The 51,957-nt window shown below is 42.9% G+C and carries 53 protein-coding genes and 2 pseudogenes (1 of these 55 running past the window's edge); 41 read left to right on the top strand and 14 right to left on the bottom strand.

Features of this window, described 5'->3' with window-relative positions; translation table 11 throughout:
- Positions 1-179: 179 nt before the first annotated feature.
- Positions 180-791 carry a cytochrome b/b6 domain-containing protein gene (locus SU60_RS06630; RefSeq protein WP_000590429.1) on the bottom strand — a complete coding sequence of 204 codons (612 nt, stop codon included), beginning with the start codon at positions 789-791 and terminating at the stop codon, positions 180-182.
- 135 nt (positions 792-926) lie between these two features.
- Between SU60_RS06630 and SU60_RS06625 the strand changes: the two genes are divergently transcribed.
- Positions 927-2,537: an IS1634 family transposase gene (locus tag SU60_RS06625; protein WP_041154801.1), complete on the top strand. Its 1,611-nt coding sequence runs from the start codon at positions 927-929 to the stop codon at positions 2,535-2,537.
- A 457-nt stretch (positions 2,538-2,994) separates the two neighbouring features.
- On the opposite strand, the pseudogene SU60_RS22330 reads toward SU60_RS06625, so the two are convergent.
- From SU60_RS22330 to SU60_RS06605, 3 genes and pseudogenes are all read right to left on the bottom strand, one after another.
- Positions 2,995-3,123: pseudogene (locus SU60_RS22330) on the bottom strand (IS110 family transposase); the annotation flags it as partial.
- 237 nt (positions 3,124-3,360) lie between these two features.
- On the bottom strand, positions 3,361-4,494 hold the full coding sequence (locus SU60_RS06615) for a hypothetical protein (RefSeq protein ID WP_041154799.1): 1,134 nt from the start codon (positions 4,492-4,494) through the stop codon (positions 3,361-3,363).
- Between the two features lie 436 nt (positions 4,495-4,930).
- Positions 4,931-5,449: a hypothetical protein gene (locus SU60_RS06605; protein WP_041154797.1), complete on the bottom strand. Its 519-nt coding sequence runs from the start codon at positions 5,447-5,449 to the stop codon at positions 4,931-4,933.
- 623 nt (positions 5,450-6,072) lie between these two features.
- On the opposite strand from SU60_RS06605, the gene SU60_RS06595 reads away from it, so the two are divergent.
- The 7 genes from SU60_RS06595 (at position 6,073) to SU60_RS22325 (ending at position 16,039) form a co-directional block, all read left to right on the top strand.
- Entirely contained in the window at positions 6,073-7,710 is a 1,638-nt protein-coding gene (locus tag SU60_RS06595; protein ID WP_041154795.1) for an Lcl C-terminal domain-containing protein, read from the top strand.
- The gene (locus tag SU60_RS06590) at positions 7,710-8,261 is read left to right on the top strand and encodes an Lcl C-terminal domain-containing protein (RefSeq protein ID WP_041154794.1); all 552 of its coding nucleotides are present in this window, start codon (positions 7,710-7,712) and stop codon (positions 8,259-8,261) included. The genes SU60_RS06595 and SU60_RS06590 overlap by 1 nt, the downstream gene beginning before the upstream one ends.
- 56 nt (positions 8,262-8,317) lie before the next feature.
- Positions 8,318-9,832, top strand: a complete 1,515-nt coding sequence (locus SU60_RS06585) for a UvrD-helicase domain-containing protein (protein ID WP_041154793.1) — start codon at positions 8,318-8,320, stop codon at positions 9,830-9,832.
- 172 nt (positions 9,833-10,004) lie between these two features.
- Positions 10,005-10,955 carry a conjugal transfer protein TraF gene (traF, locus tag SU60_RS06580; RefSeq protein ID WP_046224271.1) on the top strand — a complete coding sequence of 317 codons (951 nt, stop codon included), beginning with the start codon at positions 10,005-10,007 and terminating at the stop codon, positions 10,953-10,955.
- Between the two features lies 1 nt (position 10,956).
- The gene (locus tag SU60_RS06575; protein WP_052481504.1) at positions 10,957-12,396 is read left to right on the top strand and encodes a conjugal transfer protein TraH; all 1,440 of its coding nucleotides are present in this window, start codon (positions 10,957-10,959) and stop codon (positions 12,394-12,396) included.
- Between the two features lie 6 nt (positions 12,397-12,402).
- The gene (locus SU60_RS06570; protein ID WP_245228380.1) at positions 12,403-14,844 is read left to right on the top strand and encodes a conjugal transfer protein TraG N-terminal domain-containing protein; all 2,442 of its coding nucleotides are present in this window, start codon (positions 12,403-12,405) and stop codon (positions 14,842-14,844) included.
- Positions 14,810-16,039: a hypothetical protein gene (locus SU60_RS22325; RefSeq protein WP_245228379.1), complete on the top strand. Its 1,230-nt coding sequence runs from the start codon at positions 14,810-14,812 to the stop codon at positions 16,037-16,039. The genes SU60_RS06570 and SU60_RS22325 overlap by 35 nt, the downstream gene beginning before the upstream one ends.
- A gap of 53 nt (positions 16,040-16,092) precedes the next feature.
- Here the strand turns inward: SU60_RS22325 and SU60_RS06565 are convergent, their stop codons facing one another.
- Positions 16,093-16,452, bottom strand: coding sequence for a permease (locus tag SU60_RS06565; RefSeq protein ID WP_128740504.1), 360 nt, complete (start codon positions 16,450-16,452; stop codon positions 16,093-16,095).
- 704 nt (positions 16,453-17,156) lie between these two features.
- On the opposite strand from SU60_RS06565, the gene SU60_RS06560 reads away from it, so the two are divergent.
- The 6 genes and pseudogenes from SU60_RS06560 (at position 17,157) to istB (ending at position 21,689) form a co-directional block, all read left to right on the top strand.
- Positions 17,157-17,342, top strand: coding sequence for a helix-turn-helix domain-containing protein (locus tag SU60_RS06560; RefSeq protein WP_084735645.1), 186 nt, complete (start codon positions 17,157-17,159; stop codon positions 17,340-17,342).
- Positions 17,343-17,501: 159 nt separating this feature from the next.
- Entirely contained in the window at positions 17,502-18,002 is a 501-nt protein-coding gene (locus tag SU60_RS06555; protein WP_234352464.1) for a transglycosylase SLT domain-containing protein, read from the top strand.
- A 1-nt stretch (position 18,003) separates the two neighbouring features.
- On the top strand, positions 18,004-18,609 hold the full coding sequence (locus tag SU60_RS06550) for a hypothetical protein (RefSeq protein WP_226977603.1): 606 nt from the start codon (positions 18,004-18,006) through the stop codon (positions 18,607-18,609).
- Between the two features lie 37 nt (positions 18,610-18,646).
- Positions 18,647-19,174, top strand: a complete 528-nt coding sequence (locus SU60_RS06545) for a FlhC family transcriptional regulator (RefSeq protein WP_342749706.1) — start codon at positions 18,647-18,649, stop codon at positions 19,172-19,174.
- Between the two features lie 233 nt (positions 19,175-19,407).
- Positions 19,408-20,938: pseudogene (gene istA / locus SU60_RS06540) on the top strand (IS21 family transposase).
- 10 nt (positions 20,939-20,948) lie between these two features.
- Positions 20,949-21,689, top strand: coding sequence for an IS21-like element ISVch3 family helper ATPase IstB (istB, locus tag SU60_RS06535; RefSeq protein ID WP_023931200.1), 741 nt, complete (start codon positions 20,949-20,951; stop codon positions 21,687-21,689).
- A 154-nt stretch (positions 21,690-21,843) separates the two neighbouring features.
- Here the strand turns inward: istB and SU60_RS06530 are convergent, their stop codons facing one another.
- Both SU60_RS06530 and SU60_RS06525 read right to left on the bottom strand, forming a co-directional pair.
- On the bottom strand, positions 21,844-22,119 hold the full coding sequence (locus SU60_RS06530; protein WP_041154791.1) for a hypothetical protein: 276 nt from the start codon (positions 22,117-22,119) through the stop codon (positions 21,844-21,846).
- 13 nt (positions 22,120-22,132) lie between these two features.
- Entirely contained in the window at positions 22,133-23,110 is a 978-nt protein-coding gene (locus tag SU60_RS06525; RefSeq protein ID WP_017086038.1) for a ParM/StbA family protein, read from the bottom strand.
- A 471-nt stretch (positions 23,111-23,581) separates the two neighbouring features.
- On the opposite strand from SU60_RS06525, the gene mobI reads away from it, so the two are divergent.
- Positions 23,582-24,136: a conjugative transfer protein MobI(A/C) gene (mobI, locus tag SU60_RS06520; RefSeq protein WP_046224254.1), complete on the top strand. Its 555-nt coding sequence runs from the start codon at positions 23,582-23,584 to the stop codon at positions 24,134-24,136.
- 24 nt (positions 24,137-24,160) lie between these two features.
- The gene (locus tag SU60_RS06515) at positions 24,161-24,451 is read left to right on the top strand and encodes a hypothetical protein (RefSeq protein ID WP_041154790.1); all 291 of its coding nucleotides are present in this window, start codon (positions 24,161-24,163) and stop codon (positions 24,449-24,451) included.
- Between the two features lie 857 nt (positions 24,452-25,308).
- On the opposite strand, the gene SU60_RS06510 is transcribed toward SU60_RS06515, so the two are convergent.
- A complete protein-coding gene (locus SU60_RS06510) occupies positions 25,309-25,770 on the bottom strand; it encodes a hypothetical protein (protein WP_014386844.1) in 462 nt (153 codons plus the stop codon).
- Between the two features lie 400 nt (positions 25,771-26,170).
- Here SU60_RS06510 and SU60_RS06505 point away from each other — a divergent pair, with 400 nt between their 5' ends.
- From SU60_RS06505 to SU60_RS06445, 14 genes are all read left to right on the top strand, one after another.
- Complete coding sequence (locus SU60_RS06505) at positions 26,171-26,983, top strand: hypothetical protein (RefSeq protein WP_224055963.1); 813 nt, start codon at positions 26,171-26,173, stop codon at positions 26,981-26,983.
- A 54-nt stretch (positions 26,984-27,037) separates the two neighbouring features.
- Positions 27,038-27,427, top strand: a complete 390-nt coding sequence (locus SU60_RS06500; protein WP_017086033.1) for a hypothetical protein — start codon at positions 27,038-27,040, stop codon at positions 27,425-27,427.
- Complete coding sequence (locus tag SU60_RS06495; protein WP_014386847.1) at positions 27,417-27,821, top strand: hypothetical protein; 405 nt, start codon at positions 27,417-27,419, stop codon at positions 27,819-27,821. The genes SU60_RS06500 and SU60_RS06495 overlap by 11 nt, the downstream gene beginning before the upstream one ends.
- Before the next feature lie 173 nt (positions 27,822-27,994).
- On the top strand, positions 27,995-28,516 hold the full coding sequence (locus SU60_RS06490; RefSeq protein WP_041154788.1) for a hypothetical protein: 522 nt from the start codon (positions 27,995-27,997) through the stop codon (positions 28,514-28,516).
- An 80-nt stretch (positions 28,517-28,596) separates the two neighbouring features.
- Positions 28,597-29,070 (top strand): hypothetical protein, encoded by a 474-nt coding sequence (locus tag SU60_RS06485; protein ID WP_014386849.1) that lies wholly within the window; start codon positions 28,597-28,599, stop codon positions 29,068-29,070.
- Positions 29,071-29,080: 10 nt separating this feature from the next.
- On the top strand, positions 29,081-29,374 hold the full coding sequence (locus SU60_RS06480) for a hypothetical protein (RefSeq protein WP_014386850.1): 294 nt from the start codon (positions 29,081-29,083) through the stop codon (positions 29,372-29,374).
- 5 nt (positions 29,375-29,379) lie between these two features.
- Positions 29,380-30,510 carry a hypothetical protein gene (locus SU60_RS06475; protein WP_041154787.1) on the top strand — a complete coding sequence of 377 codons (1,131 nt, stop codon included), beginning with the start codon at positions 29,380-29,382 and terminating at the stop codon, positions 30,508-30,510.
- A 2-nt stretch (positions 30,511-30,512) separates the two neighbouring features.
- Entirely contained in the window at positions 30,513-31,475 is a 963-nt protein-coding gene (gene sppA, locus SU60_RS06470) for a signal peptide peptidase SppA (protein WP_014386852.1), read from the top strand.
- Positions 31,476-31,487: 12 nt separating this feature from the next.
- Positions 31,488-32,066 (top strand): DsbA family protein, encoded by a 579-nt coding sequence (locus SU60_RS06465; protein WP_245228378.1) that lies wholly within the window; start codon positions 31,488-31,490, stop codon positions 32,064-32,066.
- A 47-nt stretch (positions 32,067-32,113) separates the two neighbouring features.
- Entirely contained in the window at positions 32,114-32,362 is a 249-nt protein-coding gene (locus tag SU60_RS22320) for a DsbA family oxidoreductase (protein WP_245228377.1), read from the top strand.
- Positions 32,363-32,380: 18 nt separating this feature from the next.
- Positions 32,381-33,955, top strand: coding sequence for a hypothetical protein (locus tag SU60_RS06460; RefSeq protein WP_041154786.1), 1,575 nt, complete (start codon positions 32,381-32,383; stop codon positions 33,953-33,955).
- Between the two features lie 184 nt (positions 33,956-34,139).
- Positions 34,140-34,562 carry a hypothetical protein gene (locus SU60_RS06455; protein ID WP_017086025.1) on the top strand — a complete coding sequence of 141 codons (423 nt, stop codon included), beginning with the start codon at positions 34,140-34,142 and terminating at the stop codon, positions 34,560-34,562.
- 10 nt (positions 34,563-34,572) lie between these two features.
- Positions 34,573-35,082 (top strand): thermonuclease family protein, encoded by a 510-nt coding sequence (locus SU60_RS06450; protein ID WP_041154785.1) that lies wholly within the window; start codon positions 34,573-34,575, stop codon positions 35,080-35,082.
- Positions 35,079-35,594 carry a hypothetical protein gene (locus tag SU60_RS06445; protein WP_032073046.1) on the top strand — a complete coding sequence of 172 codons (516 nt, stop codon included), beginning with the start codon at positions 35,079-35,081 and terminating at the stop codon, positions 35,592-35,594. The genes SU60_RS06450 and SU60_RS06445 overlap by 4 nt, the downstream gene beginning before the upstream one ends.
- A gap of 4 nt (positions 35,595-35,598) precedes the next feature.
- On the opposite strand, the gene SU60_RS06440 is transcribed toward SU60_RS06445, so the two are convergent.
- Entirely contained in the window at positions 35,599-35,874 is a 276-nt protein-coding gene (locus tag SU60_RS06440; protein ID WP_032073047.1) for a hypothetical protein, read from the bottom strand.
- Positions 35,875-36,253: 379 nt separating this feature from the next.
- Between SU60_RS06440 and SU60_RS06435 the strand changes: the two genes are divergently transcribed.
- On the top strand, positions 36,254-37,507 hold the full coding sequence (locus SU60_RS06435) for a DNA-methyltransferase (protein ID WP_079877060.1): 1,254 nt from the start codon (positions 36,254-36,256) through the stop codon (positions 37,505-37,507).
- Between the two features lie 25 nt (positions 37,508-37,532).
- On the top strand, positions 37,533-37,775 hold the full coding sequence (locus SU60_RS06430; protein ID WP_014386860.1) for a hypothetical protein: 243 nt from the start codon (positions 37,533-37,535) through the stop codon (positions 37,773-37,775).
- A gap of 99 nt (positions 37,776-37,874) precedes the next feature.
- On the opposite strand, the gene SU60_RS21000 is transcribed toward SU60_RS06430, so the two are convergent.
- Positions 37,875-38,249 (bottom strand): hypothetical protein, encoded by a 375-nt coding sequence (locus SU60_RS21000; protein ID WP_052481502.1) that lies wholly within the window; start codon positions 38,247-38,249, stop codon positions 37,875-37,877.
- Between the two features lie 349 nt (positions 38,250-38,598).
- On the opposite strand from SU60_RS21000, the gene SU60_RS06420 reads away from it, so the two are divergent.
- From SU60_RS06420 to SU60_RS06400, 6 genes are all read left to right on the top strand, one after another.
- Positions 38,599-39,393 carry a hypothetical protein gene (locus SU60_RS06420; protein ID WP_245228376.1) on the top strand — a complete coding sequence of 265 codons (795 nt, stop codon included), beginning with the start codon at positions 38,599-38,601 and terminating at the stop codon, positions 39,391-39,393.
- A complete protein-coding gene (locus SU60_RS22315) occupies positions 39,354-39,707 on the top strand; it encodes a hypothetical protein (protein WP_245228375.1) in 354 nt (117 codons plus the stop codon). The genes SU60_RS06420 and SU60_RS22315 overlap by 40 nt, the downstream gene beginning before the upstream one ends.
- Complete coding sequence (locus tag SU60_RS06415; protein WP_041154784.1) at positions 39,704-40,789, top strand: AAA family ATPase; 1,086 nt, start codon at positions 39,704-39,706, stop codon at positions 40,787-40,789. Before SU60_RS22315 ends, SU60_RS06415 begins: the two co-directional genes overlap by 4 nt.
- A gap of 535 nt (positions 40,790-41,324) precedes the next feature.
- On the top strand, positions 41,325-45,530 hold the full coding sequence (locus tag SU60_RS06410; protein WP_052481501.1) for an RHS repeat-associated core domain-containing protein: 4,206 nt from the start codon (positions 41,325-41,327) through the stop codon (positions 45,528-45,530).
- 13 nt (positions 45,531-45,543) lie between these two features.
- The gene (locus SU60_RS06405; RefSeq protein ID WP_041154783.1) at positions 45,544-45,798 is read left to right on the top strand and encodes a hypothetical protein; all 255 of its coding nucleotides are present in this window, start codon (positions 45,544-45,546) and stop codon (positions 45,796-45,798) included.
- Between the two features lie 56 nt (positions 45,799-45,854).
- Entirely contained in the window at positions 45,855-46,325 is a 471-nt protein-coding gene (locus tag SU60_RS06400) for an RHS repeat-associated core domain-containing protein (protein WP_041154782.1), read from the top strand.
- On the opposite strand, the gene SU60_RS06395 is transcribed toward SU60_RS06400, so the two are convergent.
- Together SU60_RS06395 and SU60_RS06385 are read right to left on the bottom strand one after the other, a co-directional pair.
- A protein-coding gene (locus tag SU60_RS06395) for an IS3 family transposase (protein WP_119565117.1) occupies positions 46,322-47,472 on the bottom strand; the annotation gives its coding sequence in 2 pieces (ribosomal slippage) (positions 46,322-47,229 and positions 47,229-47,472; 1,152 coding nt in all). The two genes, SU60_RS06400 and SU60_RS06395, sit on opposite strands and share 4 nt — an antisense overlap.
- Positions 47,473-47,727: 255 nt before the next feature.
- Entirely contained in the window at positions 47,728-48,765 is a 1,038-nt protein-coding gene (locus SU60_RS06385) for an IS110 family RNA-guided transposase (protein WP_041154781.1), read from the bottom strand.
- Between the two features lie 292 nt (positions 48,766-49,057).
- Here SU60_RS06385 and SU60_RS06380 point away from each other — a divergent pair, with 292 nt between their 5' ends.
- Positions 49,058-49,333: a hypothetical protein gene (locus SU60_RS06380; RefSeq protein ID WP_014386655.1), complete on the top strand. Its 276-nt coding sequence runs from the start codon at positions 49,058-49,060 to the stop codon at positions 49,331-49,333.
- Positions 49,334-49,369: 36 nt separating this feature from the next.
- Here SU60_RS06380 and SU60_RS06375 read toward each other — a convergent pair whose 3' ends face one another.
- On the bottom strand, positions 49,370-50,464 hold the full coding sequence (locus tag SU60_RS06375) for an ATP-binding protein (RefSeq protein WP_014386656.1): 1,095 nt from the start codon (positions 50,462-50,464) through the stop codon (positions 49,370-49,372).
- Positions 50,465-50,749: 285 nt separating this feature from the next.
- Positions 50,750-50,878 (bottom strand): hypothetical protein, encoded by a 129-nt coding sequence (locus SU60_RS22580; protein ID WP_280806698.1) that lies wholly within the window; start codon positions 50,876-50,878, stop codon positions 50,750-50,752.
- An 80-nt stretch (positions 50,879-50,958) separates the two neighbouring features.
- Here SU60_RS22580 and SU60_RS06370 point away from each other — a divergent pair, with 80 nt between their 5' ends.
- Both SU60_RS06370 and SU60_RS06365 read left to right on the top strand, forming a co-directional pair.
- Positions 50,959-51,219, top strand: a complete 261-nt coding sequence (locus SU60_RS06370; RefSeq protein WP_014386658.1) for a hypothetical protein — start codon at positions 50,959-50,961, stop codon at positions 51,217-51,219.
- Positions 51,220-51,328: 109 nt separating this feature from the next.
- Positions 51,329-51,957 carry the 5' portion of a hypothetical protein gene (locus SU60_RS06365; RefSeq protein ID WP_014386660.1) on the top strand. The gene runs 127 nt beyond the window's last position, so only the first 629 of its 756 coding nucleotides appear in the window; its start codon is at positions 51,329-51,331; its stop codon lies beyond the right edge, outside the window.

Raw genomic sequence — 51,957 nt, 5'->3', positions numbered from 1 at the left:
ACGACTAACTCACATTTCTATCCATGATAGATAATTAAACAATCATTTCGCCATGAATATTTTTTCGTTTTTATTAAATTTAATTAAAAAGTCTCTGCAAGTGCTGTTTCATCTTCTAGTAAACTAAATTTTATTTTTAGGGTTTTCTTCAACTTGAAGTAATATTATCTCACAACAGATTAGTCACTTAGGTTAACTGAGCGGCTTTTATATTTTTCAATTAAAATATGCAAAACTCCCATTGCACCATGTGCATAAAAATAGACCTCAATGAAAGTAGTAAAGAACTTATGCCAGTGGATTACTGTTTCAGCCAGATTTGACTGCATGGTATTCAACAAGAACCATAGGCCACCTGAAAGTGCTACAATTAGCAATGCTAGAACTCCAAATCCTTGGATTGTACTGGCAATACCTCCCGAATGTGCATCGGGCAGTCGGAAACTAGTCAACGTTTTTATATCTTGCTTAATACCACTAAAGTCAAGCCCTACCCATGAAAAATAATAAGTAAAACCTCTTTGAGTAAGCATCCAACTTAACATAATAAAACCACAAATAATCAGTCCTAACCCTGAAATAATGTGCATCCAGGTTATAACTCCTTCAAGACTATGTTCACCAATTGCTTCGGTCTCTGTCAGATTAGAGTTAATAATTTGTGATAATATTAGAAATGCCACAATGATGTGAAGAATACGAAAAAAAGGAGCGTAATCATGGGGTAATAGATTCCAGAGTCGCAATTTCATTAATGAGTCCTTAGTAAATTTATCGATGATCTTAATCATACAACCGTCATTCCGCAGCTAATTCCAGAATTTAAATAGCGTGATCTGGCGATCAGTTTTTCATAAAAACCACGGCACCATCTTGACCGCGATCGACAGTTTTGATCTATTGCTGCTATTTGACGGTCTCAAAATATGTCTACCCATCCTGTTATTAAACGCTTAGATCACCTTGGTCTCATTGCCGCCTTTTGTCACGAAATTGGCCTGCCACGGATGATAGATGCCGTTATCCCAAAATATTCTGACCACAATGTTTCTCATGGTGACGCGGTATTGGCCATGCTCCTAAATGGACTTGGCTTTCATAGCAGAACACTGCACATGTTCTCGGACTTTTTTAAGACCAAGCCTGTGTCTAAGCTACTCGCCAAGGAGATTGAAGCACACCATCTTACTGATGATGTACTAGGGCGCACCTTAGATGCTCTATACGAAGCCGATGTCTCTGCGCTCTATCAGGTTATTGCTGAGCGTGTTGTTGATAAACTGGGCTTGACGACGGATTCAGTTCATCTTGATATCACCAGCTTTCACGTTGATGGTGAGTATGCACAAGATGAAAACACCAACGTGATCAAGCTTGTACGAGGCTACAGTCGGGATCATAGGCCAGAGCTTAACCAAGTGGTGCTTGAACTCATCTGTGAAAACCAAGCAGGTATTCCTGTTTACATGCAAGCACTGAGTGGCAACACCAATGATGCCAAGGCATTCGCTGAAGTCACTAAAAGACACATACATTGCCTAAAAGCCGCGCAAAATAGTCGTTATTTTATCGCTGATGCTGCCTTGTACACCGAAGAAAGCATCTCCTCGCTAGATGAGCAAAATCAAAAGTTCATTACCCGTGTACCGATGACCATCAAGCTCGCAAAACAAGCACTGCTTGCGCTAGAGCCAGAGCAATTGAGCGCTATCGATCATGGCTACTCAGGGTGTTGGATAAACTCGGATTACGGAAAGGTCAATCAACGTTGGTTGCTCGTTCACAGTGAACAAGCCACCAAGCGGGAAGAAATCACTTTCTTCAAGAACTTAGAGGCAAATATAGCAAAAGAAATCAAAGCGTTGAGAAAGCTAAGTAAAAAACCATTCGCTTGTGAAGTTGACGCAGAACTCGCGTTTAACGATTTCAAGAAACAATGTGACTTACTAGGGTTTGAACAAGGCACTCTCATCAAACTGCCGACTTACTCTCATTCGGGGCGCCCAAAGACAGATGAAGCACCGACAGGATACCAATACTTTATCGAGGCCGCTCCCTTCACCGACCTAGAAAAAGTAAAACTGGCTAGGCTCAAAGTAGGCATGTTTATCCTCGCGACGAATGACACCGACAATGAAGCACTCACCATGGCAGCTCTGCTAGCTCATTACAAATCGCAACAAAAAGTCGAGCGTGGCTTCCGCTTTCTAAAAAGCCCTGAGTTTTTAACCTCTTCCATCTTTTTGAAAAAGCCTGAGCGCATTGAAGCGTTGCTAATGATAATGACGTTGAGCTTGCTTGTTTACGCCAGTTTAGAACACAAAATCAGAGAGCAACTCGCACAAACCGAAGCGTTCTTCCCAAGTATGGTAAAGAACAAGACGACAGCAAAACCGACGGCACGTTGGGTCTTCTTGCAGTTCGAAGGCATTGATACGTTAGAGATTAACGGCCATCGGTTCATCACTGGACTTCAAGAGCACCAAACACAACTACTCAAATTACTCGGTAGACTCTATGAGGTAGTTTATTCCTAAATTAGCTGCGGAATGTCGGATACAAAAGAATTATTAGGATAACCTTAATTCTTAAAATTGCAGCAGGCATTAGTTCACCTCTGATATGGCCACTTGCGAAATGGGAATGGTAACTGTTATTACTATGTGTTTACTTGCTGTTCTTGTTACGCAGCCCCTTAAACACATTACTTTCAAATATGATTTCCTGCTGGGTTTAAATATGTGTCTTTCTATAGTGCGGCAACCTATTTTTACACCAACTCATGAATTAAATAAGAATCATAAATTAAATGAGAGGTTTAATTCTCTTGCTTAACGCGATGATATTAAATGGAAATTTTAATTTTTGTAATTTATTAAACAGTTAGAATGAGACATGGTAAATACGATCTTCCTTTAGATAATTCTGATAGCACTTTTTCTACTGGGCAGTCTGCAATGTCCGCTTCACGCCCTGAGACATTCGACAAGCTTTTTATGGCTTCAGTAAGGGCGAGTGTCTCGCTTCGAGAGCCAGCAAATATTTCGCTTCGTCATAACAGGTTCTGGCCTTCCAGCAGCGGTAAATGATCCTTATCCATTTGAACGCCAGTGCCCGGATCGCTCAAAGCTGCCTGTCAAAGTGGTCAAGCTCTACCACAGCTCAGAGGTACAAAAAATCACCTTAACGGGGTCTGAAGGCCAATAGAACGAAAACGTACGTTAGTGAAGTAACTGTCTGATATATAGAAACATAATGTACATTGGAAAACGCCATCAAAACGGTGTCTTTTTAATCGAAAATTGGCACTTAACGGACTTTCTTGTCTACTAATCGATTTTTCAGACGATAATTTTCCTCTTACCGTACGTTTTCGTACGGTTGGACCTCAAACCCCTTAACGTACAATAATTTTCGATATCCAAACTGACCCCAATACGATGAGCCGCTTGGCATTGCTGGAGATTGTTCAAGATGCTCAATTCCCATATCTTTAGCAACATACTGAGCTACATCATGAGACACGTGACCATCATCCAAGTCCGAAGCTATCATTGCTTGTGAGTAAACAAAAAAGGGAGGATGTTCCTTAAAATCACGTTGCCTCATCCAGGCTTGCACTGAGCGAGAAAAATATCCCCACAATTTGTTTTTATATAAAGCAGCTTGGTCAGCGATAGTTGGATTAGGATCGTTCAATTGAACGGATTTGGCCTTTTCAAACATTCCATAAGTAAACAAAGGTCTCCCGAAATACTCACTAGCAGAAGACAATAGAGTACAGAACTGATGATGTAGAACTCTATCCTCAGCCAAGTTTGGCACGTAATTCAAACCACACTTGTCGCAAATAACAGCATGACCTAAACCATCGTATTCAGGCGGCATCATTTCGACAACTGTATTGGACTGAACGCTCCTCAATTCATTCAAATATTTTTCAGTGACAAAAGTACCTGAATCAGAATCCTTTGGAAGGTGAAAATACTTAACCTCAGGGTCATAGTACCAATAACCTCCGCGTCCATTAGTGTAGCGTTTGCCTGTTATAACCACTGTGTACACAGTCATTGAACCTGCTGTGATGCTGGGGTTTTCCGAGTATGCTTTTCTTCTCCTCTCACAAAGCTCGGCGGATAATTCGTTTGACATAACTCGTACTGAGTCAAAAAGATTAATATCCAATATTTCAACTATATAGGATGTTGCCGCGTCAGGATTCGCATCAACCGGAGCTCGTTTTAAAAAAGGCACAGGAAGATCTAAGTCATAAGCGATAGGTGGTCGCTCAGTTAAAGCTTGATCTGTATTTTCAGAAAGCCCAGCCCCAGCCCAGTGGTTCCAATTTTTATAACCCTGAGCCTTAGCTAGTGCATGAAGGAGTTTGATTGGTTTCAGCGAAACATTAAAATCATCTTTCAATGTTGATGACAGTTTTCTTGCGAGATATTCAGCGTTTGATTTCGAGCCAAACGATATCGTGGTAGTTTTCATATTAAAGCAACTCCAAATTAACGGGGTATCTATGAAAGGTTGCCCTGATTACCTGCCAAGCCCCCAGTTAAATGAATCTGCATTAACACGGTTAGACATTTGCAAAGATAAAATCACCTGTTTCACAGGGCGGTCTAGTCAAAAGACTGGTCAAGGACTTGAGCATATTTCAGCGCGAAATCGTAATGACCCCAGAATGATAGCAAGTACATATCAAATGACACACTGTAGAACTGCCCGTTGAGGGCTATCAGGCAGAGAACTGATACATTCACGCACATAAATTTGGTTCCCTCATAGATGAGGGAACCAAATTTCATCTGCTCAAAATCCAACCATCCGGAATTTCCGGATGGTTGGTAATCCGTTAAGTAAGAGATGTAATGCGTTAAGTAAAACTGATAGGTTAACGCATAACGCAATTCGATAGTGGTAACTATCTAAATAGAGGTCTGTAAATACTAGCCATGATAGGAATTTTTCTCTCAATTGAGTCTAATAACGTCATAAGCTCATCCCAATCCATTATCTTATGGTTGCCGTCACCATCAAAGTAAGCAAATCGCTCTACGGGATCAAAATAGTGAAAGCCAATGCTGTGCTCTAGTTCCTCATCAAAAAAAGCATCAATAGCATTATCGAGACTGTAGTAAAGTGTATTAAGACGAGGGTTATCATAGCCCCCAAAATCATCATAAGAATCAGACTCACGCTTTAATTGCGATAAAATGGATAACTTTGCTCGCTCCGCGATCTCTTCGTGAGTCATCATAAAACGCTTGGCAACAACAAATGAATGGATTACACCGCCATAGGTTTCGATATGGAAGTCGTCCTCGTCATCCGGCCTCATATACTCGATAGCTTCTTCTAGTGTAGACAGCGCCTCACTACCACATAAATATGCTATTTCGCTATCTTTAGCTCTAACTTCATCAATACAAGACGCATCCAAGAACTGAATTGGAGTGCGCTCCTCATGAGAAACAAGGAAATCATCATCCCTAGTGTCACCCTACAAATACATGAGATCAGATTTGGAGCTAAATGCAGAGCCACACCAGTGATTCCAGTTTTTATACCCAAGACATTTAGCCGTGGTGTGAAGCAGTTTTATTGGTTTGAGCGAGATGCTATGGTCTTGTTTTAAAACTGAGGAAAGGTTATCAGCAAATGAATTTGCAGCCTCTTTAGAGGCAAAAGTTACGTCATTAGATAGGTTTTTCATGTCAACTCCAATAGAGCGAGTTTATAGGATGCCCTGATTACCTAACATCGCTCCGGTTTACACGAAACATATTAGTTTAGATAAAAACACCTTTTTCACAGGGCGGTCTAGTCGAAGGACTGGTCAGAGACTTGAGCATCTTTCAGCGCGAAACCTAATTGACGATTAGATTTTCCTTTTCGTTACTCCAATTTTCCACTCCCAAACTGCCCAAAATGGACCATTTCACCAAGTCTCTAATCTTAGCGACGTATTTGCCCAAAATGGGCTTGTGCAGAGTCATAATCTATGCGCCTACCCGATTAGACTGGAAACCTCAAATAGGTCTAATTAAAGAGGGCAATACATTAATGAAACGTTCAGCATTGGCAATTGCTTTGATTGCAGCATTAAGCGGATGTGGTTCCGGTGGAGAAGATGGAGGAAGCAGTTCCAATACAAACACCAACTCAGGAACAAAATCTGGCTCTATTAAAATTGATAACATCTCGATAAAAGAAGGAAATTCAGGTAACAGTGATGCCAAAGTGCGTGTTACTCGTAGCGGTGGTAAAGATGGTGTAATTAAAGGTAAATATCGAACTACCCCTGGAACAGCATTATCAGACCAAGATTATCTGGAAACTGTTGGAGAGTTTGAACTTCAAGATGGCGTTGCTCGGATTGATTTGGTCATCCCTATCATTGGTGATGTAAAGGATGAAGATGATGAAACTTTCTCCGTCCAGATTTTCGATGTTTCTGGTGCCACCAGCGTAGAGAGAGATACTGCTACCGTAACAATCACCAATGATGACTCCTCTCCAGAAATATCATTTACCTCAGAAATCAGAACCACATCAGAAGGAAGTGGTCGCGTTAAAATTCCGCTACAACTAAACACTTCATCAGGAAAAGATGTAAGCGTTAGTTACGAACTCAGTGGATTAGCTATTAACGGCCAAGATTATAGTGTCATCAGTGACAACACTATTGTTTTCCCTGCTGGAACTACTGAGCAGTTTCTTGAGTTAGATATCGTTCAAGATGACGTTCCCGAAGGCGGTGAAACAATAAAAATTAAACTTACCGAGGCTAACAATGCCACACTCAGCAAACAGTTTGAGACCAGTGTTATTATCCTTGGAGACTTAGTGTTAAACGATACTGGCGTCACCAGATATGTAAATGGGAATGACTTCGATGCCCAAGGCGCACCTAATGATCTTCCGGGGCAAGATGCTGAATTTGGCGCTGATACTGACTCACCAAACTACTTAGATGGTTATGCAGGTTTCTCTTTTACAAAATTAGACGTTTCCGGAAACCACCTTCCTCATACAGCGACGGCATGGTCATGTGTCTTGGATAACCGAACAGGGATCGTCTGGGAAAACAAAGGTGATGCAATTACTGATATTCCATCTTCACTTTCGGAAGCAGAATTCAAAGCCCTAGTAAATGATGCTTGGAGTGCCAGCAGAAACCCAAGCTCAAAGGATTATGTTCCTTACCCTTATTATCACTGGCATCAAAACTGGCAAGCTAAAAACTACCTATACACCTGGTACAGCAAAGATAGAACTAATGACGGTGGCAGTGCTGGTGGCGCTTCACTAGAATTCCAAAACCGTAATGCTCCTGTTCACAATAAGGCACAATGCGCGTTCCCTACGACAGATAACGCTGGCTATGTAAAAGTCACATCATGTAGTACCGATGACTACATTCGTGCGGCCAACGAGCTAGCCGTTTGTGGCTATAAAGATTGGCGATTACCTTCCATTGAAGAGCTACGTTCTATTGCCAATTATGAAAACAGTCAAACACTGCTCGATACCGACTATTTCTATAACTACGAAGGTGGCGCACCGATTTGGTCTGGAACCCCGAGTTCAAATGGTGAAGGTACAGCATGGTGCATGGACTCAAGCAATGGACAAGCTAAGTTGTGTCATAAACAAAGCAACTCGGCGAGCATTCGTTTAGCAAGAGGAGGGAAACAGTGATGAAGTCCAAACTAACCATTGCGGCAAGCATTCTTTGTCTTGTAGGGATATCAACTCAAACTTACGCACAGACTTGTAAGCCAGATATTATCGCTCCCACCACCAATATAGAGCAATTTACAGTACATAAAGACGGCACAGTTACTGACGCCGCAACAGGCTTGATGTGGACCACTTGCACTATGGGGCAAAGATATAGTGCCGATAACTGCATTGGAACTCTTAAAACATTTCCTACTTGGTCTGATGCGTTACTAGCTGTGGACGACGCTAACAGCAGCAATTTACTAGGGTACTCTGACTGGAGACTACCCAACATTAAAGAGCTTGGTTCCATTGTCGAAAGGTCATGCTCAGCTCCTGCGATCAGATTGGAGGTATTCAAAAGCACTCCAAAAGTACTTTATTGGTCAAACACTCCTGACAGCAAGGTTAACCCTCAGTTGAAAGCGCGAGTTATTGATTTCAATGAAGGAACTGAGTTCGCATCGTTAGCACAATCTAATATATATCTGCGGCTAGTTCGTGACCTTAAAGAAACGTCCAACTAATTCCATCGTAAGCCCCGGATTTTATTCCGGGGCGTTCCCATAGTGAAGTACACGCGATGAACAAAACATTACCACCTGATACCCCAGAGCAAGCCCGAATCACCAACTATCAAGGAAACCAACTGATAGTTAGGGCCTATGCTGGCACGGGAAAGACAACAACCCTCATCAAATATGCTCTTGCTAACCCTCGGCTAAGAATGCTGTATATCGCGTACAACCGAGCGATAAGAGATGAAGCAGCGGAAAAGTTTCCCCGAAATGTTACGTGCAAAACCTCTCATCAACTAGCATTCGCATCTGTTGGACGTATGTTTGCGCACAAATTAGTGGGGAACATTCGCCTTACCGATATAGCACAAGCGTTAAACACTAAAAATTGGACTCTTGCAAGAGACTGCCTGGATACGCTAAATGCATTTATGTGCAGCGCAGATGACCAGATTCTATATGACCATTTCGAAAGAGCTGATACTGGCTTACTACTAACAACAAAGCAAGAGAGATACGTAATAGAAGTCGTTCAAAGTGCAGAAGATATTTGGAAGAGAATGTGTGAGCCTCAAGATCCTTTCCCTATGGTTCATGATGGATACTTAAAGCTGTACCAATTATCTCACCCCAATCTATCATTGAGATACCAGGTAATCCTCTTTGATGAAGCACAGGACGCAAACCCAGTAACTAGTGACATTGTAATTAGGCAGCGCTCAAGGACTATTCTTGTTGGAGACGTCCACCAGCAAATCTATCGTTTCAGAGGTGCAAATGATGCGATGAATAACCCCCGCTTCTCGAACGCAGATCAACTCTACCTCACACATAGTTTCCGATTTGGACCTAATGTAGCGATGGTTGCCAATGCCCTTCTCGAACTTAAAGGAGAGACCAAGCCGGTAATTGGGCGCGGAGCTAAAGATCAGGTTCTTATGATGCTACCTCAAAATATCGGACATCATGCTGTTTTACACCGCACGGTAATGGGAGTTATTCAAACTGCTTTGGGCTACACAGGCGCGGGACATAAAGTTTTTTGGGCTGGTGGTATAGATTCTTACCAAATCGACTATCTGGAAGATATCTTTTGGTTCTCACGAGAAGAAAGAGAACGTGTCAAAAACAAGCAGATACTTAATGATTATGAGGACTATCAAGAGTTCACCGAGATAGCTCGTGCGACTCAAGACAACGAGATGTTTAGAGCGATGGCAATTATCGAAGCCTACGAAGATCTTCCTGAACATCTTGCGATATTACGCTTTAACACCGTAAAAGACGAATTGGTTGCAAATGTCACTGTGTCTACCAGCCATAGAGCAAAGGGACTGGAGTGGGATTATGTCCAACTATTTGATGACTTCCCTGACGTTTTGGACCCCGAGCTAGAACCTGAGGCACGGGATGATGAGATCAACCTACTGTACGTTGCAAGCACGAGAGCCATGCGAGCACTTGCGCTTAACGCTTCAGTGGAAATGGTGATCAGGTACATCACCCATAAGCGTCAACTTGAAAAGATTCAGCAGGAAGAAGCAACTAACAATCAGTCAGAACACATAAAAACAGCCTAATCGACCAAAAATACAACAATAAAACCTCCCCTAATTGCCCTAAATGGGAGGTTTCAGATGCATTCCTTAATCCTCCCCCCCGTTACCATATGCCTGAATGGGAAAATATGTGTGGTGACATGAACAACAAGACTTTAAAGAAAGCTACTTTAGCGCTGGCATTGATAGCTCAATGCCAAATATCTCCGTAGCAGAAGACAGTAGGCCCGGCTTTTACGATAGAAAGGCGGAAGGATGGTTTTTCTATGAAGTCGAGCCAGAAGAAAAAGAAGTACCTAAACCTAAGCCAGTAGCAGTACAACCTCCCCCACCTCCTCCTGAGCAAGAACAGATGGCCCAGAGTGAAGGACCTGAATATTTTTCTGCTGCGTGGTTTAGAGAGAACTTACCTAAATACAAAGATGCTTGGTGGGATAACCCAACCATTGAGAACGCTAAAGCTTTTGCTTACATGCAGCGGTTCGCAATGGATCGTTCAGAACAAGCGCAAGATGCATATGAACTGGCTATTTTAGGTGATCCTTATCTTGATGAAGTGTCCAGAAGACCTTATGCCACATTCGCATCTCAGCAAGTAGATAGTAAGGCTGGGAAGGAAAGGCAGACATTACTTGGGACTGTAGCAAGTCGTGTGGGTCTATTTTTCTTCTACCAGCCAAACTGCGAAATGTGCGAAATACAGGCTCCAATAGTCAAAATGCTTGAGCAAGGATATGGATTTACTGTCGTGGCAGTATCTTCTGACGGCACCCCTTTCCCAGGAAACATTTTCCCCGAGTTCAAAGTAGATAACGGCCATGCCGAACAGCTAGGTGTCGTCACCTACCCAGCTTTATTCTTAGCTTCACCAGATGGGAGTTTTGCTCCTGTTGGGCAAGGGGTAATGTCACTTCCAGATACAGCCAATCGAATTCTAGTTACTGCTCGCCGAGCAGGTTGGATCAGTGATGACGAATTCAACAAAACAAGAGCACTGGTTAATACCGACAACAACATTGCGGAAATTCTTACCGATAAAACAGGTGAGGCTTCCTTAGAAGAAATCATGACGGATGATAAAGGGAACTATATCCCGCCGGAACAATTGATGGACTTCATCCGCGAAAAAATTAAGGAGAAATAAGATGTTCAGAAAGAACAAGCTGCGGAAGAAAGCTCTCGCTATTTGCGTAGCATCCGTTCTGTGGACAGTACCGAGTATATCTACAGCTAACGGCTTAAAGTCTGAAATGGACGCCCTTTTCAATGAAATGAGCAATGTCACTCAACCAGGTGTATTTGAAACACAGCGTCGAGGGGTTCTGGCTGGTGGTCGATACACCACGAAAACACGCATATTTGATGAAAACCTAGTGTCATTCACACCTCCATCATGGAAAGCTGGTTGTGGTGGTGTTGACCTATTTGGGGGCTCATTGAGCTTTGTTAACGCAGAACAAATCGTCACTTTGCTGCGTTCGGTAGCTGCAAATGCAAAGGGATATGCATTCCAATTAGCATTGGATAACGTCTTTCCTGATGGTGCAAAATGGATAGAAAACTTCCAAAAGAAAATACAACAATTAAACCAATATTTGGGTAATTCTTGTCAACTAGCACAAGGTATCGTAAATGACGCTACCTCTTCATTCGATGTTAAACACAAAACTGACGCTTCCATTACAGCTACCACAACGGGTCTGTTTGACGATGTATTCTCATCTAAGCAAGAGCAAGGCGGTTCTACACCACTCGAACAATTGAAATCAAACAACCCAGATGAGTACAAGAAAATGATTGGTAATATCATCTGGAAGCAATTGAAGAAAAATAATGCAAACGCATGGTTCACATACGGAGACAACACATTACTAGAAGCCATAATGTCTGTGACGGGAACAGTAATAATCGGTGATATTGTTAATGATTCACACGCAAGTATTACGGAAAAAACGACACCAATCACCACTTTACCTGGCAATAAAATCCAAATTTCAGATCTAATCACTGGTAGTAACGTTGAAATATACTCATGTGGTTCAGATACTGAAAATTGCCTAAGCGCTGGGGCAACTGGTGGCGGTGTTAAAACCGTCAACATCACAGGCATAAAGAGCCAAATTGAAGATATGCTTATTGGTTCAAGTACATCTACAGGTATTATTTTCAAGTTTGCTAGTAATGCTGGAACACTATCAACTAGCGAGCAAAACTTTTTAGCTAGCTTACCTGTTGGTATAGGTGCAATCATCCGAAATCTTTCTGTTCTATCTAAAGACTCTGCAATGCTATTTGCCTCAGAGTCGTCTGGAGCGATTTCTCTAGCAATGATGTATTCATTTACCAATGAGCTTTTCAGAGCTGCATTTATTGCTATATCAAACAGTGATAGTCCTTATAAACAGCAAGCGTTGGAAGTATTACGTGAATCTCAAGCCAACATGAGAGCCGAATACTCAATTCTTACAGCTCAATATGGAGATCTCTCTTCTCAAATCGAAAAGTACAACAACCTCCTAAATAACGTTCGAAAGCATAAATATATGTTATCGACGCTAACTAAAGCACCAAGAACAAAGGAGTAAAACTTCATGCCTGAATTTACTATTTACTCCATTGGCGACTCAGCATTTCTTGAGCAGATATTAATTGCTGTAGCCATGATCACGGGGACCAATGACTTCACCAAGATGGTCAGTGTTGGGTTGCTTATTGGTGTAGTGATGATAACCGTTCAATCTGTTTTCCAAGGGGCAAAACAGATCAATATTCAGCAAATTTTTATGGGGTGGCTACTATACGCCTGCTTCTTCGTACCGACTTCATTAGTCAAGATTGAAGATGCTTACACCGGGCAAGTTCGTCCTGTGGCAAACGTGCCGATTGGCATAGGCTTTGCCGGAGGTGTTATATCGAATGTTGGCTACACCCTAACAAAATTATTTGAGACTGGTTACGGCATTATCGTACCCAATGTTACTGAAACTCACTTTTCTGAAACACTCAAGCTACTGAATGATGTAAGACGCGGTGTGTACGATAGCGCTATTTTTACAGCCCTAAACCAAGAGCAAGGTGGTGGCTATGTTGATGTTCGTCGCTCAGTTTCTAATTACATTAGAGAATGTACGCTAACAAAAGTAGATCTCAACCTGATGAGCTTAGATGAGCTTCTAACACTCCCTTTAGATCAAGCCTTACAATTCAATTCTTCACTATACGGAACTCGTGTATATCTAAACGCATCGAATCCCGATGGTGGTGATTTTACTTGTAGTGAAGCATGGTCTACAGCTGAGGGGGTTGGTATTGTTGGGGCATTAAATAACCTAAGTGGGTCCAATGTAAATAACGCTTTAAACAATCTACTTGGTGTAGATCCTACCTATACAGGTGTAAATGCTCTAACAAAGATAGCTGACTCATTACAAGCAGTAGGAGCAATTTCCACCTCAGCAGTAGAATATACAAAAGTCGCTCTACTAGAGCCTTTGTATTATGAAGCAGCTGCCGGACGATACCAGGACCTTCAAGACTATGGTTCTGCATTGATGATTAACCAAGCGATTCAACAGCGAAACACTCAATGGGCAGCAGAGCAATCTATGTTCATGTCAGTCGTCAGACCGATGTTAACGTTCTTTGAAGGTTTTGTTTACGCGATAACTCCTATAATGGGCTTTATCATCGTTATGGGTTCAATGGGAATGACGTTGGCAGGAAAATACTTCCAAACGGTTCTCTGGATACAGCTATGGATGCCAGTTCTATCTATAACAAACCTATTCATTCATACCGCAGCGACTAATGAAATGGCAAGTCTATCTACACCAGGCTTAAACTCAATGTATGCATTATCCTCAACAGGAGACATTCTACAGAACTGGATTGCTACGGGGGGAATGTTAGCAGCAGCCACTCCTATTATTTCACTGTTCATAGTGACAGGATCAACATACGCATTTACCAGTCTTGCTAACAGAGTTAACGGTTCTGATCATGTCAATGAGAAAATTCAGTCACCTGACGCTTTGAATCAAGGCCCTGTAATGAACAGTCAACCTGCATATAACCACAACCAATTTAGTGGGACGATGGCAACAGGAGCAGAAAGCATGATCAGTTCATTTTCTCTTGGCTCATCTATTGGAAGCGGGGTTAGCTCAGCAAGGGCAGTACAAAGCCAGAAGTCAGAAGCATTCTCAGACACCCTTGGCCGAGGTTTTTCTCATGGCGTATCGCAAGACCAAGCATACTCTCGTCTTTCTAGCATTGGCCGAACTATAGGTTCACAAAACACTCAACAAAGCCAGTTGGTTAATCAACAAGCTAAAAGCTTCATGGATAAGTTTCAAATTGATGATCAACATGCCGATGCTGTAAAAGGTGCTTTTGGTATGCAAGCCGTTGGCTCCTTAGATGTAAAAGAAGCTGCGGCCATGATGATGCCACTGATGGGAACCGCGAGAGCAGCAGCTAAACGAGCAATAACAGGCCCCTCAAAAGGTACGGGGGTCGCAACAATTCCGTCTCAAGGGGATGGAAATAAAGGTGGTAATGATGTAGTCGATCTCAGAGCCGACGCTATAGGTAAAACTGAGTCTACAACAAGCGACACATCAACGTGGTCTGCCAGTGATGTATCGCAATTCATGAAAAATGTTTCATGGGGTAAAACTGATTCTCAGGCACTTACCAATCAATTAGCTCATGGAATAAATAGACAAGGGGGCGAGTCCTTTAAACAGTCATGGGGCGATAATTTATCTCAAAATCTATCTAAGTCTGCACAAGAGCTTGTTTCTGCAACTAATGCCTATACAACAATGGATCAATTGCAAAACTCTATGGGTTCGATGACAAATAGCGACTTTAAAACATTGGGTGGAGAAGTGGCTCGCTCGCCAGAGGCAATGGATTACCTCAACCAACATTTTCAAAATGCACCGGATTCAGTTCGAAAAGAAGCGGCAAATCTCGAACAAAGATATCGTGGTTATGGAATGGACAAGTGTAGCCAAAGCGGCAGCTAGACTGACAGCTATGACAAATACCAACAACTACCAACCAGGGCAACAAGTTGGAGGTTTCCAAGCAGCTGTTAGTGCTATCAACTTGGCTACCGGGAGAAATAGCGGATTTGAAAGCGACCCTCTACAGTACAGCGGCCTCACTCCTCCAACTGTACCAGAGAATTTAGGACAGACCGTAGGCAGCAACGTTGGAAACGGTCCTGTTTTACCTTCCAATTTTAGGGAGAACACAATCAGTACGTCTGGCACAGCTCCGGTAACAGAAACTCCACCAACACCTCCTGTTACTCCGGTAACTAGCGAACATGATGCAAACCTCCAACAATTAGGCAGTCTTGCAAATCAGACCAACCGAGCTGTTTCTAGCCCAGAAGAGCAAAAAGCAAGAAATAATATGCTCAATGCTTTGCCGGATATGTCATGGAGCGCTTCCACTTGGGGGGCAGTAGACAACACTGGCGACTGGTTGGCTAGAAGAGCTGAGCAAGTTGGTGGTGCAGCTGTAGCTGGTGGACAGGCGACAGCGAGCGATTTTTCAAATGCAATGGATCAGTTGCGTACTATGACACCAGAACAAAGGGACCAGTTTATCGAGGCAACTCAACGTGGTGACGACTATATTTCCGAAGAGTACGGCTTTGGCGGAGAAATGGCAGTTGCAGCAGCTAAATTAGGTCGTAATGTTATTGGCGCAGCAGCTAGCGGTTACAACGCAGCCAAAGAGTGGTTAACGGGAGAGTCGGATCTATCAGAAGCAGCGAAAGGAATGAGCTTAGAACAACGAGGGGCATTCTACGCAGCAGCAGCAGCGTCGGCAGCGGAAGCTGGTGGCAGTGCAGCAGCTAACTTCATGGAACAATATGGAGATGAATTCAAGCAAACTATGGCTGAACTCGGAACATCAAGATACGGTTTAACAAACGAACAAGCGGCTGTTTATGCTGAATCTTTTGATACCAATCAAGAGAGAATGGACCAAGCTGTTAATAATTTGAAAATGCAATACGCTGAAACTGATGCTAATGGAGCAGCAATAATGAATCCTGACGGTAGCCCTGTGTTATCGAAAGAAAATCAGGAATTTACAGATCAACTTGTAAATGTCCTTCAAAATGCTGGCGACGCCGGAGACAGGTCTGGTAGTTACTTAACCGCTATTCGTGGATATAACATCGCCAATAAACAGTTTGAATGATCTTTCAAAAACAAAAAATAATAAAAGGAACCTTCGGGTTCCTTTCTAATTGGCTAATCGCCAATGCGATACAGATCTTCTTTCATGTCTAAGCCTAGACCTAATGTCCTACTTTTCTTTTTCGTAGAATAGCGCTTACTAATTGGTGTTTGTTGATGAACAATAACAGCCTTCACAATAGAGAATACTAAATATGCCGATATTGAAACCACTGCAATTTGCCAATTCATATAAGCTAGCGCAGCCCAAAAAACTATGGCTGCAAAATGGCTTCTATGTACCAATACGAGAAAACTCATAGCCCAATAGACTATAGGAACTGACATCAAAGCCCAGCCCCAAGCCGTATCTGCCGCCATAACAAAACCTAGCAACAAAAGAAACAAACCTAAAACATTAATCACATGCTTCATACTTACGACCTCAATGAATTTCATATATATCCAGTATATCACAGAATCAAATAATGCAACCATGACCATAGGTTTTACTACTCACTTTCACATGTGAAAGTGCCTACTTCACACTCTACACCTAAAAAAATGGTAGAAATGTGACTTTTACTCAGTAAAAATGTGATGGATACGCTAAATTTAATATAGATCCATTTGTGAAATCAGTTGATTAGGATTTTGTTAGTGGTTAAAATGCACCCTATTCGGTCAAATGTAATGGTTGCAATTGCATCTGATCCCATCTGCAAGTCAGAGTATTAATAAGAATCACCCTTAGGGTTAGTTGTGAATTTATTAGAAACCAGCGCCCGCTCGGTTCCTAAACCTTATTTAGCTTACTACACACACGTAGAGTACATTCCTTTTTGATACTCAGCCTCTTCGTACCACTCCCCCGAATGGTACGCCTATAGCCCATGACTCCAACCCAACTGGGCATAAAATTCTAGCAGGTCAAAAGCACCTGCATAAAAATTAAACTTCAAATTTCAATTCGCTTACTGCAAAAAACGCTACCACGCAAGATAAAACTATTTTTAAAGTTTTTTTCTGTTGACAGGCTCACTTTATGACCCTATAAATAAGATCATAATACGTCAAGAAATATCAACAAACGACAAGAAAGCAACTTTAAAAAGAGTTTGGTAATAGAGAGACAAAGGATGTATTTGAATAGCGAAATTCCCCAAAACGAAGAACAGAAACGCAGTTGGATAAAGTATCAGTTAAAGATACAAGGGAAATCCCTGGCATCCCTGGCAAGGGAGCACAAAACATCTCGACAAGTACTTTCTAACACTTTGTACGAACCGTCCCCGCGCTGGGAGTACGTTATCGCACAAGCGTAAAACAAAAAGCCTACTGAGATATGGCCGGAAAGATACGAAGACGGATTACCAAAAGAAAAATTGAAAGTTTAAGGGATCACCCCGAAGGACTGGCTAGGAAAATAAGGGTTTTCATATATGGAAAGGGTCAAGAAGTTTATAGCAATTACGTTGCTCGGGATGTCTAGCGTAGCAAACGCGATTGACTTAACTGGTACAGTATTCGAAAAGGCAGCAATAAAACACGGTGTAGAAGCGAAGCTTTTGTACTCTGTTGCGTTGGCTGAGTCAGCTACAGGTCGAGGTGATGGAAACATTAGCCCTTGGCCTTGGGCATTAAGGACACTCAAAGGTGGTCCTCATTACGAGACCTCTCTCGAATCAGCCAAGTTAAAACTCGATGCACTTCTCGCTCAGCACGGAAGAAATGTTGACGTAGGTATGATGCAAATCAATCTACGTTGGCACGGAGATAAAGTAAGTTCTCCAGATGAGCTCTTGGACCCTGCTAAAAACGTTGACGTCGGAGCTGGTTACTTAGCCCAGTGCATTTCGTCCGCTCCTGGAGATTTGGAGCTAGGCATCGGTCGTTACTACACCTGGTCTGATGAAGCTAGAGCAAGAAATTACGGCAGTCGAATCCTTGCCATTTATAGAAACTTGGATACAGAGGGCATTTAGGATGGACTACTCATGTTCTTACAATATGAATATTGCCTCTCTTAGTGAATCCCAGGCTGATAGAAATGTTTACGAATTTGATCTGTCTTTATGGACATTGTTGAAGCACCTAGCAGAAATCCACCCACGAGAAGTCTCGGAGCAATTTTCTCTTCCACTGGAAACAGTGGAAGCACTTGCGGATGCTACAAAGCATCAATTAGAGCTCTTATCATCAGGTGTGATCCTTTCTTTTAAGCTTTCCTCGCCAGAAAAAACCTATATCTCACACTTGGAGCAATCCTTCGATCAAATTTGTTTGACGCCTTCTTCTGACTCTGGATTTGGGGCTGCATATTGGCTGCTTATGGGAAAAGTGTCACAGCAAGACATTAATATTGCAGCGCAAACTTTCGGGGTCTCAGTCAACCTTACAAAAATCGTATCTCAAGCCTCTGATAATCAACTAAGAAACTTAGCATGTAGTCAGGATATGCCATTTTCGATCAGGTTTTCACCTGAGCTGGTGAGAGAAATTCTGGACAGTGACGAACAAAGGGTTACACACCTTATTTTAAAGAAGCATCAACAATCTATAACTACAACGGGAGGCGGCAATGAGTTGTAATTCAAACTCTTTGGCCCGATGGATATCGGCTAGGAACATGGCTTTGGCTGGATACATTACCAAGATCATCATGGTAGAAACAGGGCTTACCTACAAGCAAGTACGTAGAATGTACAAAGAGCTAGAAGATGAAGGTCTTGAAATTTGCAGGAAGAGTAGAACTGCGCGTGGAGGTGCAACTTTGATTCATAGCCATACATCAAAGATTGAAGCGTCTCTATTGATGCAGCTTTATTACAATATAGCTGGCGAAGCGGCCCTTCGTTCAATAAACATTGATGCACTCCATGTGGCTTACCAAATGTATTGCGCTATTAGAAATGAGACGCCTGGAATGAAAGGAACTCGTTGGCAGATGCTCGACATCACCGATGCGTGGTGTTTAGCCCAAGAGCTGCGTTCTGGTGAAGCTATGATAGAAACTTGTCATAGCTGCAAGTGCAACTACTTCACATCAGTTAATCAAAGAACAAGTGTGGATTGCCCTTTCTGTAAAAACCAAGCATGTAGCGGAAAAAATGAAGAAGAATCGCTCACCCATGAAAGCAACTATTCTTATGCTTGATTTTGCGTATTTCGGAGCATTCCGAACAGCCATTTCGGTATGACCCGAACACCTATTTCGGTTTAATCCGAACGCACATTCCGCGATTATCCGAACACTTTTAAGCGAACTCCGAAATCAGCGTTCGGAATAGCGAAAACCGCGTTCGGAATGCCCGAAATCCTTCCTTTTTCTCTTTTAAATCAATAGCTCGCTATTCTTTACTTCTTAAACAAGAACGTAAGGAAGCGACAATGGCTAAAAAGAGAACTCCAATGAACAAAATCAAAGAGATATTACGCCTTAAGTACGAGTGTGGGTTGTCCTACCGTAGTATTGCTAGTTGTCTCAATGTCAGTCTTGCAACAGTCTCTGAACTTGTCGCTCGTTTTAAGCAAAGTCAGATAGGCTGGCCTCTTCCAGAAGGTTACAGTGATACAGACCTTACTAAATCTCTTTATCATTCGAAGAAAGCCAGTCGAGACAAGGTCATGCCAGACTTCGCTCAGTACGCTGTCGAACTCAAGCGTAAAGGCATGACAAAGATGTTGTTGTGGCAGGAGTACCATGAGCAATATCAAGAGCAAGCTTACGCTTACACTCAGTTCTGCGAGCACTTCACTCGTTGGTTCAAAACCCAAAAGCGCAGTATGCGTCAGCTCCATGTTGCAGGTGATAAGCTGTTTATCGATTACTGTGGGCCTCGGCTTCAAGTGGTCAACCCTGATACAGGTGAAGTGCGCGAAGCAGAAGTGTTCGTGGCGACCTTAGGAGCGTCCAATTACACCTATGTGGAAGCCTTCCCGAGTCAAGGTAAGTCTTACTGGTTAGAGGCGCATGCCAATGCGCTCGAACACTTCGGTGGTGTACCACGGCTCTTGGTTCCCGATAATCTACGCAGCGCGGTCAGCAAAGCTAACCGTTATGAACCGAGGCTTAATGAAAGCTATCAAAAACTGGCAAATCATTATCAAACTGCGTGATGCCAGCTCGCCCCTACAAACCGAAAGACAAAGCCAAAGCAGAAAATGCAGTCCTCCTAGTGGAACGTTGGATCATGATGCGACTTCGCCATCAAACCTTCTATACCTTCAAAGAGCTGAACCTTGCCATCCGTGAGCTGATGAATGACTTAAACGAACGTGAGATGAAGCATTATGGTGCAAGCCGCAAAGCGCTGTTCGACAAACTTGATAAACCCGCGTTAAAGCCCCTTCCTAAGCAGCGATATCTATATACTGAAACCAAGCGAGCCAAGGTTGGGCCTGATTATCACATCGAATATCGCCGTCACTACTACTCGGTTCCCCATCAACTTGTTGGCCACCATGTCGAACTGGAAGCTCCAACCGTCTGGTGCAAATCTACCATCAAGGTAACTTGATCGCCCAGCACCCACGTAGCCAAAGGGAGCGCGGAAACAGCACTCAACCTGAGCACATGCCGAGTAATCATCAACATCAAAAGTGGTCGCCTGGACGTTTACTCAACTGGGGAGCCAATATCGGCCCCGCCACACGGGAAGTCGTCAATAAGATGCTGAACTCCAAGCCTCATCCCGAGCAGTCGTATCGCTCCTGCCTTGGGCTGCTCAATCTGAGCAAAGCGCATGGCGAATCGCGCTTAGAGCAAGCCTGTAAAGATGCACTGATGCTAACAAAACCCAATTACACCTTCGTCAACAATCTACTCAAGAACAATCGTGAGGGGCACCTGAGTAAAGATAAAGCGAATACGCCGAACCTTGTTCACAGCAATGTTCGTGGCCCGAACTGTTATCACTAGGAGAAAGGATATGAACGCACTCAATGACCAACTTAAAACCCTGCGCTTAAGTCATGCGGCGAAAGCGTTAGAGCAGCAACAAGAGCAACTGACCACCTACGCAGAGCTGGACTTCGAGGAGCGGTTAAGCTTGCTCCTGGAGAGTGAAATCTTGAACCGTAATCAGAGCAAAATCCAACGCTTGAAGCGACAAGCAAAGCTGAGAGTGGATGCCCAGCCAAGCCAACTCATCTACAAAGAGGGACGAAATCTCAATCGTAAACAGATGAGCGAACTGTTAACAGGCAGTTATCTGCACAAGCATCAGAATATCTTGATCACAGGCCCAACAGGTGCTGGCAAAACCTATCTTGGTTGCGCTCTGGCAACCAGTGCCTGCGACCAACAGCAAACCGTCAGGTACTACCGATTAACTCGCTTGCTTGATGATCTGACCGCAGGTCGTCTGGATGGTAGCTATCAAAAACAACTTCAGTCGCTGGCTAAGAAAGGCTTACTACTCCTCGACGACTGGGGGATGGAAAAACTGACTCAAGAGCATGCTGGTCACTTGTTAGAAGTGCTTGAAGACCGTTACCAAAACAGCAGCACAATCGTCATCAGCCAGTTACCAGTAAAAGAGTGGTACAACATGATCGGCAACGCCACTGTCGCTGACGCTCTAATGGATCGTCTAGTTCACAATAGTCATCGAATAGAACTGGGAGGAGAATCAATGAGAAAACTGGCGCAATCCGAACACTTAGAGTAAAAATAGGGAAAGAGAAAAAGTGCTGGTTCAGGTGTTCGGAATAAACCGAAACAAGCGTTCGCAATCACCGAAATACGCAATTTGCTCATTGATTAAAAAAGGGGTGATTTCTCACCCCTTTTCTATTGGAACAACGCTCTATTTACAATCTGCGTCATACACTTTGCAGCAATTTACCTTTCAACCCATTCCTAGCTTTGTCTAACTTATTATTTTTCTCTTCAACCTGCTCTTCAAGTGGAGGGCTAGAGTGTTGGACTGTAGTCATTGCCCCACCTCTAAGAGCATACATACCTAACATAGCTAAACATCTAAGACGGTCACAACGTTCCTTATGATGCATTTGAGATAGCTCTTGATAAAGCTCGGGAAATGCCTGCTCTGAGACTTTGAAATTACTAATTTTCCCATCCCAATCACTACTAGCCATACGTCCCCCTTAACTAGCCGCAGAACCAAAAACCACGAGCATTCGATGCCACTGCGTTGGAAGGAACCACAACCTTTGAATGAGGGAACAGTTCTTTTGCAGCTTCTTTGTAAGCCGAAGCTCCTCCACCAGCAAGCAACACAGCATCAGCAGCCATACCTTCTTCACGCATAGACTTCTTCATAGGCGTTAATGCATTTGGAGCAACCTTGGACGCAGCCTTATCGAAGTACTCACCAAGAGGAACTTTCGAACCGTGTAGAAGCAATTCTTTCTTATTCGAGCGGATAGCTTTTTCGATTTTTTCTAATCCAGGTCCCGTACCATAGTCCTCTTGTATTAGTCTATTTAGTTCCTGTAGAAGCATAGACATAGCTTTCAGAGACGTACCAGAAGATTGATAACGCACTTCCCCCTCTTCGAGAGCGACCCAATCAACACTAAAAAACCCAGGGTCAATAACAACTGTCCGACCTTCATTTATGATTTCTAACAGTTCCTCATCATCGCAAGAACTAACCACATCCATATACGCTCCGGCAGGCTGAGGCACCACTACAACTGATTTCACCAGCACCTTTCTTTTAGGTGAAATTTGATGCTCACCAGTGAGACGTTCAACAAGTGCATCTCTCTTAGACTTATCCATAAACTGATCAACAGGAAGACCAGTTACAAGAACATCAATCTCTGAACGTCCGCTCAAAAGTAAGCCAGCTAAAAATAAAGCCTTATACGATTTGGTTGAGGGATAATCACCATGTAACTCTCTTTCCCATCCCTGCAATCGATCTGGCTCTACCCCAGCGACCCATTTTTCTCCGTCTATGTCCACCAGGATACAATTAGACGCGCCTCCCATTAACTGCTGAGGCATAAGCTCTGCTGGCCCAGCGCCTACAGGCAGAACTTCAACCTTAGGCTCTTCACCCTTCTCTCCGTATGCAAGTTTTAAGTTTGAGTATCCAATATCTAGACCAAGAACAAACATGCCCCACTCCTATTAAATCAAAAAGTAATCACAAGATGGCTTTTAGATGCAATTCAGCCGATGAGAGACAATTTACATCACTACATTTACCAAGACCGCCTCCACAATTGCCCAAAAGGGGCGTTTAGATTGCTTTTCGATTAAAAAACGAAAAAAAAGCAACAATCGAAGCATTTGCTCAAGACCCTTTAATAACTTCGCTGGTGTATAGTGAAATATTTATGAGTAGAAATCCTATATCTATCTGGATAAAACTGATACATAATCACAAAGAGTGCAATATCTAGGATATTGATAGCCAATTATCCAGATAGATAGAGCGTTGACAAAATTAATTCACGATCTATCGTAAGAGAGTACTTATCTATCTGGATAAAAGAGTTAAAACCTCCAGATAGATAGGTATTTGGATAGGAATTGGTTAGGAATTTTGCTATTAGCCACGCTAAAGCCAGCTCAGGAGCCTAAGAAATGAGTACGGATAAAATCAGTAAGAAGGCAAATATAGACTGGGATCTTTTGTTAGATCCCAAAAATGAGGATGAAAGATCTGAACTGTACCTTGATGACATTGAAGCAATATCAAGAGACTTTGTTCTAGAGATACAAACCGCACTAGAGCAAGAGATGAAAGTTCTTATTGTTGAAGCAAAGAAAAGAGCAGACGTACATTGGGCATCAAACAGAATAGCCAGAGAAGAAGAGGACGAAAATAATCAATGGCGATTCGGAACGAGGGCAAGAATGAATGGAAGAAGCCTATCTGCCGAATGGTTTTTAAACCGTTTCAAGCCAGATCCAAAGGGGGGTAAATCCCAAGTGTATTCAACATACCTCAAGAAAGGGACAGGCAATCAATACGACTTGTCAGCATTCAAAAAAGCTACTGACGATGAGTTCAAGTCCATAAAAATGACCGAAGAATACTACGCAGTGCTAAGGCAACGCTCAAATGTACTAATGAAGATCCGTAGGCTTCTGAATGACTACGAAAAACTTATTGATAAGCGAAAGGTTGAACTATAAGAACAATGAACCAAGGAGACCAACATGAATTCTGTATCAGCTACTGAAATGGCAAAATTAGGCAAATGTGAAAAAATGATCAAACGATCACGAGTGAGTAAAAGGATCAACGAGAGAGTGCCTAGAAAGCTCTCTAACGCTTTTAACGGAACCAGTGATACATTGCGAGGTGAATTTGCTCACTTCTCCTATGAGAGTGCCACACAGCGCTTTATGACAGACAAACAAGTTAAATGCCGTCGTGTGCTGCAACTATGTTTAAGCGGTGCGTTCGCTATGGGATTGCTATCACTAGTAGCTTTATACGCAAGTTAAGCAAGGATAATTTGCACTCACAAGACACAGAGCAATTGGCGTTCGTACAAAACTTATCCACTTTTTCTGTGGATAAAAACATCATTTGTCACCTCACAACAAACCTTACTGATACACAGAATTTGCACGTTGTTAAGAGCCGCATTGAGACACAGCAAAGGCTTTAATGTCAGAGTCGAAATAATGACTTACAGCCTATCAGCTTGCCTCCATTAGGTGATCACCACCAAACACAACGCTGCCCTCTACAAATCACCAATCGGATACCAAACATGATTGCCAGGTAAAATTCGAACGAGAGCCTTAACAATGACGCACCAGAACATAGCGTGATAAAACGCAAATGACGCACCAGAACACACCAATCCAATTAACATACAAACCCGATCAGTTAACCGATCACACCTTATGTCTATGAATCAGTATCAAACCTACCCCAAAACCAAATTAGGGAGCTCTACCAATTAGCAACCTAAATACTCCAACAGTGCAGGTCCTAGAATAAACGAAACTACTTGCTGGTCTTGCGTTAATCCAGAAAATCAATGTGTATACTTGCCTTGCGGCCAGTTCAGAAGTCCGATTCTCAAGCATTGCGAGCTTTATTACCTTTGCAAACGTGGTATCCAGCTCACTATCGCCATACGATGAACGTCATAAAAAATCATGCAGATATGAATGTCTTGAATATACCGAAGGCTTTATGTAATGCTTGGTACTACCTAGTTGTGTTTCCTTCGGTCCATAGGAACTGCTTTGGTGAAAGCAAAGAAGATAAATAGCACTAGAGGCTAATCAATGAATTAGAACCCGGTTTGGTGATGTTTCCGAGCACCGAAATAACATCACACATCGAATCAAGACCGGATAGACAACTCAGAACCATTACTCGCCATAACCTCCACAATACCAAACAGAGCTAACGAAAGAACAAACACTCCAGCAAGCAGTAACATAAAGTACCCTATCTCTTTGACTGCGAACTTGAGAGCTGACAACAGAGAGACCTGTTTGCCGGAAATCTTTGAGTAACCCCACTGAAATGCCAGGAACGAAGCTAGGCCGCAAAACGCAACTATACCTGCAACAACCAGAGGTTGTTCTATCAAAACATCCTTATTCAGAAAGCCTTTTGAAATCGCTACTGAGAACAATCTACCAATCAAAAACCCAGCCCCCACAGCCACTCCACTGCGAATTAAGACGACCTTAAAAGACTGGGAATAACTTAGCGTTGTTCCGTTAGTACGCCGAGAAGTGTATTGCACCACCAGCGTGGATATAGCTAATCCAAAGAAAGTAATAACGACAAATTCCATACAAGGTTCTCCAAGCCAATTCTGAGCGTCCAATAAAAAGCATAGGACACTGATTTTCTTTAATCGACCGTACTGACATTTACTTTAACCAGCCGTGAATTAGTGTATTGCATCATCTTTATAAGGTCATATAATGAGCTTAAAAGGCAAACCGAAAACGGACTTGGCTTTTCAACGTGAGATATCGAAAAGCAACCCAAAGACAACATTTAGATTGAATGATGGGTATGCATAAAAATAGATTGAATGCCGTCAAGAAAAGCAAAGTGCCTTTAAGGTAGTGTTTTGATAGATAAGGTAAAGTTGCATTGTTCACTAAAGGAACACAAAAGCAACCTAAAAACAACTTAGGAGTTAGGTAATGATAAATGGAAAACTAATAGGTTTAGGCGTGTCAATAATGTCGGTAATAATGACTGGTTGTGCGTCAACCTCCCAACCAGTGTCATACGATGAATCACACAGTCGTGCATATAACATCGCGCAGGCTGGTGGATTGTACGATGTAAGTGACAAATACGTCCCAAGAGAGAATTACGAGTCTTTGCAATTTGCAGGCAGCGCTGCGACAAACTCTCTTTTGTTTACCTCCTCCTTCGGCGCGAACCTAGATTTAACATCAGGGTTAGGATTGGGGCTTGTCACCTCTCTTTTAGAGCAGCCCGACACAGCATCCAGAAACAGCGTAATTGCATGGATGCCAAAGTCCGAAGCGTCATCCACCAAAAATGCTCAAGAAAAACTTTTGTTTGAAATGAAAACGGCCATTGAGTCAACGCTAGAAGAAATGGGATTAGAGTATGAAGCAACAAATGGCAATTCCGAACGCAAAGTAGAGTTCTACTTTCACAGTGAAGAATACGGTTGCCCCATATACAAACCAGGCATGACAAATGTAGATCTCTGCTACATAGCAACCGAAGTCTTTGAACCCCGCGAAGCAAAGGCCCCTAGCTTTGTCGGAGTCGATGAAATTGATTCGTATGCTTTTGAATCAAACCACAGTGTTTACTACAACCGATTCCGAGTTACTCCCGGTAAAGGTAGCCATGTCCCAAGCGACAAAATATATTCACTTGTAAGCGGAAAACTTCCCTCTTGGGCTTATGTTTACGTAGCATCTGGGAACATACAGGTAGGTGAATCTAAAGTTAAAACGCCTTATATACTCGACAATGGCGAACCTCTATTGTTCATACACCCAGAGAACTAATTAGCTCTCCCCAAGCATTTTGCTTAGGGAGATTGCCTTTTTCAGGAGGTAGACATGCAGCAGCAGAAAGAACAAATTACACGCTCAACAATTTCATATAGAAACAAAAGAGCTAAAGAACAAATCCAGCACATACTCCAACTTGCCGAAAGGATTACCTCTGACGTCGAAAAGGAAAAACGAGAGTCCATGCATTTGTGTTTATGTTGCTATTACGCTCGTTCTCAACGAATAGGAGGAGCTGCGATAACATCAAAACCTTGTGGTGTTTGCGAAGAAACAATGCAGTTCGGCTCAACTGCTACTGATGCAGTCTGCGACAGCTGTGCAAAGGAACAGGGGTTATGTAAACAGTGCGGAGCAGACATTGAATTGGCGGAAAGAAGAAAGCCGTACCCTTTTGAGAATGAGATAAATACAAAGGAAATTTCAAATGATCAATGAGGAATGGTTTTCTGAGTTAGAAACAGTTCTGTTTGTGTTGGAGGACTGTCAGGTTGACTGTGATGGAATGACTTATCTAGTAAGCCATCTTCTGAAACAAGCCAACGTTGAACACTGTTGCATGTTCGGCTATGTAACAGAAAAGTCGTCAGGAGACGTAGTAACCCCTCATTGCTGGATTACATTGCCAGGAGACTACATCGTTGATCTCAGACTTAGAATGTGGCTTGGGGATTTCGATCATATTCCCCACGGCGTATTTAAATCAAGCTGCACACCAGATATCGTCTACGAAGGAAAAGGGCTAAGAGACTCAAATTTGGATGTAGACACCTTAGATATGATGTCTGACGGTAGACTTTCACATGTGAAAGTCCCCTCTTTGCTTCACTAGTGCTCCACCAGCTGCAATAGCCCCTTCTACACGGGGCTCTTCCCTGCCCTAAAAGTCTTTCACGCTACCCCTTCCCTCATACCGAACCTAAATGCTTAGTACTTCCTAAGTGGCTACGTGACAAATAATTAAAGGGCTATACAATGATACTGTAAAGTAATCGAGAGTATCTTATGAATATAGTCTTGTTGTTAGTTTCACTGATTGTCGCTCCATTTCTAATTGCCAAAGTAGACCTATGGCGGAAAAAGCATTTGCATGAGGTGCTCAGCTGGTGGAGTGAAGAAAACATGCCAAAAGAGTTGAGAAACGCAACTCTGTTTCTTTGTGAAGAAGATGTGGCAACAGCACTACCTGTACCTCTGCATGGAAGAGTCGATCAAGTTTTTTTATCAAAAAAGAAAGTCCTTATCCCTCTGGATACCAAGTTAAGGAAAGATAACAGGATCTTTGAATCGGATGTAATCCAGCTATCTGTATACCGAGTGATTCTTAAAAATCAATACAACTTAGAGGTATCCGATTACGGGTACGTTAGAACGGTTGTCCCACAGCCCGACGGAAAGAACAAGGTTCGTTACATCAGAACAAAGTTACTGAATGAAAAAAAAGTCGTCTCTCTCTACTACAAATATCAGGCTATTAGGCAAGGACTAATAAAGACGTCCTGTTCGTGTGAGGGATTGTTTCATTGAGTTCTCAGTTGCCCTTATTGGGCATGTTGCCGTGAGAAGCTTTTGCTGTTTATCCGTTACTCTCATGGCAAAGGAGGCTTATGCCATTAACAAGAATCAATAAAGCAATGATGTTGCTGATATCTATCGGCGGAGTAATTGCTGGTCTTGCAGGTAAACCTATCGTCGCCTGTACAGCATTAGGGGTAGTTCTTTGGCTTGCGGCCAAGAATGGAGGCTCAAACTCCATCATAGAAATCCGCAAAAAAGCAGCCAAATCAGCGTTCGACAATATGGATCTTGTCATTGATAACAAACGCTGGCTCGGGAAGGATGCAACGGTTGTTAAGGTTTCAAACATCACTGCGGCCAACGAGATAAAAGTGCCTTGGAACCTACAAATTCTTGCTAAATCGGTCAGAGGCACTTGGTTCACTGTAGATATGAGTGTGATTGGGAAAGACCAAATCCTAATCATGGCAATTAATGAGATTGATGAAAGCACAGTCAAGCGTCTGTTAGCGAATGATCACGACTTATACCGTCAATACTTCGGTGAACCAGAGTTGGCGTAAGGAGCGAAATGTGGAAAGAACTCAAACACCAGAAAAAAGTGAAGAAAACCTTAGTAACAAGCCATTGAATCAAGCTGGCTATGCTCAATGCCTGTTTATCCTTATCCAATCAGTGCTTTTCCCTGAGCTTGGCGCTGGTGGAGCAATGATCGCTGCCTTATGTGCAATGATGCCTTGGATGGTTATGTACGCTAAAAAAATGCCAGCACGAGTATTCGGTATGGTCATGGCATCTCTACTGCTAACCCCCTTCTATTCAATGCTATGCCTATTTGTCTTGAAGGTCATTGGAGTTGGAGTGTAGTGCGCATGGATCTATTGGCCCCATTCCTAATATCCGACTTGGAGAGACATGGCGCGAGTCAAGAGCTTATTCGTAATGCACAAAGCTTAAAACACTCGGCTTTCCGTTATAAACAAAAAGATATTGAAGAGCTGTCCAGAAAGCTTGGTATAGAAAGCCAGGAATTGATGGATGGGCATGTTCAATATATGACTTCAAGATTCACGAGGAAAATGAGCGGCATCATTTCATCATACCTAATGAAAGATACCGGACATTTCGCTATTCAATGTACAGAGCTTTGCCGAGAAGCAGAAGCACTTAGCCTTAAACGCAACCGCGAAGGAAAACTGGTTCCGTATAGTGCAGCAAATGCTGTGGCTGTTGATCGAATGCTTGATGTCGTCATAGCCAGGGCAACGGAGCTTAAAAATAGAATAGCGGATGAGTTCTTCAACGCAGAAACTAGCTCTGTCTTCATAGAACAAAGAGAAGCTGGCACATTTTGCCCAGAAAAAAAGACTAAAAAACGTAAAGCAAGGCGAAGAAAGAGTTCACCTATTTACGTCAAAGGAAAGCCCTACGCTAGTTTAACCGAACTGGCCCAACAAACTGGTAAAGCAGAAAGGACTCTCTATTCAAGGATTAGGGATAAAGGGCTATTAAAAGCCTACCAAACCAACACTATGACAGATGAGAACTGGAACTCAGTCTTATCTGAACCACCAGCTCCAAACAAGGGCCCAAAGGCGGCCAACAAACCTATCACCTATAAAGGTGATTCCTACCCCACGTTAAACCATCTGGCCGAAGCCGCTAACTTAACGTACTCGGCTCTCTACCAGAGACTTCGACATCGAGAATTATTGGAAAAGGCACGATGTAACGAGCTTTCAGATATGGACTGGGAAAAGGTACTCAACGCTATTCCCCCTAATCGAAAAGCCGATGTTGAAATTGTGATAAATGGCAAGGGATACCCTTCCGTTGCGGCAGTCGCTACTTATTTCGGGTTAGCGGAATCCACGTTATCAGAGAGGTTAAAACAAGCCGACAAACTTGAATTAGCGAAAGAGAACAAATTAACCGAGGAAGAATGGGAGCTGTTTCTGGTTCCACCTCACCCAGGTCGAAAACAAACCACAACTAAGGAATAAACATGAGTGAAAACAATAAACCAGAAGCATGGGAAAAAGACATGATTAAAGATCTGGTCTTTACCCTCCATAAGGAACAGGTAAAAGACAGAAGATGGCGAAGAGGGATTCAGTTGATTCGCTCCCTTGGCTTTGTCCTTATGATAGTTGCATTTCTAACCGTAGCTTCAAATCCAGGAGGACTACCTTGGCAGACATCCAAAGCTGACACTCCACATGTTGCATTCATTAATATCAAAGGAGAAATCGCTGCGGGTTCACTTGCAGATGAAGATCATCTAATACCTTCCATTCAGGCTGCTTTCAAAAATCCCCATGCAAAAGCTGTCGTTCTACGAATAAACAGTCCTGGTGGAAGCCCTGTGCAAGCAGGTCGAATATACGAAGAGATTCAAGCTCAAAAAGCAGAATACCCAGAAAAACAAGTTATCGCTGTAATTGATGATATCGGTGCATCTGGTGGCTATTACATCGCCGTGGCCGCAGACAAAATTTATGCGGACAAAGCAAGTATGGTTGGCTCTATTGGTGTCATCAGTTCTGGCTTCGGATTTACCGGGCTCATGGAAAAATTGGGTATTGAAAGACGAGCTATAACATCTGGTGAAAACAAAGCTTTGTTAGACCCATTCTCCCCTCTTTCAGAAGAGATAACTAGCTTCTGGAAGGAAGTGCTATCGAAAACCCACCAGCAGTTCATCGAGCGAGTAAAAGAGAGCCGTGGTGAACGACTCAAAGCCGATCCAAAAGTGTTCTCTGGATTGATCTGGAATGGAGAGCAAGCGCTTGAGATTGGGTTAATTGATGGTTTAGGAAGCCTACACTCTATTTCTCGCAATGTTATAGAAGAAACAAACCTCGTTGATTACTCACCAAGTGAAGACATCGTTAAGCGCTTAACACAACGCGCAAAAATGGAAGCTTCAACCCTGATTCATGAATTGGCAACTGTAAAAGTTTACTAAGAGCAAAATGTAATGTCAGAACAAACCACACCACAACAACAAAAATCATTCAGTCCAATGCAGAAAAAGCTACTGGCCGTTGGTGCTGCTATGACCCTAATTTTGGGAGCGTCTGTCGCTACAGTGGGATATCAAATTTACCAGACCAAAGAGTTGCTCATTCAAGAGCGCGATTCTCTCCAGTCGAAGATTACTCAACTAGAAAGTGACTATCGCTTTAAATCAGAAGAGCGCTTTAACAATGCAGTTCAAAAAGCACTGGAACATTTCGTTCAACAGAAACGCGAACAGGATATTCAGGCTAAATACGCAAAATACGAATCAGCTCCCGAACAAGTGCCTGACGATAAACGCATATATGGAAACCTGAACGCTCGATTCACGCTGGTGGAATTTTCTGACCTGGAGTGTCCGTTCTGCAAAAAATTCCACGACACACCAAAAGAAGTGGTGGATGCAAGTAACGGGAATATCAACTGGCAATGGAAACATCTGCCATTGAGTTTTCATAACCCAGCGGCAGAAAAAGAAGCGTTAGCAGCGGAATGTGTTGCTGAACAAAAAGGCAACCGTGGATTCTGGGTGTCTTAGACGAAGTATTTGCCAAATCACAAGGCAATGGTGGTGGAGTGCCTAATTTGGCAGAAGTTATTGAGAGTGTTGGTGCCGATGCTTCCCTAGTTCGAGAGTGTTTAGCTTCTGGCCGTTACGACCTGAAAATAGCAGCAGATGTGAAGCAAGCTACTGAAAATGGCATTTCAGGTACACCAGCGACTTTCATCGTAGATAACCAAACTGGTAAAACTCAGCTTATTCGTGGGGCACAGCCATCACAAGCTATCGCGGCCATCATTCGAAAAATGATGATTGAATCCGAAAACAACTAACAACAGAGGATGTAATTGATGTTAAGAAGAACAGCTTTAGCAGCTGCTCTACTATCAGTGTTGGCAGGATGTGGTGGTTCCAGTGGAGGCACTGGAACTACTTCCAATGGCAATGGTAGTGAAAGCAATAACCAAGACAACTCAACAGAAACAACAACGGTCGCTAAGCGAGAATGGCAAAAAGAAGTGTTACTGAGTTCTCCAACAAGAGATGCAACACTTCCTGTCATCCAGCTACAAAACGAAAATGGTTCGGCTGTTCTATACAGTGCCTGGGTCGAAGAAGCCAACAATGGCAAACCGGATGAGCTATATGCTTCTGTAGCCCCTATCGAAGACTATGCGAATGGCAATGTACCTAACAAAGTCAAGATAAGTGCCGATATTGGTGAAATACTAAGATCAGACTGGCAACCATTCATTGTCGATGAAAACCACTACAAGAGCTCTGTTCAAATGAGCCTTTCAAATCATGGTAATGCCTATATTACATGGGTACAGAGAGACAATAGTAACAACCAGAAACTGAACGTTTCCTATTACGACGCAACAACACAAGAATGGTCCCCACCATTAGAAGTTGATCATGTACTTATGACTGACGCGGCAGCTACGAATGAGGAAAGTCGAGTAAAAATCACCGACAACACTCTCTTCACTGACCCGTCAGGACAAAGCATCGTTATCTGGCAAACTCCGATTTTTGGCTTCGATACAAATGCATTGGCAATAGCCTGGTTAAGCAACGACGGCACAAAAGCCAATATCATTGCAACGACAGAACTTTCGAGAAATATAAAAACAAACAGTGACGGTGAAGTTAAAAGTGCTATCTCGATACATTCAGTAGAAACTTCTCCTGGCGTACTTGAAATCCTAAGTATCGAAAAGGGCGCTGATGATGAAAATGATGTCCTAGCCAAACATACCGTCAAACTTGGTCCCTTCAATACGCCTGTAGTGGAACGCAGCGTTATTGATGATGATGGAGTCAAGAGTGGTTTAGCATCTATCAACACTAACCTTACTAGCTATGCGCTATGGTCTGAAAGCCGAGGGTCGGGTTCTTCTGACCTAATCGGCGTAACATGGCGTAGTGACAACAATGGTTACTCTCCTATCTCAGGCATTCCCAATATAAGTGCCGATGCAGGGCAAGCTAGCTTAACCAGTACCAATGGAGATGTTCATGCTGTGTGGCGTCAACGCGACAATGTTGTTGGCAATACCATCAGAACAGAGAAGCTAATGTTTGCCACATTAGAACAATCCATAGCAAGTAACGTCACAGAGCTCAATTCAAACGGTGCTATATATCCACGTTTGTTTTCTGGAAATGACGACAAGTTATATACAACTTGGAATGGCGAGTACTTCCATATCAAAGAGGCATACATCGAATCTGGAGATATCCATTGGCAAGAAACATATCGTCCATCCTGTGACCCAACAACAGCGATTGATGACCTCTTGTGTGGTCTAGGTGTGCGGGAACGGTACAGCGCGATGGTCGATGGAGATTATGGTGCAATGTCATGGCTGAAAGATGTAAATGGCACAAAGTCAGTATTTATCTCTATCAGCACAAATTGACTTTCACATGTGAAAGCGGCCCCAGTAATTGGGGCCTTTTTGATTGGAGACTACTAAGTCCCCATCCAAAAAGGGCTTCTGGTTCAACGATGACAGTATCCGTCACAGCTATGGATCGGAATTAAATGAAAAAACAACCTAAAAACAACTTTCACATGTGAAAGTGGAATAGGTAAGGAGTGTTATGAAACCACAAATGATGATAAAAATGGCAGCAGCCTACATGATGGCATCAGCTGTAATTTGGAGTGCTGGAGTATGGTTACTAGAACTACCCTCGCCTCTTGGTACTCAAACATGGACGACGTGGTTGGGAGGTCCAATTTTAGTTCTAGTATGCGCATCTTTCATTTCGTACTTGCTTGTAACCTATCACTCAACTGGATTGCTCTTCACTAAAATTTGGATGCTGTGCAATGTCTGCTTGTCTGGGTACAGCCTATTCATGACGTTCAATGATCTAATGCTGGCTGGTGGATGTTTAGCGATTCTCTTAGGGTCTCTTTGGTTCTTGAAGGAACTGGAGCGACCAGAAATGAAAGGGGCCTATACCGCTATTTCGGCATTACACAAACAAATGTGGAATGCTCTATCAGGACAACAGTAAGGAATTAATCATGCTTAAAAAAATTCTAACTACCACCCTTCTCTACTTCGTTTTTAATGCACCAATTATGGCTGAAACCTTTTATGGGAAGGTGGTACGAGTCAGCGATGGTGACACTATAAAAGTCCTCACAGATGCCTCATGCACTGGCACCTATCAGTGTACCGATGGTAAAAAAGAACACCGTATTAGACTTGCAGAAATCGACACACCCGAGTCGAAACAACCCTGGGGAAAGAAAGCAAAACAAGCCCTTCTTTCTATAGTGGGTGGGAAAGTCGTTCGTGTAGAACAAACCGACGTTGATCGTTATGGCCGCATTGTTGGTCATATCTACGTCGATGATTTGTGGGTAAACGGACAACTGGTAAAAACGGGTAACGCATGGGTATACAGGCGGTATGCAAAAAGCACTGAACTGTTTTCTTACGAGCAAGAGGCAAAACAGAATGGTGTAGGCTTATGGGCATTGCCGGAGGCAGAAAGAATGCCACCTTGGGAATGGAGACGTAAAAAGTGAAACTATCCATTAACAACCAACTGGGTAGGGATGTAAGCACATTGGCTTTGAATGTATTTGGTATTTTTGTCTATATCAGCCTGATCCGGATATACCTCCACCAGCTGACGCTTCCAGAGCCACTACTTTTTGCTCTTATGTTCTCCCTTGTATTCAATATCTACTATGAGTTTAAAGCGGGGATATCCCGCTTAACCCATGTAAGAATACTGTGTACCATCATTATCTTTTGTGTTGCGGCATTCCTTGCCCAAGAGATTAGAGGTGTCTATCTAACAACTATGACCGAACTTACAAACTACGAGAACGCAGAAGAACTCATAGGGCAAGAGTACTTAAAAGCTGCTCAAAATAGAGTTGTTGGTTACGGTGGGTGTTTTGCAGTTGGTTTGGTAACGGCGAGAATGTTGCTCTACAAAATCTTAGTTAACGTGGCAAGTAGAGTTTTGGTATTGCCTAACTATCGCGGTAACGTTTGTCCAATGTGCCAGCAACCGACACAAATCCACTAAATCCTCAGCCGACTTTCACATGTGAAAGTCGGTACTTCATCATATCACCTGACGATAGAAGCCCTTTCTCCACAAAGCATTTCATCAAAGACATACTCAAAAAAAATCGCTCTCGCTCACTAAGGTTCAAAATGTTGGCGTTATGCATTTCACGATATGCAATTACCGTCATCATACTTGCTTCAAGCGGTTCTGCTTGGCCTATTACTGCTTTAATGTCTGGCAGGCTATCTAGATCCACGCCAGGCACAGCTTCGTGCAGTGTATTTAATTTAAACACTAATATTTACCCAATAAATAAGTTGCTTTCAAAGGTTCACGATAAGTAATAGTTAATATAGTAGATCTTATCAATGAACATAAAATTTTCTGTCAGAACATCGCAAGGATCTCATTATAGATAAAGAAGATCCAACTCGCACTTTCACATGTGAAAGTCTGTGGCATAAGTTGGCAGGAATCTCATATTTTACAAAACGTTACCCTAGCTAAGTCGCCATAAACTCAACAATGAATCACTTTAAAGAGCTCCCATTATCCAATTAGTTCAATTCCATCGAAGAGATATACCGACATCTCTACAGGATTTAGATATTGCCATTTTATTTAAAGAGCTATAAAATGATTCTATGAATTATTAATATTGGTCTGGAGCATAAATGAAACCAAACATGCAGGGGCAGCTGGAGCTTTTCCATGTGGAAGAAGCTTATGCACAAGCTGATGGTCCAATGACCAATGCAGAGCTATATGCGAAGGTAGCGAGTATAGCCGGGCTATCAGAGGCTGAAATCAATAGTAAAGCCGAAATCGGCAAAGCCAAGGCACAACACAGCCCTATCAAAAGAAAAATCCGTTGGTTTCAGCAAACATTAAAGTCCATGAATATCATCCAAAAAGTGGACGGTGAGCGTGGTGTATGGAAGCTGGCAAACAAAAATAAAAAAGGGCTTCATGAAGCAATGGGCGAAGTAAAGCTTGTCGCATATTCAACAAATCTAGGCATCGCTATTTGGGGAAATAGCAAAAAGGTATTCACAGAGCTTGGAGAACCAATCCACCTTTGTGTGACATCCCCTCCGTATCCTTTAAAAATCGAGCGCGGGTATGGGAATGTTAGTGAACAGGCATGGGTGGACTTTATCACCGAGTCTTTGGAACCAATTGTAGAAAACTTGGTGCCAGGGGGTTCTGTGGTACTCAACGTGAGTAACGACATTTTTGAAAGTAAACGCCCTTCGCGTTCAACTTACCTTGAACGTATGGTCTTAGCTCTAAATGATCGATTAGGGCTTTCATTAATGGACCGTTGGCCCTGGATAAACACATCCAAGCCACCAGCTCCAACCCAATGGGCTTGCGTTAACCGTATGCAGCTTTGTTCCGCGTGGGAACCTGTTTACTGGTTTACGAACGATCCAGACCGAGTTCGCTCTGATAACCGAAGAGTTTTGGTAGAGCACACTGAGCAACATAAGAAATTACTCGAACAAGGGGGCGATAGTCGTATCGCTACTTACGGTGATGGTGCTTACCGATTAAGAGGGAATGCCTTTTCCAATAAAACGCAAGGCAAGATCCCTAAAAACATAATCCAACGAGGTCATCGCTGTGCTGATACATCAGCTGTAAGGAAGATAGCCAAGGAATTGGGTTTACCACCACACCCTGCAATGTTTCCTACAGACATTCCATCATTCGCTATTGAGTTCCTAACCAATGAAGATGAGCTGGTGGTTGATCTCTTTTCTGGTAGCAATAAAACCGGACTGGCAGCGGAGAGAGCGGGGCGACGTTGGGTTGCATGTGACTTAATTTTAGAGTACGTGCGAACACAAGCTGAGTTGTTTAGCTCGTTTGCTGGCTTTTGGATGAATCCTGCTTTGGCCTGTGTCGGTCGAAGTGTTAAATAAACTCGTGATTACTGGAGAGTACATTATGAACAAACCTTCAAACACACCAAGCACACTGGTTGTATCCATGCTTTGTATTTTAGTCCTAGCTCTGGAGTTTGCTGCTGTAACCCATTTTACTGGTTCTACTTCACCTTTAGATTGGGATCGCATCACGCTTATCTCCGTTGCTTATTTAGCCGCAAGCACCATCTTAGGTGCCACATTTTGCTTGGTTAAAAGCAAGTTGCGTTTCAATACTCTGCAACATCAAAAAAATCTGGGATAGCAAGAATGCCAGAGCAATGTGATAAAGCAGGACTAAGCCGTTGGTGCAATAACCAGGATGTTCGACAGGTTCAGCTATTGGGTAGATTGCTAGTACCTTTCAACCGATACTAGCAATTTCATGACGAAGATATGGAAAGGGGCGAGATAAGCTAATTGTTTTTTTCTTGTTTGTATTAACAACGCCGCTTGGAGCCTCTAATTTCACATCCCCGCTCACTACAAGAAAGACAGCTGTAAAGGCAAAAAAAGCCAAAAGAGCAACTACGGCAACCTGCCATGAAAAGTAAGCTACGCCAGACCAAAAGACTACCGCTACTACTGCATTTTTATGAACAAGCCTAAGCAGAGGCATCAACCAGAAAACAACCGCTACGCTGACGACAGCTAAACCCCATTGATTACCGTTTGTTTCAATCATAGCAACGCCAAGAAGAATCACTGCTAAAGCAACTATGTTAAGTACGTGTCTCATTTTTCTTCTCCTTAATTGACTCTGGAAAGCTATCTCGCATCACCGTCAAGCCCTCATTCAATTCAACTTACACTTCCATAATATCATGGAATTAAAAAATGCAACCGTGACCCAGAAACACGCTTAGCCCACTTTCACATGTGAAAGTCTTATGTAGCAATGCCTAAGAGCGTGATCTGGCTTTTCCTAAAATTAAGGTATGGTCGAACATTTCCTAAAATTAAGCTATAACGTGAAATGTAAAGCGTTCTATTGTCCTTTTTTAAGGTATAAATCACATCTATTTGGCTTGTTTTCCTCTTTTTAAGGTATGTGGTATGCTTCAAAAAAATATTACGGTATTAAAAAAATGAGTAGTAACACAGACAATTTAGAAGGGTATTTCCCTGCTGAGATAGTCAACGAGGCATTTGGCAGCAGGCCATCGACTACTACGTTAATGGATTGCATCTTTTTGCCAGGTAGAATTCCGCGAGACTTAATTACAAGGATCAGTGGTAACAAGGCTGAACTTGAGCAACAGCTACTGGCACAAAGGCCTCTTCTATCCACCAGCTTGTCAAAGCCATACTGGAAGAAGGGGACTAATAAACGTGAATTCGATGCCGTTAGAATCGACGTATACAGTGCTGTCTGCTTGGCCGATGACAGACATCTACTGGAAGGGATCGTTAGTGTAGGGGGGATGTACGTAGACCTATCTGGCTTAACGCTTCGCCAGGCTATTGAGCTCGCGCAGATTAATGTCGAACTGGATAAGTTGTCACACCAATACCACAACCTTCTCGATACAAAAATGTTTAGTGGGGTATACGACTACTTCCTTTGTGATTTCACAACACTATTTGAGTTCTTGAACCTGAAAAATCAAAAGGCCAACAAGAACACGGTAATGACAAGACTTCAAAGGCTATCGCAAATGCTACTGGTCTTGGATTACGAGAAGGATGGTGAAACGCTACCTCACTACCACACTCGAATGAAGCTGGTGGACAGTAACTACATTCCTTTACTAGTACTGGATGGGATTAAAAATAAAGGATCTATCAGGCTGATACGATCACTCATTTTATGGTCGGGGTCCATAAGACGTTCACGGCGTCTTTGCGACAAGAAGGAGCGATCAGTCGAAAACGGTTTTTAAAAGTCTACCCGCAACTGACCGGAAAACACGCTGTTACCGACTTCTGCAAGTATATTGATGCCCATAAACGTGAATACGTACATGGTAAGTATCTTAGCCAGCTTATTAAAGATTACTATGCCAACAAGGTAAGAGTGTCTAAACAACACCTAAGTCGCCATATCAATAACACTATGGCCGAAGTCATTTTAAAAAAGGATGTACTGTTGCGGGATTTTCGATTGCTACTCCAAGAGAAAGTACGTGACGATGGTAAGCAAGATATTATGCTGTTGTACCTGGGCGATGAAGAGAAAGAAGAGGTAACGATATGACAACAGTGCTCTACGATGAGGATGTGATCGCTCTAAGTGAAGAAGATATAGATGAAAATTTAGCGAGTTCGAACAAAGAACAAATTTTGAAAGGTTTGTTTCGAGGTAGTGTCGGTTTTCTGATCGCGCCACCTGATTCTGGTAAAAGTTATTTGTCCTTATCAATAGCATATGAGTTGGCTTTGCCAGAGTACCCATTAATTGGTGTAGGGGATGGTGAAAACAAAGTACTTAGAACCTTGATATGGCCGATTGAAGATTCATTGCCAGGGACACTTCCGCGCATAAAAGCACATTTGGCTGAGTTCTCCACCAGCATCAAAGAGCGATTGAAATCGAGCATTGGGATATACAAGCATTCCGATCCAATTTGTAGTTCAGGCTCATCTAAACACACTAAAGAGTGGGAAGATGCATCCAGAGCACTGGAGAAACTTATTGCCACAGCAAAAGAGTACGATTTAGTAATCATAGATACATTGCGCGATGCTATTGGTTCGGCTGATGTTGTAGTCGATGACTATTACATCAGAATTGTTTTGGAAAGGATTGCCAATGAAGCAGATGTTGCTGTTCTTGTGGTTCACCATCCGACAAAAGATGTGAGCAGAGGGAAGGACATCATAAACAGTGTTTCTGGCTCTGGTTTATCATCCACACTCTCAAAGTCAAAGCTTCATCTGTATTTAGATCAGTTGATAGACAAGAAAGATGGAACGGTACAAGAGACTCGTTTGCGTCATATCAAAGCTAACTATGTGCCTTTTGACCAGCAGTGGAGAAAACCGATAAGGCTGCACTGGAGTAACAATTCACTATTGCACGTTGATCAAGAAGTCGTTATCCAACTTAGAAATGATCAATTAGACGGTGATAGTGAGAATGAGAAAAAGCCAGGAGCAGATAAACCAGTTAAAAGACGGTTATCGCGTCTTTCAGAAGAGCCAGGATTGATACACAGAGATGACTCCCTTCTATCTGAGGAATCGAAGCGCTTGGCCCAACAAACCAGTCATGGCCCATTTGGTGGTGGCATGGCATCAGAGCTCTCCGAACTTCGTACTGGTAAGCCCTCCAAGTAATCCAATTCCTTAAATTAAGCTATTGCTTTAACGCCTTTTTCCTAAAATTAAGCTATATATACGGATTAAGGCGTTTCCTCATTTTAAGCTTAGATATAGGTGTGTTTCCTAATATTAAGCTATGTGATAGAGATGAACTTCCTAATATTAAGCTTCAATTTCCTAATATTAAGCTTTAGCTTACAGAAACAAAGCTTAAAGTTAGGAAATTTCCTGATATTAAGCTACCTAACACGCTGCATGATCTTATGATCCTATGGATCTATATATGATCAGTAGCGTTCACCGCTGATGCGGCTTCGCTGATCACTCAACTTCGTTTCACTGCTATGAGCAGTAAAACAAAGTCGAGCGATTCAATTAAAACCCGCTTCCATATTAGCCATTGTTTCATGTCTGTATGCGCCCGTATAGGCAGTTAAGCATGAAGTTAATCTCTTTGATTAAGTTGATAATAGAGTCCGTGTAGAAAGTAATTAATGGACTTTAGAAACCAGTGGATCATTTTCATACTAACTTAATCGCAAGAGCTTGTTTGTTAGCACTTATAGTTCCTAGTGCTGTTTCTGCTCAGTGGCGTATCAATGCCAGTGGTAGTTCAGAAATTGATGCAATGAGATTTGATCTCCCAGAGCAAGCGCATGAATTTTTAAGGGACTCTAGAATTAACGAGCTCGCAAGGACTCACAGCTATGTGAGTGAAAAGCTATACCCGAGTGAAACGTATAGTGATGGAAGACTAATCTCATGGCTGTGTATGCATCGTAGTGATGCTCCAGGTAGTTATGACCCAGACACTTGTTACTTTGGAGCTCTCTCTGGAACTACACTGACAAAATTCATAATTCCTGGGGAGATGACTGATTCACCACTTCTCAATAGAGATCTTGGTAAACCAGAAACAGAACTGTGCGTTGGAAACCCTATCAACCTAGCTACTGGTAATAAATATCAGCAAGAAACCGATTATGTAAGCGCTGGTATGGAGCCTCTTGTATTCACAAGACATTACAACAGCCAGTTAGCTTTGAGTGGTAAACAAAGCGATGTTGGTATTGGATGGAGCCACAACTATTCAAACAAAGTGATTTTTGACAAAGAAAGTCACGGAGAGAATATGGTTGTCTTGCATCGGCCAGATGGGAAAGAGTTAGCATTCTACCGGACAAATGCGGTTTGGATGCCAACATGGAAAAGTGATGATCGGTTATACAAAGATTCTGGTTGGAGATATCAGAGAGCTGATGGTGTTGTCGAACTATATGATAGTAATGGTCAGTTGATACGTATTGTTCATCCATCGGGAAATGAGCTGGATCTGAATTATACCAACGGTAAGTTAGACTCTGTTTCTGACAGTTTTGGCCGGACTTTAAGGTTTAGTTATGATCAAGGGAAGATCATAAAGATAATCGACCCTGCTGGACAAACCTTCTCTTACGATTATTCGAATGAATTGTTAGTTGCAGTGCATAAACCGGATGCCAATCAGCGAAGTTACCACTATGAAGACAGTTTAAACCAAAGCCTTTTGACTGGCCTTACGGATGAAAAGGGAAGCAGATTTGCTACGTGGTCTTATGATCCTTCTGGTCGCGCTGTTCTGAGCGAACATAACAGTGGTGTTGATAGGACAAGTGTTACATACAACCCTGATGGCTCAGTTACGGTAACGAATGCTCTAGGTCACGAACAACATTATCTGTTTAGTCGTTATAACGGAAAATTAAAGCCTGACAGTATACAGGGTGCTGCATGTACTGGTTTTGCTGGTGGTACGAAGTCGTTTGGCTACGATGCCAACGGTGAGTTGAAGTCAATTATCAATGAAGAAGGCCAATCATTCTCTTACCAATATGACCAAAGAGGGCTTGAAATTTCGAGGACAAGCTCGACTGGTGATACGATCACAACACAATGGCATTCAGAGTTCCCAAAACCAACCAAAATTACATCGTCATACTTGGTCCAAGAATTTGCCTATGACGACCACCAGCGGCTGTTAACGCTTAAATTGATTGACCGAACCAACTCAGATGTTAGGCAGTGGGCATTTGAATATTATCCAGACTCTCTTGGTGTTCCTGGACAACTGAAATCAGTGGATGGTCCTCGGGTGGATGTTGATGATGTAACGCGCTTTGAATACGACGCTCAAGCCAACCTAAGCCGAGTTATCAACTCTCTTGGGCACGTAGTGTCATTTGACAATTACGATGCTCATGGAAGGGCTCAGAGCGTCACAGATACCAATGGAGTAAGCTACTCGCTTAACTACAACACGTTAGGTCAAATGATTTCTTCTACTGGTCCAGATGGAACTACATTGTACTCTTACGATGAATCAGGACTCTTGGTATCTATCACCTTACCAACCAACAGCACTTTCACTTATGAGTACGATGCTGCTCAGCAGCTTATGGCCGTGATTGATGCAAATGGAAATAGACAAAGCATTAATCGAGATTTACTAGGAAACATTGAGCAAGTTGAGCTGAAAGATAACAGTGGTATTGCTCAATGGAAGCAACTGCATAGTTACACTTTGAATGGTTGGCTTTCATCAACAACAAATGGAACGGGAAATGTTTATACCTATTCCTATGACAAGACAGCCAACCTGACGGGCAAAGTTGATCCTTCTGGAAATGCTTATGCCTACCGCTATGATGGTTTTAGCAACCTGCTCCAATCAATTGACCCTGTTAACCGCGCCACTGTAATGCAGTATAACGATAATGCGTTAGTAACGAGAGTCACTGATCCAAGAGGGCGGAGAACTTACTATTCATACAACGGATATGGCGATGTTCTCTCAGTACAAAGCCCAGACACAGGCACGGCTCATTACACTTATGACAAGGCTGGAAACCTGATCGGTAAAACAGATGCCAACGGTCAGGTTTTCACTTATCACTACGACGCGCTTAATCGCCTTTCTTCAATCACTGTGGATGGTCAACCTAATGCTAGCGTGACATTCCGCTACGATGAACCAGAAGCGCTGTATGGGGTAGGGCAGCTTACTTCCATTACAGACGCTTCTGGCGTATCAAAATACAGTTACACAGCCAGTGGTGAGCTAGCCAGCCAAGAACTAATTGTGGATGGTCGCACCTTGTTAACCAATTACACCTATGATGGTGCAGGGCTATTGGCGAGTATCGAGTACCCGAGTGGCCGCAAAGCGGTATATCAGCGCAATGTAGCGGGAGAGGTCATTGGCATTACATTGGATAATGGTGTTAACAGCAGAACATTAGTCTCTGACTTGGTACGGAAACCTTTTGGGCCTGTAACTGATCTGACTCATGGAAATGGGCTTTGGGAAGAGCGCCATTACGACATGAACTATCAATTGGAGTCTGTACAGGTTGCTGGTGCGATGCACCGCAGTTATCTCTATACGGCCAATAGTAATGTCGATTCAATTACAGACGTAATGGATAGTAGCTATAGCCAAACTTTCAATTACGACAAGCTGAGTCGCTTGATTGATGCTACTGGTGGTTACGGGACCCGAGAGTACACCTACAACTACAACGGCAACCGGACGGCTATCTACCGCGACGGCGTGAAAGATTCGTATAGCATTGTGTTCAACAGCAATCGCCTAACCAAAACAAGTATTGGCTCGATCACCTACAGCTATGATGCAAATGGAAACACGATTGGCCGAGGAACGGATGTTTTTGTCTATGATGCTTTCAATAGATTGACTGAGGCTACGGTCAATGGCGAAACATCAATCTATCACTATAACAGTGCTCATCAACGAGTGAGGAAGTCAGCTGGTGGCGTGGATGTGCTTTATGTTTACGGCCTCGATGGCGAGTTATTGGCCGAGGTGGATGCCGGAACCGGGCAAACCCAGCGCGAATATGTTTGGCTTGACGGCCAGCTGATGGCTTACCTGGTGAATGGCACCGTTTACCACGTTCACAATGATCACCTGGGCACACCGCAGGCCCTGACAGACGAACTTGGTGAAGTAGTATGGAAAGCGCAGTACACGCCATTTGGCCGAGCCAGTGTCACGACAGAGCTAGTCACCTTTAATCTTCGCTTCCCCGGCCAGTATTTTGATACCGAGACTGGGCTGCACTACAACTGGCATCGGTACTATGACCCGTCACTGGGGCGGTATCTGCAATCAGATCGCCTTGGCTTGTTCGATGGAGTGGATACCTATGGGTATGTGCATGGAAATCCCTTGAAGTTTATTGATCCTACAGGCGAGTTTGGATGGGTTGCTTTTGGGGCTTTCGTTGGCGGTTCGCTTAATGCGATTGCTCAATACCATTCAGGACAGACGTTTGACTTTGCATCTTTTGGGGCTGCTGTCGTTACAGGGGCTGCGGGAGGTGGTCTTGGTAATTTAACTAAGGGGTTGTCTTGGGGGAAAAATATCGTTGCCAATTCATTGGGTAGTGGGGTAATTGGAGGTGGTGTGACAGCTGCTAAGAACAAAGTTACAGGCAGCTGTGATGATATTTGGCTTAACTCAGGGCGCAGTATGATATTAGGTGGATTAGGAGCAGGGGTTGGTAACTCATTTGCTGGGCTAGGAAAAATAATTCCAAAGATGCAGGCTAACCGATGGTGGGATAAAGCGTCATTAGAAAAACGGTTAAAGAGTTCGTCGAATGCGTTTCACCGTTCAGATGCACCTCCAACGCTAACGGTATTTTTTGTCACCACTGGTAATATCGGAAGCAACATCATTGCTAATATCCCATAAGTGAGAATTGAAGATGAAGATGAAAGGATTTAGTGCATTCATGATAACAGTATTTCTCCCCTTTTTAGTTGGTGGGGCCATTATTGGTGCTGCATTTGGGGGAGTAGGATATTACATCACAAATTGGTTTGGTTTATTTGAAAGACAAATTCAGCACGAGATGGTTTTTTGGTTATTTTTAGGTATGGGGGTGTTTGCTGGGACAGTAGGAGCGGTACAGTCGCTAATTGCATTCATTAGACATCCCGGTGTTCACGGTGACACATAGCAAACATTCATGCTTGTAACACGCCGCCAGCGGGTTAAGCCTGCTGGTGCGTGGATGTGCTTTATGTTTACGGCCTCGATGGCGAGTTATTGGCTGAGGTGGATGCCGGAACCGGGCAAACCCAGCGAGAATATGTCTGGCTTGACGGCGAGCTGGTGGCTTATCTGGTGGATGGCACCGTTTACCACGTCCATAACGATCATTTGGGTACGCCGCAAGCATTGACCGATGAGACCGGAGCCACGGTATGGAAAGCCAGTTACTCTCCGTTCGGCAAAGCGACTGTCACGACAGAACAAATCAAATTCAACTTACGTTTCCCCGGCCAGTATTTTGATGCTGAGACCGGGCTGCACTACAACTGGCATCGTTACTATGACCCGTCTCTGGGGCGTTACCTGCAATCAGATCGTCTTGGCTTGTTCGATGGAGTGGATACCTATGGGTATGTGCATGGAAATCCGCTGTTGAGCATTGATCCTACAGGGGAATATGATCTGCACCAGCAAGACTGGACACCTTGCTAAGCGACATATTGCTGTTCAAAGTTGACTGGGCTTAAATACCCAAGAGCACTGTGCCTTCTTGTCCGATTATAATCAACCTCTATGTACTCAAAGATCGTTTGACGCATCTCGCTTCTTGTCATGATTGGCTCATATTGAATGGCTTCAACTTTCATTGAATGGAAGAAGCTCTCGACACAAGCATTGTCCCAACAATTTCCTTTCCTACTCATACTTTGCTTTAGATTATAAGCGGCTATCTGATCTCTATAATCTTTAGAGCAGTACTGGCTACCACGGTCACTATGGATGATAACTTGTTCTGGGAAGCCCCGTCGGAACAACGCCATTGATAGAGCATCACTGACTAGTTTTGCAGTCATGCGAGTATCCATAGACCAGCCAATCACTTGTCTTGAGTAAAGGTCGATAATTACCGCCAAATACAGCCAGCCTTCACTCGTCGCTAGATAGGTGATATCACCAGCCCACTTCTGATTTGGGGCTGAAGCGTCAAAGTTCTGAGCAAGCAGATTCGGGGCTACAGGCATTTCATGCTTACTGTCTGTCGTGCATTTGAATTTTCGGGCAGCTTTCGGCGTTAAATTCTGCCGCTTCATACTGGCTGCAATGGTTTTTACGTCGTGCTCATCACCGTTATCAGCCAGTTCCTTTTGAATTCGTCTGGAGCCGTCTCGTGCCTTGCTGCTATCAAAAGCTTTCTTGACCTTACAATCAAGCTGTTGACGAAATGTCTCACGATTCGTTGTCTTGTGGCGGTGCTTAATCCAGTAATAAAACCCACTTCGTGAAACATCGAACACTTTAACCATACTGGTTATACGGAAGTTTAATAAGTGTTCGAGCATAAATTCATAGCAATCTATTTTAGATGCTTCGCGAAATAGGTGGCGGCCTTTTTTACGATTTCTAGCTCCTCTGCTTGCTCAGCAAGTAACCTTTTGAGCTTAGCGTTTTCAGCAGCCAGTTCTTTTTCTCGATTACTGGTGTTGGTATCTTTCTTCGAAGCCTTTCGCCATGCATAGATTTGAGATTCATGCAGCGATAACTGTTTTGCAGTGGCAGCCACACCAATCTTTTCAGCTAATTTAAGGGTTTCAGCTTTAAATTCAGGAGTGTGTTTGATTCTTGTATTCTTGGTTGTCATTGTTCACCTCGTTAGTGATTGTACTCACTTAACTCGGTGTCCAAAACTTATGTGGACTCCCCGTTGTCAACAGTAAAAATTATAATATGAAATAAATGCGCACTTATGTACGAGCTCTCGAAGAGTAGCGAACTCAGGCTCTATGATATTTACGCGAACTAGTTGCAATTCTGCTAGACGAGCTAGAAGCTCTTGTTTTGGACCTGCATAACCAGTTGATTTTTATCATATATGCATTTCACTGTTTTGACACGTTTAAGCTGATACAGGATCCGCTTTGTATTCCGAACCTTGGGTAAGCAAGGCGAAGGCTGTTCTAACATTTTTATTGGCTAAAGCGACTGCTGCACACTTTTTGCCTCGACGCTCAATCAGCGCTTTAAGCCATAGCTCTTTCTTCGTTTTAGCTGCTCTAGTCCCTAAGTGATTGACTATAGACATTGCCCCTGTTATCAATTGACTTCTTAAAATGGTATTCTTTGTTCGGCGACCTATAGACCCCACCTTGGATTTACCTCCCGAGGAGTGTTGTATCGGTGTTAAACCAATACATGCCGCGGCATCTTTCCCTTTTGTGAAAGAGCCGATATCCGCGCAGCCCAGTGCAATGTACAAGTTTATGGCGTTCAGTATTCCGATTCCCTCGATCTTCAGAAGTTTTTTGCAGTCGGGATGAGACTTTATAGATTGCTCAAGGCAGGTATCGTAAGTACTAATAGTTTCAACCAAAGTGAGATACTGTTCTTTAGCTGCACAGAGAGCAACCCTGAACTCCATAGAAAAGCCGTTTTCAGCATCTTCAAGTGTTGATTCAATAACTCGTAATAATCCACCCTTGCGCTTAGACACTTTAATATTGAACTCCGATAGCAAAGCGATAATCTGATTTTTCGCGGCTGTCTTTTGCTTCATGCAAAGCTCTCTCATGCGCATTATGGATTGAAGCTGCTGTTGTTCTACAGATTTTCCAGAAACAAATGCGACATCTGGAAGCAATGAAGCTTGAATAATGGCCAGTGCATCATTCTTATCTGTTTTTTGATTTTGTCTTACTGAAGCAACTAAATTTGGAGAAATAAGTCGGGCATCATGACCTAAAGATGCAGTCCGCTGCTTCCAGTAATTGGAAGTACTACACGCTTCAAATATCACTGTCATTGGCTTGGAGTTAGCTAACCACAAAGCGAATTCATTCGGCGTCATTTCGGTATTGGAACGCACCTTCTTGTTTGCATAGACACAAACTTGAACCACTTTCTTTGCTAAGTCGACACCAACGATAGTTTTCTTCATGCTGAACTCCAGTTTTATGTAGCAAGCTTCGAATTATCTAGCTTACGGTTAGTAAGGAGGGGAGTCCAATTATCTGCTGGGGCGGATCATTGTGCTATATTGCTGGGGGATGTGTTTGAGACTTTGGACAATTAGTTAAAGTTTGTGCAAAATTACATCACTGACCTGGCTGATGGCGTTTCTGCTTCGAACCTCAGCTTATTACTTATCGTGCCCCAGCAATAAAACCTCTTTGATTTCCCCCTTTAAATCGACATAATGAGCATATGTAGTCAACATAATGGTGATATGTATGTCTGGAGTCGTTTTCCATCAAGTAAAAGAAGGTGAGTTCCGCCGTCTCGCGGAGACTCGAACAATGACCAAACTAATTGCGCAGGAATCTAAACTGCATCCTAATAAGTTTCATTTGGTTGGGATTGATAGTGGTAAAGGAATCGCGTATGCAATTAGACATGGAAGAACCAGTGACTTGAGAGTGTGGAGGCTTGATATCCTGGTAAATCAGGTTAGAGACATGGGGTTTGAGAATATAGAAGTACAACTCATAAACAAAACCCACGCATGAAGCATGGGCTGATAGTCTTAACATGCCGAAAGGCACTTATTTTTCAAGAATATAATCACGAAAGTCGTGGTTCTCAATTTCCAACTTCCCACGCTCTGGGCTGTAAATTAGCTCAAGCGACTTCAATCGTGTGACTGCATTTTTCACCGACCATTTTGTAACGTCTGTTTCTGGGTCGCCAGTGAAAGCTTTCACTTTGTCTAGTCCTGTTTTGGTATAAAGACCTTTTGACTCATTGGCAGCAACAAGCTTTAGGATCGCCACTTCGATAGGTTTCAGTTGTTCGTATGTTTTTGAAAAGTGGTCCTCTGACTCGATACGATCAACGTCATAACGATGGACACCAATATCTAGGTCATGAACCATGTTCAGGGCCATATTCTTTAACATTTCAACAAACCGAGCGGGAGCGCGATTTTGTTTGATTAAGATTTCTAGGGCTTTGTGTTTGTCGAGTTCGACACCACCAGTGACATTTTTGAATGCGGCCAACTCGAATTCAACGAAATCCATATCCAGCTCTTCAAATATCTGGGTTTGGCTGGAGTTGTAGAATGGAGCCTTGTTGTCTTTGAATAAGCGACTTAACCCCTCTCTACTTGAACCTGTGAAGATGCATTTGACGTTGTTATCCTCTCTGTTCACTACAAAACTGCGTAGAGCTGCCGTAAACGAGTCAAATTCTTTGCGAGTAGCCAAATGTTGAACTTCGTCAAGCAACAGTAAAACAGGCATATCCAGCTCGTTTAAGCGTTGAAATACAGCGAACAAGTCAGCTCTCAGTTCTCCCTGAGAACGCTCTACTTCAACTTTGCCACCAGCTGCACTAAAACCTAACTTTTTGAAGTTGAGAGCTTTGCCAAGCTTATGTAGAAATCCTTCATTCCTTTCACAAGCATCAATGACGGATTTAATGAAGATGCCTTCTGGGTCGTCTTTTTGCATCCAAAAATCTACATAGATAGGTAAGACACCAAGTTCACGAGCCATAGGAATGATATCTTTTTGAATGAATTGAGTTTTTCCTCGCTTGCGTGGAGCGAAGATTGAAACACGTTGAAGAAGACCTTTGTCCATCCCGTTAAGGATAAACGTAGCAAGCTGTGTACGAGGATAATGCCAGATATCCATTGTCGTGCTCCTTTGGTAAATTGTGTTATCAATGATACCACAAAATAGAATTGTGGTAGATTATTTAACACAACCAACCACAAATAGGATTGCCATCCTAAAGCAGATCACTCTTTTACTAAGTAGCTCTTTGTCATGTCCCTCAATTTGCCCAAAAAAGGGCAAGTTCTCATCTCTTAAAAAAATGTCATGTCGGTACACTAAGAGCATGATGCTCTGGAGATTGATCTTATGGATATGATAAACGGCTGGCTATATGAAGTTCAGAGAGCCCTTGATAGTTCTTTAGGTGATATACCCTTTGATTGGCGCTGGATTGCTGCTGTGATTGGGTTCTTTTTTAATATGGAGGCTGTTCTCTTTTGGCTTTGCCATCGTTAAGTTTGTCATCGTTGCGGCAATAGCTGCTGCCATTTATGCTGCTGTTGTTGGCGATTCGTCAGGACTTGCTGGTGGTAGTTTCTTTGGATTTTAGTACAGTTTGGTAGCTAAATATGAGCATTCTGATATCGGATGGAAGTGAAACGCTCGATGCAGCAACCGCAATTTCTGAGTTGCCAGATTCGTACACGGGTCATTGTTCTGTCGTAACAATCAATGAAGAAATAGTTGCCACTGTACCTAACCCTCAAATTGCATTTTCTATTGCGTGTTACGCGATTGGAACAGAAGGGGGTTATGGAAGTGTTTATGTTCGTCCGGCCAAAGACGGTGAAATTCTCACCCATACAGATTTTGACAGTTGGGCGTACTAGCTGGATTTCTACTTAGACTTTCACATGTGAAAGTGGAGGGGAGGGGTTGCGTTTTCAAAAAGCATGATAAAGTAAGTATGAATATTAACTAAATGAGGTCCTTACGGCGATGCCGGAAGGGATCTTAAATACCGGAGATAAGACTATGATGATTCTAACCACTCTTTCTGAAAAACTAGATGACCAAACGAGCCGAGTATTCTGGCGTGTGGGCACTAAACGCAGTGGAATTCTTGATGTAAAAATCGACTTTTCCCATGAAGATTCTGATTTGATTTCAGAATTATCAGCCATTCAATACCTACTCTTTGAAGAAAAAGTAATGGGTCGAGAGCCGGGTTCTGGTTCTGGCTACAAACTCGTTGTGTCAAAGGGAGCAATCAAAAAGCTTGCCCGTGGTAAATCTACGAAAAAACATGCACAAAAGTTTGCAGCATTTCTTCAAAACCGAATGGCTGGAGTGCAAATAGAGGTATCACAAAGTCGTGAGTTCATGGCCGACCCAAAATCATGTGTAACAGTGCTCTTAGATGCAAATCGCCAGGAATATGCAAATACGCATGATGCCGTTGAAACACCAGCAATGGGGACCGTTTATGTTACCGCTCACGCTGTTGAACAGTATAAAGAGCGATTGAGCACTGGAGATCCCAAAAAGCCCTGGGCGAGTTTAGTCAATCGACTTAAACATCCTGAGTTGAGAATTCGAAATTTGCCTGCAAATGTTTTGGCCCATAA

This window comes from Vibrio mytili (genome assembly GCF_000830505.1).
GTDB lineage: Bacteria > Pseudomonadota > Gammaproteobacteria > Enterobacterales > Vibrionaceae > Vibrio > Vibrio mytili.
Note: the sequence above shows the minus strand (reverse complement) of the source record. Positions and strands in the feature narration are given on the sequence as shown.

What these genes read in the sequence shown, in the direction of transcription:
- SU60_RS06630 (WP_000590429.1), bottom strand. Translation starts at nt 791, where the DNA reads ATGATTAAGATCATCGATAAATTTACTAAGGACTCATTAATGAAATTG.
- SU60_RS06625 (WP_041154801.1), top strand. Translation starts at nt 927, where the DNA reads ATGTCTACCCATCCTGTTATTAAACGCTTAGATCACCTTGGTCTCATT.
- SU60_RS06615 (WP_041154799.1), bottom strand. Translation starts at nt 4,494, where the DNA reads ATGAAAACTACCACGATATCGTTTGGCTCGAAATCAAACGCTGAATAT.
- SU60_RS06595 (WP_041154795.1), top strand. Translation starts at nt 6,073, where the DNA reads ATGAAACGTTCAGCATTGGCAATTGCTTTGATTGCAGCATTAAGCGGA.
- SU60_RS06590 (WP_041154794.1), top strand. Translation starts at nt 7,710, where the DNA reads ATGAAGTCCAAACTAACCATTGCGGCAAGCATTCTTTGTCTTGTAGGG.
- SU60_RS06585 (WP_041154793.1), top strand. Translation starts at nt 8,318, where the DNA reads ATGAACAAAACATTACCACCTGATACCCCAGAGCAAGCCCGAATCACC.
- traF (WP_046224271.1), top strand. Translation starts at nt 10,005, where the DNA reads ATGCCAAATATCTCCGTAGCAGAAGACAGTAGGCCCGGCTTTTACGAT.
- SU60_RS06575 (WP_052481504.1), top strand. Translation starts at nt 10,957, where the DNA reads ATGTTCAGAAAGAACAAGCTGCGGAAGAAAGCTCTCGCTATTTGCGTA.
- SU60_RS06570 (WP_245228380.1), top strand. Translation starts at nt 12,403, where the DNA reads ATGCCTGAATTTACTATTTACTCCATTGGCGACTCAGCATTTCTTGAG.
- SU60_RS22325 (WP_245228379.1), top strand. Translation starts at nt 14,810, where the DNA reads ATGGAATGGACAAGTGTAGCCAAAGCGGCAGCTAGACTGACAGCTATG.
- SU60_RS06565 (WP_128740504.1), bottom strand. Translation starts at nt 16,452, where the DNA reads ATGAAGCATGTGATTAATGTTTTAGGTTTGTTTCTTTTGTTGCTAGGT.
- SU60_RS06560 (WP_084735645.1), top strand. Translation starts at nt 17,157, where the DNA reads ATGTATTTGAATAGCGAAATTCCCCAAAACGAAGAACAGAAACGCAGT.
- SU60_RS06555 (WP_234352464.1), top strand. Translation starts at nt 17,502, where the DNA reads ATGTCTAGCGTAGCAAACGCGATTGACTTAACTGGTACAGTATTCGAA.
- SU60_RS06550 (WP_226977603.1), top strand. Translation starts at nt 18,004, where the DNA reads ATGGACTACTCATGTTCTTACAATATGAATATTGCCTCTCTTAGTGAA.
- SU60_RS06545 (WP_342749706.1), top strand. Translation starts at nt 18,647, where the DNA reads ATGGCTTTGGCTGGATACATTACCAAGATCATCATGGTAGAAACAGGG.
- istB (WP_023931200.1), top strand. Translation starts at nt 20,949, where the DNA reads ATGAACGCACTCAATGACCAACTTAAAACCCTGCGCTTAAGTCATGCG.
- SU60_RS06530 (WP_041154791.1), bottom strand. Translation starts at nt 22,119, where the DNA reads ATGGCTAGTAGTGATTGGGATGGGAAAATTAGTAATTTCAAAGTCTCA.
- SU60_RS06525 (WP_017086038.1), bottom strand. Translation starts at nt 23,110, where the DNA reads ATGTTTGTTCTTGGTCTAGATATTGGATACTCAAACTTAAAACTTGCA.
- mobI (WP_046224254.1), top strand. Translation starts at nt 23,582, where the DNA reads ATGAGTACGGATAAAATCAGTAAGAAGGCAAATATAGACTGGGATCTT.
- SU60_RS06515 (WP_041154790.1), top strand. Translation starts at nt 24,161, where the DNA reads ATGAATTCTGTATCAGCTACTGAAATGGCAAAATTAGGCAAATGTGAA.
- SU60_RS06510 (WP_014386844.1), bottom strand. Translation starts at nt 25,770, where the DNA reads ATGGAATTTGTCGTTATTACTTTCTTTGGATTAGCTATATCCACGCTG.
- SU60_RS06505 (WP_224055963.1), top strand. Translation starts at nt 26,171, where the DNA reads ATGTCGGTAATAATGACTGGTTGTGCGTCAACCTCCCAACCAGTGTCA.
- SU60_RS06500 (WP_017086033.1), top strand. Translation starts at nt 27,038, where the DNA reads ATGCAGCAGCAGAAAGAACAAATTACACGCTCAACAATTTCATATAGA.
- SU60_RS06495 (WP_014386847.1), top strand. Translation starts at nt 27,417, where the DNA reads ATGATCAATGAGGAATGGTTTTCTGAGTTAGAAACAGTTCTGTTTGTG.
- SU60_RS06490 (WP_041154788.1), top strand. Translation starts at nt 27,995, where the DNA reads ATGAATATAGTCTTGTTGTTAGTTTCACTGATTGTCGCTCCATTTCTA.
- SU60_RS06485 (WP_014386849.1), top strand. Translation starts at nt 28,597, where the DNA reads ATGCCATTAACAAGAATCAATAAAGCAATGATGTTGCTGATATCTATC.
- SU60_RS06475 (WP_041154787.1), top strand. Translation starts at nt 29,380, where the DNA reads ATGGATCTATTGGCCCCATTCCTAATATCCGACTTGGAGAGACATGGC.
- sppA (WP_014386852.1), top strand. Translation starts at nt 30,513, where the DNA reads ATGAGTGAAAACAATAAACCAGAAGCATGGGAAAAAGACATGATTAAA.
- SU60_RS06465 (WP_245228378.1), top strand. Translation starts at nt 31,488, where the DNA reads ATGTCAGAACAAACCACACCACAACAACAAAAATCATTCAGTCCAATG.
- SU60_RS06460 (WP_041154786.1), top strand. Translation starts at nt 32,381, where the DNA reads ATGTTAAGAAGAACAGCTTTAGCAGCTGCTCTACTATCAGTGTTGGCA.
- SU60_RS06455 (WP_017086025.1), top strand. Translation starts at nt 34,140, where the DNA reads ATGAAACCACAAATGATGATAAAAATGGCAGCAGCCTACATGATGGCA.
- SU60_RS06450 (WP_041154785.1), top strand. Translation starts at nt 34,573, where the DNA reads ATGCTTAAAAAAATTCTAACTACCACCCTTCTCTACTTCGTTTTTAAT.
- SU60_RS06435 (WP_079877060.1), top strand. Translation starts at nt 36,254, where the DNA reads ATGAAACCAAACATGCAGGGGCAGCTGGAGCTTTTCCATGTGGAAGAA.
- SU60_RS06430 (WP_014386860.1), top strand. Translation starts at nt 37,533, where the DNA reads ATGAACAAACCTTCAAACACACCAAGCACACTGGTTGTATCCATGCTT.
- SU60_RS21000 (WP_052481502.1), bottom strand. Translation starts at nt 38,249, where the DNA reads ATGAGACACGTACTTAACATAGTTGCTTTAGCAGTGATTCTTCTTGGC.
- SU60_RS06420 (WP_245228376.1), top strand. Translation starts at nt 38,599, where the DNA reads ATGAGTAGTAACACAGACAATTTAGAAGGGTATTTCCCTGCTGAGATA.
- SU60_RS06415 (WP_041154784.1), top strand. Translation starts at nt 39,704, where the DNA reads ATGACAACAGTGCTCTACGATGAGGATGTGATCGCTCTAAGTGAAGAA.
- SU60_RS06405 (WP_041154783.1), top strand. Translation starts at nt 45,544, where the DNA reads ATGAAGATGAAAGGATTTAGTGCATTCATGATAACAGTATTTCTCCCC.
- SU60_RS06385 (WP_041154781.1), bottom strand. Translation starts at nt 48,765, where the DNA reads ATGAAGAAAACTATCGTTGGTGTCGACTTAGCAAAGAAAGTGGTTCAA.
- SU60_RS06380 (WP_014386655.1), top strand. Translation starts at nt 49,058, where the DNA reads ATGTCTGGAGTCGTTTTCCATCAAGTAAAAGAAGGTGAGTTCCGCCGT.
- SU60_RS06375 (WP_014386656.1), bottom strand. Translation starts at nt 50,464, where the DNA reads ATGGATATCTGGCATTATCCTCGTACACAGCTTGCTACGTTTATCCTT.
- SU60_RS22580 (WP_280806698.1), bottom strand. Translation starts at nt 50,878, where the DNA reads ATGGCAGCAGCTATTGCCGCAACGATGACAAACTTAACGATGGCAAAG.
- SU60_RS06370 (WP_014386658.1), top strand. Translation starts at nt 50,959, where the DNA reads ATGAGCATTCTGATATCGGATGGAAGTGAAACGCTCGATGCAGCAACC.